Genomic DNA, 44,859 nt, shown 5'->3' with positions numbered 1-44,859 from the left:
AGTACTCGGCTACGAACCGAGCGGTCGGAGGTTCGAATCCTCCCGGATGCACCATATTCTCCTTAGTAACAGCGACGACGTTGTTTTATGGTCTGCGAAATCATCGCCAGCACCAGGGGGATAACGTTGCGTAAGCAACGGCCCGAAGGGCGAGGCGTAGCCGAGTCATCCTCCCGGATGCACCATATTCTCCTCAGTAACAACGACGATGTTGTTGCATAGGCTGCGAAATTATCGCAGCACCCGTTCTGAATGCATAATCTTCACTCTTCTCTCACCATCCCGATTACCTCGTTTTCCATCACTGGCTTCATCCTGACTTTTTTATTGGCAAGACGCGCTTTCCACTATAATTTATCCTTGTATATCAGCGTTATCAGGCTGAGATAAATGCAAGGAGAGAAATCCATGAAATGGTTCAAAGCAATACCTGCTTTTTGCGCGACGCTGCTGGTAACGACGGCCCTCGCTGGCTGTGCGGGATCGGCTACAAAGGAGAGTACGGGCGGCTATATTGACGATACCGTGGTGACCACCAAGGTGAAAACGGCGCTCTTTAACGATAAAGACATTAAGTCCTCAGAAATTAGCGTCCAGACCTTTAAAGGCCGCGTCCAGCTGAGCGGATTTGTCTCCTCCGCGGAGAGCGCTAAACGAGCCGTAGAAGTCACACGCCGAGTGCAGGGCGTGCGAATGGTCGAGAACGATCTGCGTATTAAATAAGGCTGGTTATCCGGCCTAATGTTTGGGGGCGCCTGAGGGCGCCTTTGTCGTCTGCGCCGCTGGCCGCGACAACGGCGGGCTTTTGCGTTACAGTAATCATTCCCAAACCGGTTGGTGAGAAGACAATGTACGAAGGTTACGCAGGACTGATCTTTGATATGGATGGCACCATTCTCGATACCGAGCCGACCCATCGGCAGGCATGGAACGAGGTGTTGGGCCGCTACGGTATGCGTTTCGACGAACAGGCGATGGTCGCGCTCAATGGCTCACCAACCTGGCGAATCGCCCAGGCGATTATCGAACTCAACCAGGCCGATCTCGATCCACATCGCCTGGCGCAGGAAAAAACCCAGGCCGTCAAAGCGATGCTGCTGGACAGCGTACGCCCGTTGCCGCTGATTGAGGTGGTTAAGGCATGGCACGGCCGTCGCCCGATGTCGGTGGGAACCGGCAGCGAGAGCGCCGTCGCCGAAGCACTGCTGGCGCACCTGGGGCTGCGTCATTACTTCTCCGCGGTGGTGGCGGCCGATCATGTGGTCAACCATAAACCCGCGCCCGATACCTTCCTGCTGTGCGCCGAGCGCATGGGCGTCGCGCCGGAAAAATGCGTCGTCTTCGAAGATGCCGACTTTGGTCTGCAGGCGGCGAAGCGCGCGGGAATGGACGCAGTTGACGTGCGTTTGCTGTGAGCGACGCGCTGTCACTCACCTCGCTGTTTGCCAGTAGCTTTTTAAGCGCCACGCTGCTCCCCGGCAATTCGGAGGTTGTGCTGGTGGCTATGCTACTTGCAGGGGTCAGTCATCCGTGGTGGTTAGTATTAATAGCAACAATCGGCAATAGCCTTGGAGGGGTAACTAACGTTATTCTGGGGCGCTTGTTTCCGCTGCGCAAAACCTCGCGCTGGCAGGAGCGGGCGGCCGGCTGGCTTAAGCGCTACGGCGCGGTCACGCTCTTACTGAGCTGGGCGCCGGTTGTCGGCGATTTACTGTGTTTGCTGGCGGGATGGATGCGCATTTCCTGGGGACCGGTACTCTTTTTCTTATGCCTTGGTAAGGCGCTGCGCTATATCGCTATTGCGGCAGCGACGCTTCAGGGCATGACGTGGTGGCACTAATTGGACTGACAGTTCATCCATTACAATTATGCTTATTCAAACGATTTCGACAGGCGGGAGGTCAAATTGATCCCGGACGTATCACAGGCGCTGGCCTGGCTGGAAAAACATCCGCAGGCTCTGCAGGGTATTCAACGTGGTCTGGAGCGGGAAACGCTGCGCGTGAACGCAGACGGCACCCTTGCAACGACCGGTCACCCTCCGGCGTTAGGCTCAGCGCTAACGCATAAATGGATTACCACCGATTTTGCCGAAGCTTTACTTGAGTTCATTACGCCAGTAGATGGCGATATTGAGCATATGCTGACCTTTATGCGCGATGTCCATCGCTATACCGCGCGTCAGCTTGGCGACGAGCGGATGTGGCCGCTGAGCATGCCATGCTATATCGCCCCCGGTCAGGATATTGAGCTGGCGCAGTACGGCACCTCTAACGTGGGGCGCCTGAAAACGCTATATCGCGAGGGGCTGAAGAACCGCTATGGCGCGCTGATGCAGACTATCTCCGGCGTGCACTATAACTTCTCCCTACCGATGGCCTTCTGGCAGGCAAAATGTGGTGTGGAGGATGCCGAGAGTGGTAAAGAGGCCATTTCGGCGGGCTATTTCCGCTCAATTCGTAACTACTATCGCTTTGGCTGGGTGATCCCCTATCTGTTTGGCGCCTCGCCGGCGATTTGCTCCTCATTCCTGCAAGGCAAACCGACAACGCTGCCCTTTGAGGAAACGGGCAACGGCATGTATTACCTGCCGTATGCCACCTCGCTGCGCCTCAGCGACCTTGGTTATACCAATAAGTCGCAAAGCAATCTCGGAATTACGTTTAACGATCTGCACGAGTATGTGGCAGGATTGAAGCGGGCGATTAAAACGCCGTCGGAAGAGTACGCTAAAATCGGGCTGCAGAAAGACGGCAAGTATCTGCAGATCAACAGCAACATTCTGCAGATTGAAAATGAACTTTATGCGCCGATCCGCCCGAAACGCGTCACCCGTCGGGGCGAAACCCCGTCCGATGCGCTGTTGCGCGGTGGTATTGAGTATATCGAAGTGCGTTCGCTGGATATCAATCCGTTCTCGCCGATCGGCGTTGACGCCCAGCAGGTGCGTTTCCTCGACCTGTTTATGGTCTGGTGCGCGCTGGCCGACGCGCCGGAGATGAGCAGCGATGAGCTGCTGTGCACCCGCACCAACTGGAATCGGGTTATTCTGGAAGGGCGTAAGCCGGGCTTAACGCTGGGGATTGGCTGCGAAAGCGCGCAGTTCCCGCTGGCTCAGGTGGGCAAAGATCTGTTCCGCGATTTACGCCGCGTGGCGCAGACCCTGGACAGTATCCACGGTGGCCAGGCATATCAGCAGGTCTGCGACGAGCTGCTGGCCTGCTTTGACGATCCGGAATTAACCTTCTCAGCCCGCATTCTGCGTTCTATGATTGAAGAAGGCATTGGCGGTACCGGCCGTGCGCTTGCCGATCGTTACCGGACGCAGCTGCGCGAAGAGCCGCTGGAGATCCTGAGCGAAGACGATTTTATCGCCGAGCGCGACGCGTCGGTGGCGCGACAAAAGAAAGTGGAAGCTGAAGACAGCGAGCCGTTTGAGGCGCTGCTGGCGCGGCACGCGTAGCGCTGGAAAAGAAAAAGGCCACATCACTGTGGCCAAACTTTCATCTCTGATTCAGGGATGATGATGATAATAAATGCGCGTCTTTCATATACTGAGACTCGCGGCTGAACAAAGAGTTCATTTTATTTTAAAAAAATTCACTCCCGGAGGTGACGAATGCCGTTGTTAGATAGTTTCACAGTCGACCATACCCGAATGGAAGCCCCAGCGGTGCGTGTCGCGAAGAAAATGAACACGCCGCATGGCGATGAAATCACCGTTTTCGATCTGCGCTTCTGCGTACCGAACCAGGAAGTGATGCCGGAACGCGGTATCCACACCCTGGAGCATCTGTTCGCGGGCTTTATGCGCGATCATCTGAACGGGAATGGCGTGGAAATTATCGACATTTCGCCAATGGGCTGCCGCACCGGCTTCTATATGAGCCTGATTGGTACGCCGGACGAGCAGCGCGTCGCTGACGCCTGGAAAGCGGCGATGGCCGATGTGCTGAAGGTGAAAGATCAGAACCAGATCCCGGAGCTCAACGTCTACCAGTGCGGGACTTACACCATGCACTCGCTGGAAGAGGCCCAGGACATCGCTCGCCATATCATTGAGCGCGATGTGCGCATCAACAGCAACGACGAACTGGCGTTGCCGAAAGAAAAACTGCAGGAACTGCACATCTAGTGCTTCCGCCACGGCCCGACGCCTGTCGCCGGGCCGCTCTTCTGACGCCGCGATGACGACGACGCTTTCCTTCTCCTTTCAGCACCGCCCACTGGTGCCCTTTGCCCATGATTATGCCCACGGTGACCAGGAAGACTGGCATCAGCATGACTGCGCCCAGCTGCTGCATATACTAAGCGGCGTGGTGCGGGTCGCGACGCCGGTAGGCTACTGGGTGGTGCCGCCCGGGCGCGGCGTCTGGCTGCCGGCGGGAACGCCGCACGCGCTGCGCATGACCGGCAACGTGGCGGCGCGCACCCTGTTTATCGATCCGCTGGCGCGCGCCGATCTTCCGGCGGGCTGCCAGATCGTACAGATCACGCCGCTGCTGCGGGAACTGATCGTGTCATCCCTGGCGCTGGCGGAACGCTATGCCCCCGCCAGCCGCGACGAAAGAATTTATGAACTGATCCTCGATGAGATCCGCGGGATGGCGATCCTGCCGTTTGGCCTGCCGGAGCCGCAAAGCGAAACGCTGCGTCGGCTGTGCCAGCAGGTACGCGAGGCGCCGGGGGAGGCCTGGAGCAGCGGCCAGGCGGCGAAGGCGTGCAGCATGAGCGAGCGAACCCTAAACCGCCATTTTCAGCAGCAGACTAGCCTGACGTGGAGCGAGTGGGTGCGCCGGGCGAAGCTAATGGAAGCGCTGGTGCGCCTGGCGCAGGGCCACTCCGTGCTGCGGGTGGCGCTGGAGCTGGGCTACGGTAGCCACAGCGCCTTCAGCGCCATGTTTCGTCGGGTGATGGGCGTCGCCCCCAGCGACTATTTTCGTCCCCCGGCCTGATCGGCGGCGCTGAGCGCATTGCACAGCGCCTGCAGCGAGGCGCGCGCCACGTCATTATCGATACCCACGCCCCAGTAGCTTTCTCCTTGCGGAAAAACGCAGCGGATATAGGCCACCGACCGGCTGTCGCTGCGCGCGCCGAGCGTATGCTCATGATAGTCCTTGATCATAAACGGCTGCCGAAACAGCGCGCTGAGCCCGCTGGCTGCGGCGGAGAGCAGGCCGTTGCCCTGGCCCTGCAGGCGTCGGGTTTCGCCGTGGTGACGCAGCGTTGCCTGCAGGGAAAGCTGGCCATCCTGCTGGCTGGCGCTCTGATAATCGAGCAGCGCCGGCTGCGCCTGCAGCCCGTAGCGCGTGCGGAACAGCTGCCACAGCGCATGGTGGGTCATCTCTTTGCCGTCGCTATCGGTGGCCTGCTGAACGTGCTGGCTGAAGTCCTGCTGCAGCCCGCGGGGCAGTTTCAGACCATGATTTTGTTCGATAAGCCAGGCGCTGCCGCTCTTCCCCGACTGGCTGTTGACGCGGATCACCGCCTCATAGCTGCAGCCAATATCCTGCGGGTCAATGGGCAGGTAGGGCATCTGCCACGGATCGCCAGGCTGACGGGCATCAAACCCTTTTTTGATCGCATCCTGATGGGAGCCGGAGAAGGCGGTGTAAGCCAGACTTCCCGCCCACGGGTGGCGCGGGTGAACGGGGATCTGGTTGCAGTTTTCCACCACCTCCACCACCCGGTTCATCTGCTCGAAGCGAAGCTCAGGGTCGATGCCCTGGCTGTAGAGGTTCATCGCCAAAGTCACCAGACAGACGTTGCCGGTGCGTTCGCCGTTGCCAAACAGGCAGCCTTCTACCCGATCGGCGCCGGCCATCACCGCCAGCTCGGCGCTGGCGACGCCGGTGCCGCGATCGTTATGCGGGTGCACGCTGATGCAGACCTCGCTTCGGCGGGAGAAGTGGCGGCAAAAATACTCGATCTGATCGGCATAGACGTTGGGGGTGTTGACTTCCACCGTCGCCGGCAGATTGACGATCATCGGTCGCTCGGCGCAGGGCTGCCAGACATCCGCCACCGCTTCGCAAATCTCAAGCGCAAACTCGGGCTCGGTGAAGCAGAAGGTTTCAGGCGAATATTCATATTGCCAGCGGGTCTCCGGCTGCTGTTCGCACTGCTGACGGATAAGCCGGGTGGCGCGGGTCGCGAGGGCGATCACCTCGGCCTTGTCCATGCCGAAAACCAGCTCGCGGAACAGCGGCGCGGTGGCATTGTAGAGGTGGACGGTAGCCCGGCGGGCGCCGCGCAGCGCCTCAAAGGTGCGCAGGATCAGCGGGTCTCGCGCCTGGGTCAGCGCCTGGATGGTGACATCCTCCGGGATGCGCTGTTCGTCAATCAGCTGGCGGACAAAGTTGAAATCGGTTTGTGAGGCGGAAGGGAAGGCGACTTCAATCTCTTTAAAGCCGCACTCCAGCAGCAGATCCCAGAACTGCAGTTTGCGGGCGCTGTCCATGGGCTCCGCCAGCGCCTGGTTGCCGTCGCGCAGGTCAGTCGACAGCCAGCGCGGGGCGTGACTGATTTGCCGGTCTGGCCAGCGGCGGTCAGGCAGGGCGATCGGCGGATAGGGACGGTACTTTTCAGCAGGATGGCTCAGCATAGTGTTCTCCTTAATGGTCAGCCTTTATCCTGCCCGAGCGCAGGGTGACGGGCTTTCGCAAACGAGACAGAAACTAGAGAGAACTGGACAACCTGACGCCGTAAAAAAGGGACCCGGAGGTCCCTTTATGTGAGGCTTAGTGCGCGCCGCCGCCGCCTCCGCCGGCGCTGAACGGTGGTCTGGCGAACCACACCAGCCCCAACAGCAGGATGAAAATAGCCGCAGAAATCCAGAAGATTTCGTTGGCGGAGATAATCAGCCCCTGGTTGGTTATCTGCTGCGCTATCCAGCCGGACGCCTGCTGCTGCGTCATTCCCATGCCCTGCAGCTGATCGTATATCTGCTGCGCGTTGGGGTTAAAGGGGGTCACCGATTCGGTGAGCTGCGCATGATGCAGCGCCTCGCGGTTGGTCCACAGGGTGGTGGTGATCGAGGTCCCGATGGAGCCGGCAAGGGTACGGGTGAAGTTCGACAGGCTCGACGCCGCCGCCAGCCGCTCCGGCGGCAGGCCGGAGAGGGTGATGGTGGTCAACGGCATGAAGAAGCAGGCCACCGCGAAGCCCTGGATAAACTGTGGCCACGCCGAGGCGCCAAAGTCCATCCCCGGTTCGAAGGTCCAGGCGCGCCAGTAGAAGCAGACCGCGTACATAATAAAGCTGAAGGTGACCAGCCGCCGCATGTCGAGCTTATGCGCGAAGCGGCCGATAATCGGCGACAGAATGACCGGGATCACCCCCACCGGCGCCGACGCCAGGCCGGCCCAGGTCGCGGTGTAGCCGTAGACCTCCTGCAACAGCTGCGGCAGCAGTACGATGGCGCCGAAGTAGAGCATATAGGCCAGACTGATACAGAGGCAGCCGATGGTGAAGTTGCGCGACTTAAATAGCGACAGATCGACAATCGGGTTATCGTCGGTTAGCTCCCAGACGATCAGGAAGCTTATCGCCACCACCGCCACGATGGTCAGAATGATAATCTCATTGGAGGAGAACCAGTCCAGCTCTTTACCCCGGTCCAGCATCACCTGCAGGCTACCGATACCGATGATCAGCAGCGCCAGACCGACGCCGTCGATCCGCCGCTGTTCGGTTTTGGTTTCCCGGTTGCGCAGGGTCTGCAGGGTCATCAGCACCACCGCCACGCCAATGGGCACGTTGATAAAGAAGATCCAGCCCCAGTGATAGTTATCGCTGATATAGCCGCCGAGGATCGGACCGCAGATGGGCGCGACAATCACCGTCATTGACCACAGCGCCAGAGCGATAGAGCGCTTCGCCGGGGGATAGTTGCTGAGCAGCAGACTTTGCGACAGCGGGATCAGCGGTCCGGCGACGACCCCCTGAATGACGCGGAAGAAAATCAGCATCGTCAGGCTGTTGGAGACGCCGCAGGCCCAGGAGGCAATGGCGAAGGCGGTGGTTGACCACAGGAACAGCTTCACCTCGCCGACGCGCTTGGCCAGCCAGCCGGTGATCGGGATGGAGATGGCGTTAGCGACCCCGAACGAGGTGATGACCCAGGTCCCCTGGCTCAGCGACGAGCCAAGGTTGCCGGCAATGGTCGGGATCGCCACGTTGGCGATAGTGGAATCCAGCACCTGCATGAACGTCGCGAGCGACAGCGCAATGGTCATAATGACCAGCTGCGCGCCTTCCAGCGGTTTTTGCTGTTGCATTACACTCACCCCGAATTATCCGGCGTTGGCCTGAATGATCTCGTCTATCAGCTTATTAACCGGATCGAGAGCGATTTCACGGGCATTGCTCTCGTAAACCGGGGAGCTCCGCACCTGGCTGGCCAGCATTTCACCATCGCGATCGGTGGTGTTGACTTCCACCAGCGTCGAGAGGCCGATGCGCAGCGGGTGTTCCGCTAGTTGTTTTTCATCCAGCTCGATACGAACCGGCAGACGCTGTACTACTTTGATCCAGTTGCCGGTAGCATTCTGCGCCGGCAGCAGAGAGAAGGCGCTGCCGGTGCCCATATCCAGACCGACCACTTTACCGGTGTATTTCACGTCATCGCCATAGATATCGCTGATCACGGTGGCCGGCTGGCCGATACGCATATGCGCCAGCTGAGTCTCTTTAAAGTTAGCATCGATCCACAGGTTGGTCGCCGGGACCACCGCCATCAGCGGCGTGGTGGTGCCGATCTGCGCGCCAGGCTGTACCGAGCGACGGGAAACGTAGCCGCTAATCGGGCTGACGATCTGCGTACGCTGCAGGGCCAGCCAGGCGTTACGCACTTCAGTGGCCGCCTGGAGCACCGCCGGCTGCTGTTCCAGCCTGGTGCCCAGCACGATCGCCTGGTTGGCGTTGTACTGCTGGATTGCCACGTCGAGTTCGGCCTGTGCGCTGGCGACGGTATCGCGGGCGTGCTGCAGCTCTTCGCGGCCAATGAGGTTCGCGGCGCCCAGCGGGATGCGGCGGTTCAGGTCAGCCTGCGCCTGGGCGAGGGCGGTTTTTTTGACGTCGATATTTGCCTGCAGCTGCTTGCTGTTGATCATCTGCTGGCGGGTCTGACGGACGCTGGCGGCCAGTTGGGTCTTAGCCTTTTCAAACGCCTGTTGGGCATCGGTCCGATCGAGCGTGACCAGCGGATCGCCTTTCTGCACGTAGTCCGTGTTGTCAGCCCAGACTTTGGTCACGCTGCCCGCGACCTGAGCCATAATTTGTACCTGATTTCCTGCCACGTAGGCATCGTCGGTCTCTTCGTAGTGACGCAGTACCAGAAACCAGTAAATCCCATATGCCACGGCAATAATAATGAAGAGCAATGTCAGCAACAGAAGGGCGCCTTTACGCTTTCCTTTTTTGCTGCCTGGTTGCTGCGGGGTTTGGCTCTCCGCATTTGCACTCATGTTATTCTCCACGATCTTATTATTTCACATCGGCTGAGCCGACCTGTTTATCAGAAAGGCCAGCAGAGATCTGCTGGCCTGGCTGTTTTCCTTGCAACGTAAAAATGGGCTGAGCGACGCCGCCCTTAGCGTAGAGAGTCCGCTAGCACGCCTTCTTCTTCCATCTGATCAAGGCGGCTCAGGAGTTTACGGGTGATGTGTTCGAGCTGATCTTTTTCGCTGGTGCTAAGTGAAGACCACAGCTGATGCAGGCAGTTATGCTGCGGCGGCAGGACTTCACGCAAAAACTGATGGCCCTTTTCGGTCAGTTGCAGATGCAAACAGCGACGATCGTTATCGCTCTCGCGGCGCTCAATCCAGCCGCGTTTTTCCAGTTCATCAGCGATACGGGTGGCGTTGGTACGTGACGAGCCCAGCGCACAGCTCAGCTCGGACGGCTGGATGCTGTGGTTTTCCTGTGACTCCAGCGTAATCAGCGCCATAAATAATGTCTCGTTAATTCCCTGCGCTTTGAGCATTTTATTGCGATTTTCCAGCAGCTTACCTTGCATATGCATGCAAAGACGAGTTAACAGGATCTCCTGAAACGGGAAATCTTCATGGCGGCTGGCGCGGAACTTGAGCATTTGCTCAATGGGAGTAAACGAACTATCCATTTGGGTATGACCTCATTAATTACAGCCGATATAATAACTATTGTGACAAATAAATCAAATGAATTATTGACCAAAATTGATACGTAAAGCTTAGAGCCCGTTGGTGATTTTCCATGCCAGACCATAGGCAAACGCCGACAGCAGGGTCGGGACAATGATGCTGCGGGTTTTCCAAAAGGCGGCCCCCAGCACCAGGAAGCCGGTCAGCGTCGGCGCCAGGCGATGGGCATCGGCGAGGATCTCCGGCACGCTGGAGACCACCAGCAGCGCGCAAATCGAGGCGATGCCAATGGTATCCAGCAGCACGCTGACCGGGCCGCGGCGGGCAGGACGGGCGTGGCCGGCGCGCAAACGCAGAGGAAGATAGCGAAAGAGATAGTTGACGCCGCCGACTATCACCCCGAGCAGAAGGACTTCACTGTTCATCCGGCATCCCCTTGAGCATGGCCTGAAGCAGCGCCGTCAGACACCCGCAGACAATTCCGGCGAGGATCGCCGCCGGAATGGAAAATAACAGAATGCCGCCCAGCGCGCCCGCCAGCGCCGCCGTGACGCAGAGTGACTGCTGACGCTGGAAAGAGGCCAGCAGGAAGCTCATAAACAGCGCCGGCAGCATAAAGCCGAGGGCGGCTTCCACCGCCGGATAATCCACCAGCAGGCCGTTGCCGGACCAGGCGCCGGCCAGCGTGCCGCACACCCACGATGCCCACGAGGTAAAAGCGAGACCGAGCATCCAGTTTTCGCTCCAGCGGCGGTTATCGCGAACCAGCCTGGCGGTAGCGGCGGCGAAAACCTCATCGGTCAGGCCGAAGGCCCAGAGGGCGGTTTTCTTTTTATCCAGCGCTGAGCGAATGCGGCTGCGCAATGAGGGGCCATACAGCACGTGGCGGACATCCATCGCCATCACCGTCAGGGCGGCGACCCACAGCGAACTGCCGGCGGCCAACATGGCGGTGATCACAAACTGGCTGGCGCCGGCGTAAATAATGCAGGAGAAGAACAGGCTTTCCAGCGGGGTGAAGCCCAGCCGGGTGGCATTGAGTCCGAAGGCGAATGCCACCGGAAGGTAGCTGATGACGATGGGGAGACTGTCTTTGATGCCTTCGCCGACGGTGGCGACGCGTTCAGGTAAGGCACAGGTTAAGGGCGCGGGGTTTTCCATATGAATAACTTATCGCTGGATCCATGTGAAGATGGCAATTTGACCGATGTCTCCACCTTAACAGAGCGCGATGCGCCTTAACACTATGGAAATTCCTGGAATCGCGTTTCTATGACCTGGCCACGAGAAAGGGGGCAAGGGGGCCGGATAAGGCGCTGGGCCTTATCCGTGAGCGGGTTTACTGCTGCGCGGCGAGGGCGGTTTTCACCCAGCTGTCGAACAGCGGCTGGTGGGCTTTGATCCAGCCATCAACGTGGCCGTTAATGTCGGCTTCGGAAGCATGGCCTTCGTGCATCATCGCATTCTCGGCGTTGATGTCGGCGATCGGCAGCTTCATGACGCTAAACAGAGTGGCGGCGGCCGGATTTTTCTCCGCCCAGGCTTTGTTGGCGACGATGTGCATGGTGTTCACCGGGAAGCCATAGTTGGCGCCGTTGGCCAGTTTGGTGTCGATGTTTTTCTGTTCGCCCGGCAGGGAGGAGAACGGCACCTGCAGCCAGACGACGTCCTTGCCAGGCTTCAGCACGTCGCTAACCCAGTACGGCGTCCAGGTGTAGTAGAGCACCGGTTTACCCTCTTTATACCGGGCAATGGTGTCGGCCATCATCGCCGCGTAGTTGCCCTGGTTATGGGTGACGGTTTTGCTCAGGCCATAGGCGTCAATCTGATGGTTAATCACTGCTTCGCAGCCCCATCCTGGGGTACAGCCGGTGAGATCCGCTTTACCGTCATTGTTGGTATCAAACAGTTTGGCGATCTGCGGATCTTTGAGCTGATCGATGGAGGTGATGTGGTACTGCTCAGCGGTTTTTTTGTCGATCAAATAGCCCTGGGCGGCGCCTGAGACGTACACTCCTTTGCGATAGAATTTGTTATCACCGCCCGCCGCGGCGTACATGTCATCGTGCAGCGGTTGCCAGTTGGTGGCGATAAAGGTGGTATCTCCGGCGGCAATCGACGTATAGGCAACGTTATAGTCCACTTCGCTGGGTTTCTCGACGGTGTAGCCCAGCTTCTCCAGCGCGCGACTGACCAGCAGGGTCTGGAAGCTCTCTTCGGAGATAGTGCTCTGAGCGGGCTTCACCGTAATCCCTTTACCCGGCAGGTCGGCGGCGAAGGCGCTGGTGGCGAGCAGGGTGGCAAAGGCGGCGGTGGCCAACATCGTACTATGTCGCATGGTGGTTCCTCTTATTGTTTAACGGGAAGGGCCGCTCCCGGGCATCGGCTGGTGCCGGGGAGCGGCGCTGTTATCGACTTATCGACAGAAAGGGCGAGTGATAAGCCCCAGCGGGCCGGTGGTGTACCAGCGGCGGTTGCCGCGACTGCGGGCGTCGCGACCGACGGCCTGGGTGAGGCGGTCAAGAATAATCGCCAGGATCACGATCCCCACCCCGCCGACGGTCGCCAGGCCCATATCCAGGCGGCCGATACCGCGCAGCACCATCTGGCCGAGGCCGCCGACGGCGATCATCGAGGCGATCACTACCATCGACAGGGCCAGCATCAGGGTCTGGTTAACCCCGGCCATAATGGTGGGCATGGCCAGCGGCAGCTGCACCTTAAACAGCAGCTGGCGCGGGCTGGCGCCAAATGAGCGCGACGCTTCGATCAGATCCGCAGGCACCTGGTTTATCCCGAGGATGGTCAGACGGACGATCGGCGGCAGGGCGAAGATAATCGTCACCACCACGCCGGGCACGTTGCCGATGCCGAACAGCATTACGATCGGCACCAGGTAGACGAAGGCCGGCGTGGTCTGCATGGCATCCAGCAGTGGGCGGATAATTTTCGCCGCCCGCGGACTGCGCGCCAGCCAGATCCCCAGCGGCAGGCCGATGATCATGCAGAACAGCAGGGCGGTGAGGACCAGCGCCAGGGTGACCATCGCCTGCGACCACGCGCCGATGGCGCCGATGGCAATCAGCGATACCAGGGTGGCGACCCCCATGCCGAGGCTGGAGATCTGCCAGGCGATCAGCGCGAAGACGATAATCGCCACTGGCGCCGGCATTCCCAACAGCAGCTGCTGAAAGGCGCTGAGAATGTAGTCGATCGGCACGCGGATCCCCTGGAACAGCGGGCGGAAGTGCAGCACGATCCAGTCGATGGCGTGGGTCACCCAACTGTCGAGCGGGATCAGGGTCTTATGGAACGGATCCATGATATTGAACTGTTCCGGCTGCGGCGCCGGGGCGCTGTGCAGCCAGTCGGCGCCGCCGCCATTGGTCGGCGCGGCAGTAGAAGCGCCACCCCAGGCGTCTGCAGCCTGGGCGGCGTTGTCGGTTGCCGGGGCGCTGTCCCACGGATTGGTTTGATCAGCCATGATTCACCCCCTCGCGATCTAAAGCCTGGAGCAACATTCGTTTGGAAATGATGCCAATATATTGTTGTTCTTCATCCACCACCGGGACGGCGCACGGGGCGTGGCCGACGTGGGAGAGCAGATCGCTGAGCGGCGTTTGCGCCTCCACCGCCAGCGGGGCGTCAATCAGCGCCGCCTCGATCCCCTGGCCGGCGCTGAGCGCGGTTTTCAAAGAATCGATCGACACAATCCCGACAAAGCGATTACCACGCTCGATGACATAGCCATATTCCCGGTCTTCATCCTGTAATAATTTCAGCGCTGAGCGGGGGCCAAAACCTGGCGTTTTACGAATCAGGCCGACCGGACTACGACGGGCAATATCTTTGGCGCTGAATACCTGGCTAATATCGACGCCGCGGAAGAAGGTGCGGACATAATCATTGGCCGGATTATTCAATATTTCATCCGGAGTACCGACCTGGACCACTTCGCCATTTTGCATAATGGCGATACGATCGCCAATTCGCATGGCTTCATCAAGGTCATGGGAAATAAAGACAATGGTACGCTGATGCTTAGCCTGTAATTTGATCAGCTCATCCTGCATTTCGGTGCGAATGAGCGGATCGAGCGCGGAGAAGGCTTCATCCATTAACAGAATATCGGGATTAATCGCCAGGGCGCGGGCTAAACCGACGCGCTGACGCATCCCGCCAGAGAGTTCATCCGGCCAGGCGTGGGCATAATTCTCCAGCCCCACCTGCCGCAGCGCTTCCCGCGCTTTTTGCTCTCGCTCAGCGGCCGGGACGCCGGCAAGCGCCATGCCAAACGCCGTGTTGTCGAGCACGCTCATGTGCGGCATCAGCGCAAAGGACTGAAAAACCATCGCAATTTTTTTACGACGCACCTCGCGCAGCTCGGCGTCCGACATTTTCGCGATATCGACCCCGTCAATCAGCACCTGGCCGCGGGTGGGTTCAATCAGGCGATTGAGAAGGCGAACCATGGTGGATTTCCCCGAACCGGAGAGCCCCATGATGACGAATATCTCGCCTTCTTCAATGGCCAGACTGGCGTCTTTGACGCCAAGCGACAGCCCCGTTTTTTCCAGTATTTGCGCTTTGTTGAGTCCTTTCTCAATATATTTGAAAGCACGGTGAGGGTGCTCGCCAAATATCTTATAAAGATTTTTAATTTCTAATTTAATTGCCATGCAATAGAGAAGTTCCTGTTATTTGTTTATTGCGATACGGTACCCAATGGTGATTATGATCTTTTTACACCCTAACATACTCAGATTCTGTGACAACCCTTAATGACAAACTCTCGGCAAAATGGAGTGAGGGACATGGCGGCGCAGCCCCCGTGATATAAGGGCTGAGCGGTAATTTGTTGTGGGTAATATTTTTTGATTATCTCTGGATAATTCGACTGAAATAGACCAGTTTTCTGCTAAATATGACGGGATGATGACGGTTAGGCCATGGAGAGAATATTTGACAGATGAACCCACTTTTCTGCGAAATAGATCACCAGGAATTCGGTCGCGATATTCCTGGTGAAAGTACGGTTAAAAGTCCCAGTCGTCGTCGGCGGTCTCTTCCATTTTTCCTATCACGTAGGAGGAGCCAGAACCGGAGAAAAAGTCATGGTTTTCGTCGGCGTTGGGCGACAGCGCTGCGAGGATTGCCGGATTGACCGCCGCCATCTCCGCCGGGAACAGCGCCTCGTAGCCGAGGTTCATCAGCGCTTTGTTGGCGTTATAGCACAGGAAAGCGCTGACGTCGTCGAACCAGCCGCTCTCGCCGTACAGCTCCCGGCTGTAGGCCAGTTCGTTGTCGTAAAGATCCATCAGCAGATCGAGGGCGAAATTTTTCAATTCTTCGCGCTTGCCGGGGCTGACGATCTCCAGTCCTTTCTGGTACTTGTAGCCGATGTAATAGCCATGCACCGCTTCATCGCGAATGATCAGGCGGATCAGATCCGCAGTGTTGGTCAGCTTTCCCCGGCTGGAGAAGTACATCGGCAGCCAGAAGCCGGAGTAGAAGAGAAAGGATTCGAGGAACACGCTGGCGATTTTTTTCTTCAGCGGCTCGTCGGCCTGATAGTAACCCAGCATCAGCTGCGCCTTGCGCTGCAGGGGATCACAGCTTTCGCTCCAGGCGAAGGCGGCATCCACTTCCTTGCTGTGGCACAGCGTGGAAAATATGGAGCTGTAAGAGCGGGCATGAACCGCCTCCATAAAGCTGATGTTCGACAGCACCGCCTCCTCATGCGGGGTTAAGGCGTCCGCCATTAGCGCCGGGGCGCCGACGGTGTTCTGAATGGTGTCAAGCAGGGTCAATCCGGTAAAGACGCGAATGGTCAACTGCTGCTCCGCCGCGCTGAGGGTTTGCCAGGCGGGAATGTCGTTCGACAGCGGCACTTTCTCCGGCAGCCAGAAGTTGCTGGTGAGACGGTTCCAGACCTCAAGATCTTTATCGTCATCAATGCGGTTCCAGTTGATTGCGCTGACGCGCGTTAAATGGGTCATCCTGTTCTCCTTACAGCGCGCAGGACACGCAGCCTTCAATTTCAGTGCCTTCCAGCGCCAGCTGGCGCAGACGGATGTAGTAGAGCGTCTTGATGCCTTTCTTCCAGGCGTAAATTTGCGCCTTGTTGATATCGCGGGTGGTGGCGGTATCGGGGAAGAACAGGGTCAGCGACAGCCCCTGGTCGACGTGGCGCGTCGCCTCGGCGTAAGTGTCAATGATCTTCTCCGGCCCTATCTCATACGCATCCTGGTAGAGGGCCAGATTGTCGTTGTTCATAAATGGCGCGGGGTAGTACACCCGTCCGGTTTTCCCCTCTTTGCGGATCTCAATCTTCGAGACGATCGGGTGAATGCTGGAGGTGGCATGGTTGATGTACGAGATCGAGCCGGTGGGCGGCACCGCCTGCAGATAGCGATTGTAGATGCCATAGCGCATGACATCGTCGCGCAGCTGGCGCCAGCTTTCCCGGTCGGGCAGAGAGATGCCGGCGCGGGCGAACAGCGTGCGCACCCGTTCGGTTTTCGGCTGCCACTCCTCCTGCAGATATTTGTCGAAGTACGCCCCGCTGGCGTAGCGCGACTGCTCGAAGCCGGCGAAGCGCTGGCCGCGCTCGCGGGCCAGCTGCATCGAGGTGTGCAGCGCGTGCCAGGTCACGGTGTAGAAGTAGATATTGGTGAAGTCCAGCCCCTCCGGGCTGCCGTAGGCAATGCCCTCCCGCGCCAGGTAACCGTGCAGATTCATCTGCCCCAGGCCGATGGCGTGGGAGGCCGCGTTGCCGGCCGCCACCGAGGGAACCGACTGAATGTCGCTCATGTCGGACACGGCGGTCAGGGCGCGCACCGCGGTGGCGATTGTGCGGCCGAAATCCGGCGAGTCCATGGTATGGGCGATGTTCAGCGAGCCGAGGTTGCAGGAGATATCTTCCCCGATATGGGCATAGCTGAGGTCTTCATTATAGGCGGACGGCGTACTGACCTGCAGGATCTCGGAACACAGATTGCTCATGGTGACCCGCCCGGCCACTGGACTGGCGCGGTTCACGGTGTCTTCAAACATGATGTACGGGTAGCCGGATTCAAACTGGATCTCCGCCAGGCGCTGGAACAGGTCGCGGGCGCGGATCCAGCGCTTGCGGACCCGCTCGTCGGCCACCAGCTGCGGATAGAGGTCGCCGATGGCGCAATCGGCGAAAGGTTTGCCGTACAGCCGTTCGACGTCATAAGGCGAGAACAGGGCCATCTGCGCATCTTCTTTCGCCAGCTGGAAGGTGATATCAGGGATCACCACCCCCAGCGACAAGGTTTTGATGCGGATTTTCTCATCGGCATTTTCACGCCGGGTATCAAGAAAGCGTAAAATATCGGGATGGTGAACATGCAGCCAGACCGCACCCGCCCCCTGGCGGGCGCCGAGCTGATTGGCATAGGAGAAGGCGTCCTCCAGCATCTTCATCACCGGCACCACCCCAGAAGACTGGTTTTCGATGCGCTTGATCGGCGCCCCGGCCTCGCGCAGGTTGGAGAGTAAAAAGGCCACCCCGCCGCCGCGCTTCGACAGCTGTAGCGCCGAGTTCACCGCCCGGCCGATGGACTCCATATTATCCTCAATACGCAGCAGGAAGCAGGAGATCAGCTCCCCGCGCTGCTGTTTGCCAGCGTTAAGGAAGGTCGGTGTGGCGGGCTGAAAGCGGCCGCTGAGTATCTCCTCCGTCAGCTGCCGCGCCTGCTGTTCATCGCCCCGGGCCAGCGTCAGGGCCACCATCACGCTGCGTTCGGCGAAATCCTCGAGGTAGTGCTTGCCGTCAAAGGTCTTCAGCGCATAGCTGGTATAGAACTTCCAGGCGCCGAGGAAGGTCTGAAAGCGAAACGGAGCGCGCCGGGCATGGGCGAACAACGCCAGCACAAACCCGCGGTCATAGCCGGCCAGCACCTGCGGATCGTAATAGCCCTCGCTGACGAGCCAGCTGAGCTTATCCTCCGGGCTGGGGAAGGTGAGGGCGTTGGGCTGAACCTGGGTCGCCATAAAGGCCTCAACCGCCTGGCGATCTTTCTCAAACGGGATGCGGCCCTCGCTGTCGTACAAATTCAGCATCGCGTTGAGGGCGTGAAAATCCACGGCGGCGGTTATACGTTCTGCGGTTGTCGTTGCCAAAATTCGCTGACTCCTTTACGCACGGTGTTGATATCGTCGGGGGTTCCCATCAGCTCGAAGCGGTAGAGATAGGGCACGGCGCATTTTTGCGCGATGACATCTCCGGCACGCCCCCAGCCGTCGCCAAAGTTGCGATTGCCGGCGGCAATCACTCCGCGGATCAGCTGGCGGTTATGCACGTCGTTTAAAAAGCGGATCGCCTGACGCGGTACCGCGCCGGCGGTGCCGCCGCCGCCATAGCTGGGAACGATGAGAATATAGGGCTCGTCTACCCGCAGATGTTCACGCTCGTTCAGCGGGATGCGCACCGCCGGCAGCCCCAGGCGCTGCACAAAGCGATGGGTATTCTCCGAACGGCTGGAGAAGTAGACGATGAGGCTCATGCGCTGGCCGCCGTAAAGGAGGGGCGCAGGCGATTGATCATATCCGGGCGGAAGCCGCTCCAGCGCAGCTCACCGGCGATCACCACCGGCAGCTGGCGAAATCCCTGCTCGCGCAGGGTGTCGGCGGCATCCGGCTGCTGGTCGACGTTGACCATTTCAAAGGCCAGTCCCCGGCTCTCCATGGCTCGCCGGGTGGCATGGCACTGCACGCAGTCATTTCGAGTGTAAATAATAATGCGCATGATTCGTATTTCCATTTAAGATAACAGCACGGCGCTAAACATAGCGTCGAACGTAGTGGGCCATTCGATAAGGAAATACTAGATGTAGTTATTTAAAACTTCAACCACTCAATATATAGCGTTTTTGGCAAGCAAGTCCCCCGCCGGGATAGATCGGCGGAGGAGGGGGGAGGCTGTGCGGAACTACAGGCGCATGGCCACGGCGAGGCGGTTAAAGGCGTTCATCAGACTGACGGCGAAGGTCAGATCGCTTATCTGACGCGGGGTAAAATGTTCGCGCAGCGGCTGGTAAACCTCATCTTCCGCATGGCCGGCGGCAATGTCGGTGACCGACTCGGCCCAAGCCAGCGCCGCGCGTTCGGCCGGAGTAAAGTGGGCGCTTACCCGCCAGCCCGCAAGGGCATCCAGTTTGCTTTGCGCCATGCCGCCTTTGCGCAGCGCCTGGCTATGTTTCTCAAGACAGAAGGCGCAGCCGTTGATCTGCGAGACGCGTAAATAAACCAGCTCTACCAGGGCGTTGCCCAGCTCGCTTTTCTCCAGCGCGATGCTGGCCTGTACCAGCCCTTTATAGACTTCCGGGCTCAGTTCACTGAATGGCTGACGTAATTGGTTCATGGTGTTCTCCTCTCTAAGACGGCAGCCAAAATAGCACTATAATGGACTGCAAAAGATAGCCATATTCTGATGAAAAAAGCAGACCATAATGGAAGCAATTAACCTCCCGCTTTATCAGCGTATCGCCCGCCAGTTGAAATCGGCGATTGAACGTGGCGAACTGACCCCGGGCAGCCGTTTGCCCGCCAGCCGGGTGTACGCTCAGGAGCAGGGCGTCTCCCGGGCGACCATCGAAAACGCCTGGGGAGAGCTGGTCGCCCAGGGATGGCTCGAGCGGCGTGGGCAGGCGGGGACCTTTGTCAGCGAGCGGCTCAGCCCGCGCCAGCTGGCGCCGGTACCGCCAGTGCAACCGGCCGCGCCGACGGAGCCGCTGCCGTTTCAGATGGGGCTGCCGGCGCTGGATCTCTTTCCGCGCGGGCAGTGGGCGCGGGTGATGGGGCGTCGGCTGCGGACGCAGTCGCGGTTCGATCTTGCACCCGGCGATCCCGGCGGCGATCCGCTTCTGCGCCAGGCTATCGTCGATTATCTACGCCTGTCGCGTAGTATCGACTGTCAGCCGGATCAGGTGTTGATCACCGGCAGCTATGCCGCCTCCATGAACCTTATCCTGCGTACCCTGGCGCAGCCGGGACAGCATATGTGGATGGAAGATCCGGGGTATCCCTTTATCCGGCCGGTCGTCGAGGCTGGGCAGCTGGCGGTGGATGCGATTCCCGTGGACGACGAAGGGATGGACGTCGGCTGGGGCCAGCGTCATCACCCGCAGGCGCGATTTGCCCTGCTCACACCAGCCCATCAGAGTCCGCTGGGGGTCGCGCTGTCGCTTCCCCGACGCCGCCAGCTGCTGGCGTGGGCCGCGGAGCGCGACGCGTGGATCATTGAGGACGATTACGATAGCGAGTTTCGCTATCACGGCAAACCGCTGCCGCCGCTGAAAAGCCTTGATGCGCCGCAGAGGGTCATCTACGCGGGCACCTTCAGTAAGTCGATGTTCCCGGCGCTGCGCACCGCCTGGCTGGTGGTGCCGACCCCGCTGGTGGCGCGTTTTCACCAGACCGCGGAGCGCCAGTCCTGCACCGTTCCCACCCTGTGGCAGCAGACGCTGGCGGATTTTATCCAGCAGGGACATTTTTGGCGTCATTTGAAGAAAATGCGTGCCAGCTATAGCCAGCGTAGACAGTGGCTGGAGTCGGCTCTGCATTCAGGTCACGCCGCAGCTGGGGGGAATTCAACTGGTTATGTCGGTCAGCGGCGACGATCGGCTGCTCGCGCGGCGGGCGGTTGTGGCCGGGCTGGCGGTGCAGGCGCTGAGCGACTGGCGGATTCGCCACGCGGGCGAGGGGGGATTACTGATGAGTTTTACCAATATACGTTCGCCGGCGATGGCTGACGGACTTGCCCGACGGCTGAGAGAGGCGATCGCGATTTGATGGCGCTTAAGTCGGGGAAGCAGAAAAACCCCTGCGGCCAGAGGCGCGCAGGGGCTGACGCGTATTTGTTATCTTCATTGCCTTCCGTAAAGCTCGCGGGCTACCGCGCGCCAATCGCGCGGCGGCAGCCGACGCTTAAGCTATTATCGACGTAAATTGAGCAATACGCCAATAAATACCCCGACGGCGGCGGCGGCGCCCACACTGTGCCACGGTTTATTGCGCACGTAGGTATCGGCACAGCCCAGCGCATCGCACGCTGCCTGGCGCGCATCCAGCGCCGCCTGCTGCACCCGGTTGTGGCCATTAAGGCGGGCACGAGTCTCTTTTAACAGCGACTGCGCTTTGACACGCGCCGCTTCCGCTTCCTCTTTGGCGTCACTGCCCCATGATTTCAGCACCTCTTCCAGCGTATCCGCTAATTGGCTGACATCGTTATGAATATCTTCAGCGTTCTCGTCAAAATTGTTGCGGTTCACATGGTTAGCCATCGTTATCTCCCTTAATTCCATCGAGTGAGTAAGTGTAGGACAAGATTTTGAATTATGCTTACTGTCGTGGTTTCTGGAATTTTCCGAAAGCACTGTCCTTAATGAATAAGGTAAGGTCAATGTGCGGTAAAAGATAACGAGGAATCAGTATGTATTTAAGACCCGATGAGGTGGCGCGTGTTCTTGAAAAAGCCGGCTTCACCATGGATGTTGTGACGCAAAAAGCGTACGGCTATCGCCGCGGCGATAATTATGTTTATGTGAACCGCGAAGCGCGCATGGGGCGAACAGCGTTAGTTATTCATCCGGCGTTAAAAGAGCGCAGCAATATGCTGGCCGAACCGGCTTCAGATATCAAGACCTGTGATCATTATGAACAGTTTCCGCTGTATTTAGCCGGGGATGCGCAACAACATTATGGTATTCCGCATGGATTTAGCTCACGCATGGCGCTTGAGCGTTTTCTGAATGGGCTATTTGGCGAAGCCCAGCCGGCAATGTCGACGAATTAATACGGCGATAGGCATTTAAGGATCCAGGCGAGGCGGGCTGGCGGGAAGAGGCGACTGGCAGAGCCAGTCGCTGCTAACGCGTTGGTCAGGCCTTCGCCTGCTGATAGGGCGCCACGCGGAACAGGCGGCGGCAATAGTCGAGGAAGTAGCCGTAGGCGGCGCCCATCATCATCGATACCGCCAGGTTCGAGCTCACCGCGGCGACAATCTGGTGCCAGTCAGCACCCACGCTCCACAGAATAGCGACATACACCGGCGACTGAAAGGTGACGTAGGCCAGCACGTCGGCCATATTTTTCATCCACCTGGCCGGGCTGATGCGCCGGGCCTGACGCATGGCGAAATCGCGATAAATCCCATAGGGTACGGCAATAATAATGTTGACCGGGATCGCCACCAGACGCGACGATAACGACTGCTCAAACGTCATACCAGAGAGAAAAATTTCGATCATCATGTTGACGACGGTGCAGTAAACCACCATCGCAAAGGTGTCTGCAACCGCATGCCGCAAGCGGGAGTGCGCAGAGAACATCGGAGTGCTCCTCGAAAATGAAGTCATTAACGCCGAAAAATGCGCGTTGGTATAGCGTTTTTTGGCTGCCTGTTTTGATGTGCGTAGAGTATATCTCTGCATTAAAAGTGGCAACTAGCTATAAATTTTTATTTATCGCCTTTTTGTCGATAAAATACTCTGCGCTGGTTTGTTTTTTGTTCGTTACGCTACTTTTATTCCTGTTTTTGCAAATATCAATATTTATCAATGTGTTACTCTTGATTGCGAAATCGAGACTGGCCGAGGGAACGGCGCCTGATAGCCAACCATGGCGCAACATCACGCGAGTGTGTGATTCCGCTCTCTTTTAGGATTTTTTATGCCGTAAGTCGCGTTTTTATGGTGAAAAACTCTGAATTGCGAATTGTTGTTTTATTCCCATTTTCTGATTAACTATTCACTGTGGCCAAAGGTATGTATCAGTGCGGCCACGTATGAACAGCAGGTAACCCGCTGACCATAAAGCTAATATTCCTGGCGAGAACGGTGGTTTTTCCCGTCATTCTGCCTTTTTTATTTATTCATTCTCTTTTTTGCCTGTGCTTATGAAAAAGGCTCAGGTATTTGCCAATATAGTTCCAGGGGATAACCGCTAATATCCACCTTATATATTTATCTGGACAACCGAAGGCTGGAAATAAATAAACGTTTCTATTACACTTGCCGCGTTGTATCTTTTAATTTGCTATTTGGAATTTTTTAATTTTATGTCTTCAATGTTACACAAACTGAATAATATCCGTTCACTGCGTGCCCTGTCCCGTGAATTCTCCATTGACGTGCTTGAAGAGATGCTGGAAAAACTCAGGATCGTCACTGAAGAAAAACGTACGCAACAGCAGCAGGCAGCTCAGCAGCAGGCTGAATATCAGGAGAAAGTGAATACCTGGCTTGAGCTGATGCGCGCCGACGGTATTTCTCCTGACGAGCTGGTGGCCGATATTCAGCCGCCAAAGGCGGGAGGCAAAAAGCGTCAACCGCGCCCGGCGAAATATCGTTATACCGATCATACTGGCGCAGAGAAAACCTGGACCGGACAGGGAAGAATGCCGAAGCCGATTGCCGAGGCTGTCGCCCAGGGTAAATCGCTGGATAGCTTTTTAATTTAACGCCTTCGGGCCAGCGCCAGCCCGGTGGTGAGAGACCCACCGGCCTGGCCTTACGACTTTAAGCGAGGGGCTTTAGCAGACGCCGAAGTCTCCCTCTTCCTGATACGGCGTGACCTCGTCCGACTTCAGCGAATAGCGCTCTCCCTGCTCCTGTGCGGCCTGAACCACCACCAGTTGCTCCCCTTGCACTTCCACCACTTTCAGTTTTGGTCCGCCCGCTCGGGGTTGTACCAGATCGCCGACAGCAAACATAATTCACTCCTCACTGTTAACACCATGGATAAACCTAAACCATAGCTCAACGCCCGCTCACTGAACACCGGGCGTGCTGTTTTTTGTTAAAACAATTTGGAGTTATATGTATTAACATTGTTAATGTTTTGCTGGCGCCATACCGCTGCTGAGAAAGGGGGACGGCGAGGGTAGGGTTACCACCAATCAGGTCAGGAAAGACACCATGAAGTATATCATTCTGTTGATCATTGTTATTGCTGTACTGTATGTCCATTACCGCGGACGGGTGCGCTATCGTTTCTGGCGGCAGCTCTCCGACCATTCCACATTTACCGCGCCGCTGAATGGATTTATGTATTTATTTTCCCGCGTGCCGAATACGCCTTATCTGCGGCCGGAGATGTTTCCCGAGCTGGCGATATTGCAGCAAAACTGGCAGGTTATTCGCGACGAAGGTCTCCACCTTCAGCAGCTGGAGCAGATTAAAGCGGCCGATAAATATAACGATGCCGGGTTTAACTCATTTTTCAAAACCGGCTGGAAACGCTTTTATCTGAAATGGTATGAGGATGCCCATCCTTCCGCCAGCCAGCTCTGTCCGCAAACTACCGCGCTGCTGCGCGATATCCCGTCGGTGAAAGCGGCCATGTTTGCCACTCTGCCGGACGGTAGCCGTCTGCCGCGCCATCGTGACCCCTACGCCGGCTCGCTACGCTTTCATCTGGGCCTGGCAACGCCGAACGATGACCGCTGCTTTATCGAGGTGGATGGCCAGCGTTACAGTTGGCGCGATGGAGAAGGCGTGCTGTTTGACGAGACCTATATCCACTATGCGGAAAATACCAGTGGTGAGAATCGCCTGATTCTGTTCTGCGATATTGAACGGCCGATGCGCTACCGCTGGGCGCAGAAAGTTAACCACTGGCTGGGACGCCATCTGATGAGCGCCGCTTCGGCGCCCAACGATATCGGCGATCGCACCGGCGGGATTAACCGGGCGTTTCGCTATATTTACCAGATCCGTATTGTTGGTAAGCGGTTGAAAAAATGGAATAAGACGGTCTATTACATCGTCAAATGGCTGCTCTTCGGCGGCATTGCCTGGCTTATCTGGAGCGCGTTTTAACCCCCTGGCGCCGGTTCCACGGCATGGTCGCCAGCAGACGCGCCATGCCGCAAAAGCCGGTTACGCCGGCGAAGGTGAGCCCGGCGCCGACCGCGCCGCTGAGCAGGAAAAAGCCGCCGTTAACGGTATAGCCCAGCAGCACCCCCAGTAAAATCAGGGTGCCAGCGGCAATTTGCACCTGGCGCATCAGCGGCAGCGGCTGTGATGAATCTTCCACTACCGGCAACCCCGCGGCTTTCCACGCCTGAATTCCTCCTGCCAGCAGGCAGGCCTGCGCCGGCGCGGCGGCCGCGGCCAGACGAATCGCATTATTCTGCGTCCGGGAACCCGCCTGGCAGTGAAAGATGACCGTCTCTCCGGCCCGGGCATTGAGGGGCGCACCGCTGGTCAGAGTGGCGAGCGGCACCAGCTCGGCATCGGGGATATGTTCGCGCGCATATTCATCCGCATCGCGGATATCAATCAGTCTGGCGCCCTGGGCAATCTGCGCCTGGGCCTCGGCGGGAGTTAAGGTGGCGATGGTCATAGGATCCTCACGGGCAATAGAGCGTTTTCAGCGTATTGATCACCTGCTGTACCGCAGGGTGGGTGATGAAATAGTGGATACGCTGGGCGTCGCGCTCGCTGTCGATCAGCCCCTCGTCACGCATCCGCGCGAGGTGTTGCGAGGTGGCGGAGGGGCTCAGCCCTGTAGCCCGGGCGAGTTCGCCGGCGCTGGCCCTGGGCGCATCGCACAGCATGCACAGGATCAGCAATCGGTGAGGATTGCTCATCGCTTTCATCAGCGCGGCGGCTTCTCCGGCGCGGGCCTGCAGGTCTTCAGGTGTGGTCATTTATTTTAGCTTTGTCTAAATTTAGATAACTCTAAAATAAAAAGGCCGCCAGCGCCAGCACAATTTCTCCACGACTCAGGCCGGAACGGCGAGCCGGGCAATCTGCGCCCGGGCGCTGGCGATCCCGGCGTCGCGACCATGCGGGCGATTGTCCAGCCCTTCGGCATAGATAAATTCCACCTCCTGGATCCCCATCAGCCCCAGTACCGCGCGCAGATAGGGCGTGACGGCGTCGGTAGTTTCTCCCTGGTGAATACCGCCGCGGCTGCTGACGACCACCGCCCGGACGCCCTCCACCAGCCCCTGCGGCCAGCTCTCGGTGTAGCGAAAGGTTTCCCGCGCCCGCGCCACGAGGTCGAACCATTTTTTTAGATCGGTCGGGACGTTGAGGTTATACATCGGCGCGCCAATCACCAGCAGGTCGCTGGCCTTTAACTCGGCGATAAGCTGGTCGGAGAGGGCGACCGCCTCGCGGATAGCAGGCTGCGGATCCACTGCCCCGCGCAGGGCGGCGAACAGGGGGCGATCCAGCGTTGGCAGCGCCATGGCGCTGAGATCGTGTTCGGTGAGCCGATCGCCGTGTCCCGCCGCCTGGCGCGCCGCGAGAAATTCGTTAATCAACTGATTGGTCAGGGATGTTTCGCCATTAATGCTGGATTTTAAAACCAGAACGTTAGCCATGATGAGTGCCTCAAATGAAAGATAGAAGCAAAGACTAACACTGTCTTTTTTGTCTCAGGAGTGACATTATTTTTCCATATTGTATCCCGTAAGGAACCAATCTGTGCGCGACGATCTGAATGCGATCCCGGTATTTGTCACCGTGGTCGAGAGCGGCAACTTTGCCAGCGCGGCGGCGATCCTCCATGTGACGCGTTCGGCGGTGGGAAAAACCATTGCCCGGCTGGAAGCGCGTCTCGGCGTGGCGTTATTCCAGCGTACCACCCGACGGCAACTGCTGACGGAAGAGGGGGAGCAATTCTATCTCCAGTGCCGGGAAGCGCTGGAGCGCATCCGCGAGGCCGAAGAGACGCTGCAGCGCGGCAAAGATGAGGTGCAGGGGCGGCTGCGGGTGTCGCTGCCGGTGCTGTTTGGCCAGCGCTGCGTGGCACCGCTGCTGTTCCGCCTCAGCCAGCGCTATCCGTTACTGAAGCTCGAGCTCCACTACAGCGACCGGCAGGTCAATCTGCTGGAGGAGGGGTTTGATCTTGCGGTGCGTATCGGGAGCCTGGCCGATACCGGGTCGCTGCGGGCCCGGGCGCTGGGAGAGCACGGCATGGTGCTGTGCGCGGCGGCGGAGTACCTGCGCCAGCAGCCAGCGCCGCAGACTATTGCCGGGTTGAACGAGCACCGTACCCTCGGCTATCTGCACAACGGCCAGCTACAAAAATGGCAACTGTATGACCCGCAGCAGGGCGAAGTGCGCTTCAGTCCGCAGACGTGGCTGATACAGGATGATTTTGCCGCCATCGCGGCGGCAGTGCAGCAGGGGATGGGCATCGCCTGGCTGCCGGACTGGCTGGTGGCGCAGGCGCTTGCCGATGGGACATTGCAGCAGGTGTTGGCGCCCAGCGCTCAGGTGCGTTTCGCCATCCACGCGGTATGGCCGGAGGGGCCGTGGCTGCCGCAAAAAACGCGGGCGGCGATCGATGCCCTGCGGGAAGGGCTGCCTCTTACCGCAACACCTGGTTAGCGCAGAGAGAAATAACCGCCATCTATGGCGGCGGAGGTTTTCCGACAGCGTGCAAGCTACCGGCGCGCTTTACGCCGTAGCCTCAGCGACGAGGCCGTCCGGCACGGGCGGCACGGCGGTACAACGTGCTGCGGGCGATACCCAGTATCTGCGCCGCCCGGCTGACGTTGCCGTTGACCCTGGCCAGGGTATCGACAATCAACTGCTCATCATGGGCCTGCAATCCCCCGCGCGGCAACGGCGCAGGCGCGGCGCGATACGCCTCCGGCAGCGCGTCGGGCGTCAGCGTGTCGCCCTCATCGGCGAGAGCCAGCATTACCTTCAGGACGCTCTGCAGCTGGCGTACGTTTCCCGGCCACGGCAGCTGGCTGAGGTGAACCAGCAGCGCGTTTGAAAGCGTCACCCGGCGTGAAGCACCGCCCAGGTCGTGCCACAGGGTGGCGATAAAGGTTTCCAGCGCCGGCCACTCGCGCAGCGGAGGCAGCGCCAGGGCGTATTCCCGCAGACGCCACAGCAGATCTTCACGGAATTCTCCGGCGCTGACCCGCTGGGTCAGGTTGCGGTGGGTGGCGCAGATCAAGGCGAAATTCACCGGCACGCTGCGGCTGGCGCCCAGCGGAGCGACCTCTTTCTCCTGCAGGACGCGCAGGAGGCGGGTCTGCAGCGCCAGCGGCATATCGCCGATCTCATCAAGAAACAGCACCCCGCCGTCAGCCTCGCGGATTTTACCGATATAGCCATTTTTGCTGGCGCCGGTAAACGCCCCCGGCTGGTAGCCGAAGAGCTCGGATTCGATCAGCGATTCCGGGATGGCCGCGCAGTTGATGGCGACAAATTTGCCACTGCGCCAGCGGCTGTGCTGATGCAGCGTGCGGCTGACATACTCTTTGCCGCTGCCGGTTTCCCCCTCAATACAGAGCGCGATGCCGGCGTTGAGCAGCCGCAGCAGCTTTTCGCCTTCGCGCGGGCTGGTAAAGGGGAGATGCATGGCCGGCGGGGCGCTTACCGCCACCCGGCGGCGGGTGGGCTCCCGCAGGCGATAGTGGTAGCGGCCCTGCGGCGTGGTCAGCGGCAGCGGGACGCTGACCGCCGTTTGCGTCAGCGTCGGAAAAAGCGAGGCAAAGGTGAGCTGGCCAAACTGCGCCGCGCTCAGGCCGAACTCGCGCATCGCCAGCCGGTTGCCGGCGGTGAGGACGTTGTCGGAAAAGACCAGCAGCAGCTCCTCGACGCTGTCGAGTTTGTCCACCTGCCGGTGCAGGCTCATCAGCCACTGCTCAGGATGCAGACTCTGTTTCACCCACAGATATTCAATTTGCTTTGCCGCCGCTTTTACCCAGCCAAAGGTGTGCTGGTGGGGAAAATTCGCCGGGCCGGAGATATCCAGCACCCCGGCGATGCTTCCGTCCGGTCGCTGGAGCGGCATTGCCGCGCAGTACAGATTCTGGTTGCGGGTAAGAAAGTGCTGACGGCCATCGATCTCGCAGCCATCGTCAATCGCCAGCGCGGTGCCGATGGCGTTGGTCCCGCGCCCGCTTTCACTCCACAGATTGCCGGGAGCCAGCGCCACGCGCTGGGCCTTTTGCAGCGCCTGGGTATCGCCGAGAGTATGCAGCACCAGGCCGTCGGGGTCGGAAAGGATCACCACCGACTGCAGGTCTGCGACCTGGCGCGACAGGGCTTCCACCACCGGCTGCGCCAGCTGCTGCAGGCCGCGGTGGCTGGCGAGCCGGTCCGCCAGCTCGCCGGCGCCGAGGCGGGGAAAATCCTCGGTGGCGGGATCCAGCCCGTAGCGCTGGCAGCGAGACCACGAATCGCTCAGCAGGGGATTCGCATTAACCTCTGGTGCGAGAAGAAAGGGATTGCCTGCCACAGGGCACCTCTGGGTCGATGTTGCTGTGTTGCAATATTGTAGCCATTTGGTTTATTTGGTGTTGCGATTTGCAACACATAAGTGGAAACCCGTGCGACAGATGGCTGACCATCTGCTCGGTTAGTGAAGGCAACGTATTAATAAATAAAAATATTTAAAGAAAATAAAAAACTGGCATAACCCCTGCACAGTGAGAAGCGTTCGGCGGCAAATTTAAAAAATCAATATGCCGCTGCGTCTCAACCCTACAGAAGGAGATTTGCGATGCGTTATGCACATCCTGGCCAGCCCGGCGCCGTGGTTTCATTTAAATCGGCTTACGGCAACTTTATTGACGGTAGATTTGTCGAGCCGCTGAGCGGTGAATTCTTTATGAATACTTCGCCGGTCGACGGCAGCAACATTGCGCAGTTTCCCCGCTCGGATGCCAGAGACATTGACTTCGCCCTCGACGCTGCCCATCGCGCGGCGCCGGCGTGGGGTAAAACCTCAGTGCAACAGCGCTCCAGGCTGCTGCTGCAGGTCGCCGATCGTATTGAACAGCATCTGGAATATCTGGCGGTGGCGGAGAGCTGGGACAATGGGAAACCGATCCGCGAAACCCTGAATGCCGACCTGCCGCTGGCGGTGGATCATTTTCGCTACTTCGCCGGCTGCCTGCGCGCTCAGGAGGGAAGCACCGCCGAGATTGACGAAACCACGGTGGCCTATCATTTCCATGAACCGCTGGGGGTGGTCGGGCAGATTATCCCGTGGAACTTCCCGCTGCTGATGGCCGCGTGGAAGCTGGCCCCGGCCCTGGCGGCGGGGAACTGCGTGGTGCTCAAACCGGCGGAACAGACGCCGCTAAGCATTACCCTGCTGCTGGAGCTGATCGGCGATCTGTTCCCGGCCGGGGTGCTTAACGTGGTGCAGGGTTTCGGCAAAGAGGCGGGCGAGGCGCTGGCCACCAGCAAGCGTATCGCCAAGCTGGCGTTTACCGGCTCCACGCCGGTCGGGCGGCATATTCTCGCCTGCGCGGCGGAAAATATTATCCCCTGCACCGTCGAGCTGGGGGGGAAATCGCCCAACATCTACTTCGCCGACGTGATGGACGGAGAAGAGGAATTTATTGAGAAGGCGGTGGAGGGGCTGGTGCTCGGCTTCTTCAACCAGGGTGAGGTCTGTACCTGCCCGTCGCGGGCGCTGATCCATGAATCCATCTATGAGCCCTTTATGGCACGGGTCATGGAGAAGGTGGCGCAGATCCGCCGCGGCGATCCGCTAGATACCGACACCATGATCGGCGCTCAGGCTTCCCGCCAGCAGTTCGACAAGATCCTCTCCTATATTCAGATTGCCCGGGAAGAGGGTGGGCAAATTCTGACCGGAGGCGAGCGGGCGGCTATCGCGCCGGCGCTGAATAATGGTTTTTATATTCAGCCCACGCTGATTAAAGGTCGCAACGATATGCGCTCCTTCCAGGAGGAGATCTTTGGGCCGGTGATCGGGGTGACCACCTTTAAGGACGAAGCGGAAGCGCTGGCTATCGCCAATGAGACCCAGTTTGGTCTCGGCGCCGGGGTGTGGACGCGGGATACCAACCTCGCCTATCGCATGGGTCGCGGCATTAAAGCCGGTCGCGTGTGGACCAACTGCTATCATGTCTACCCGGCGCATGCGGCGTTCGGCGGCTATAAACAGTCCGGCGTCGGGCGGGAAACGCACAAGATGGCGCTGGATGCCTATCAGCAAACCAAAAACCTGCTGGTGAGCTACGGCACCGCGCCGCTGGGCCTGTTCTGAAGTCCATCTCATTTCTGACCGATCCTCAGTCCGCAATCCATTGGGGTTGCGGATTTTTTTAACTTCAAAATAACCATTCGAAGAGGGTGGTTATTTTGCCGGCGGCAGCGCCCATGTATTTATGTCACTTATGTATTGGCTTTCACTTGAAAATAAAAACACTTTCATAATAAGGGATTAGCGGGTGGAGGTGGCGCACCCTGGCGTCGTTTGTGTAGAAATTATGAATATTAATACCAGGAAAATTCCTAATTTTTGTGTACGCTCTGACGAGCGCACAATAAAACAAGACGAATTTTTGAACAATTGTCTTTAAATTTGTTAATTGAATTGATCTGTTGTTGTTTAAAGGTATTTGAATTTCTTTTGTATAGATATGTAAATTAACATTGAAAAGCCATTTCAAAAATTAAATATATGGCGAACATAGCTATTAACTTATAGTTAACATCTCCCCGGGTTGCCTTTTGATACTTCGGGTAATATATTTATTTCGCACATCAAAATAACTCTTTTTTCTTCTGTTTGTTATTCATGGCCATCTATTGGCGAAATAAGGCAGAGTAGAGGGGGATGTGCCTAATATCCTGCGGAAGGAACGCAACGTACATTTACAGGGAGGAGCTGACGAGCCGTTTCGCGATAGCTTTAGGGCTATTGTCGATGATGGAAAATATGTTCGTTAACGATGAGATAAATAATGAAAAAACAACCTCGCTTTATAACCATCCTCATAGGAGCGCTGCTTTCTGGCGTAGCCTTGCAGGCTACCGCGGCCAACACTATCAATCCTGACTCGGGCACCAGTTCGGAAGGCGCCGGCGGGCAGGTCATCTTCAATGGGTCAATCACCGACAGCTCTTGCAACGTCGATAGTAGTTCTAATGGCCAGAAGGTTGATCTGGGCAAATGGGCCAGCAACTATTTTACCGGCACTGGTTTTGAAACCACCAAAACCCCCTTCCATATCAAAGTGAAAGATTGCCCGGCCAGCGTGACTACGGTCGCCGTGCTGTTTGACGGCGCGCGCGATCAGTCTGATAACTCCCTGCTGGCCATCAACGGCGGCGCCAGCGGCGTAGCGATTAAGCTGTATGAGCACGATCGGTCGACGGCTGTCAGCCTCGGTAAAACGTCAGCCAAACAGACGGTCACTCCGGGTACCAGCGGCGGCACCGGCTCTGCCGACCTCGAGTTTTACGCCGACTATATCTCCACCGCGGCGACCGTGACGGCAGGTAAAGCCGACGGTACAGCTAATTTCAATATGATTTATAACTGATCTAATTGCGCGTTATTCAGAGTCAGCCCACTGCGTCTTGATTAATTACAGATAGCTAAAGTGTTAATTGTCATGAAGTCACGAAATATATTCGTGACGGTATAGTTGTTTTTGCTAATTATCCCGTCGAGTACTGGCTCTGTTATTCACTGCTTTATTTTGTTGTCTGTTCAACTTTTACCTGATGGTAAGTCATGATGAAGAAAATAATTGCCGTTGCGGCTTTTCTGCTGTGCACCACGGCAGCGCAGGCCGGTATTGTCATGGGTGGAACCCGTGTGATTTATCAGGAAGGGAAGCGTGAAGCCGCTATTTCAGTCACCAATGCCGATACCCATACGCCCTATCTGGTGCAGTCGTGGGTGGAAAATTACGCGGAAAACGATAAGGCCAGGGTGCCCTTCATTGTAACGCCGCCCTTGTTCCGTCTCGATCCGGAGCAAAATAACGTTCTGCGGATTAACTTTATTGGCGCCTCGCTGCCCCGCGACCGTGAATCGGTCTTCTGGCTGAACGTCAAAAGTATCGCCCCGACGCCTCAGGGCGAGGTGAATAAGCTGCAGGTGAATATTAAATCGAAATTCAAAATCTTCTATCGCCCCAACGACCTGGCGGGCGACCCGGCAAAGGCCTGGCAGCAGCTGAAGTTTAGCCAGTCCGGCGGTCGGCTGACGGTGATAAATCCCACTCCCTACTTCGTCTCTTTTTACGCCGTCGAGGTGGGCGGGCAAAGCATCGACGATCCCGGCATGGTGGCTCCCTTCGGCGAGAAAACGTGGCCGGTGAGCGGGCACGGCACCGTCAAATGGCGGGCGATTAACGACTACGGCGGCGTCAGCGATTTCGCCCAGCAGTAATTCCCCTTTTTGATGAGCTTACCGGACGGCGCCAGCATGAAAAGAATAACAACAGCCAGGGTGCGGGAGTATGCCTTGTTGCCCGTTACCGCCGGGCGGGCGGTGGCGCTGGCGACGGTGCCGACGATGATGTTTTGTCTCAGTCCGTTGAGCCGGGCGATGGCCGACGACTATTTTGACCCGGCGGCGCTGGAGTTTGCTGACCCGCAGCAGCAAACCTCCGATCTGCACTACTTCGCCAAACCCGGCGGCCAGCAGCCGGGGACTTATCCTGTCACCGTGGTGGTTAATGACCAGGAGCTGGGTCAGGCTGATATCACGTTTGTTGACGATGGCGGGCAGCTGCGCCCGGTGCTGACGCCCGGTCAGCTGGCGGAGTATGGCGTCAACGTCAGTGCGTTTCCCGCCTTTCAAGCGCTGCATGAAGGCGAAACCTTCACCCGGATCGAGAAGTTTATTCCCGACGCCAGCAGTCGGTTCAGCTTCGCTAACCAGCGCCTGACGCTGAGTATTCCCCAGGCGGCGATGAACGTGCAAAGCCGCGGCTATGTCGATCCGTCGCGCTGGGACGATGGCGTGCCGGCCGCGTTTGTCGATTACTATTTTTCCGGCGCGCAAATAAAGAACGCCGACGAAGGGGAGAGCAGCCGCTCAAACTATCTCAATTTACGCAGCGGCCTCAACCTGGGCGCCTGGCGACTGCGCAACATCTCCTCAATGCAGTATGACCAGCAGCGCCGGCACTGGGATACCCAGAGCACCTGGCTGCAGCGCGATGTCCGCTCGCTGAAGAGCTTGCTGCGGATCGGCGATACCTATACCACCGGCGATGTGTTTGACAGCATACAGTTTCGCGGCGTCCAGCTGATGTCTGACGATGAAATGCTCCCGGACAGCCAGCGCGGCTTTGCCCCCACCATTCGTGGCGTGGCGCACAGCAATGCTAAAGTGACCGTCTCTCAGCACGGGTATGTGATCTACGAGACCTTTGTGTCGCCGGGGGCGTTCGCCATCAGCGATCTCTACCCCACCTCGCAGAGCGGCGATCTGGAGGTGAAGGTGACCGAGAGCAATGGCGCGGTGCGTACCTTTACCCAGCCCTATTCCGCGGTGCCATATATGCTGCGCGAAGGGCGCGGCAAATTCAGTCTCAGCGCCGGCCGCTACCACTCCGGGGGGGAGTCGGTGCGCTCGCCGGAATTTCTGCAGGGCACTTTGTTCTACGGTTTGACGGCGGGATTCACCCTCTACGGTGGTACGCAGCTGGCCCGGGACTATCAGGCGTGGGCGCTGGGCCTGGGCCGCGGTTTTGGCGAGTTCGGATCGCTGGGAGGGGATGTCACCCAGGCCGTCACCCGTACGCCGTCGGGCAAGCGCTATACGGGCCATTCGCTGCGCGCTCAGTATCAGAAAAATTTTGTCAGCTCGGGCACTGCGTTCAGCCTCGCCAGCTATCGCTACTCGTCAAGCGGCTATTACGATTTTGCCGAAGCCAGCGCCCTTGAAAGCGCCCAGGGGCAAGTAGACAACCGGCGTCGCCGGGAAGAGCTGTCGGTGTCGCAAAGCCTTGGTGGCCTGGGCAGTCTGGCGGTTTCCGCCTGGTCGCAGGAGTACTGGCATCGGCAGAGTCGGGATGAGACGGTGCACCTTGGGTTCTACAGCGCCTGGAAAGGGATCTCCTGGGGCGTGGGCTATTACTACACCCGCACCAGCGGCCAGCAAAAAAATGACCGCTCCTGGTCATTCAATATCAATATTCCGCTGGGTGGTCCGCTGTCCGACAGCGCGGTGAGCTACAACACCACCTCGGACAGCAATGGCTATACCTCGCAGCAGATGTCGCTGTATGGCGCGGTGCCGACGCGGCCAAATCTGTTCTACTCGGTTCAGCAAGGTTATGGCAACCAGGGACGAGGCAGCAACAGCAGCGCCTCCCTGGACTACCACGGCGGCTTCGGCAACGCCCAGATCGGCTATCGCCATGACTCCGCCAGCAACCAGTTGACCTGGGGAGGCGCCGGCTCGGTGGTCGCGCATCCGCACGGCGTCACCTTCGGCCAGACGGTGGGTGAGAGCTTCGCCATCGTCCGGGCGCCGGGGGCCGCCGGCGTGGCGGTGCAAAACGGCAACAATGTGCACACCGACTGGCGCGGCTATGCCGTGGTGCCCTCTCTGACCGCCTACCGGAAAAATGTCATTACCCTCGATACGGAGTCGATGGCCGACGACACCGACGTCGACCAGCAGGGGCAGACCGTGATCCCCGGCGGCGGCGCGGTGGTGATGGCCAACTACCAGACCCACATTGGCAACCGGGTGCTGTTTACCCTGCGCAATGCCCAGGGGCCGCTACCGTTTGGCGCCAGTGCGCGGCTGGTCGAGGAGGAGGAGAGCGGCAATCCGCCGGGCGGCATGGTGGCCGACGGCGGCCAGGTGTATCTCAGCGGTGTGCCGCAGGAGGGAACCCTGGCGGTGAGTTGGAACGTCAACAACCAGTCGCAGAGCTGCACGCTGCATTTTCATCTTCCGGATAACCCACAGCAGAGTCTGAATACGGTGAAAACCGTCTCCGGACTGTGCCAGACACGCTGAGGCGGCTATGAAATCTGTTTTTCGTCTACTTCCTTTCCTCTTTCTGCTGGGGCTGAGCGCCTATCTTCCCGGCGTGCGGGCTGAAACCTGCCGCGCAAATATCGGCCAGACCACGGTCAATATTCCTAATATCAAGTATTTACCCACGCTGCCGGTCAATACCCAGATGACCAGCGCGATGGCGGATAACGGCAGCGGGATCCCTTTTTCCTGCGACCTGCAGCTGCCGACGGCGAGCGCCAAACGCATCGTCTATAAACAGCTGAAAACCGGCGGCTCGCCGATGGTGATTAACGGACAGCATGTCTACCCCAGCGCTATCGACGGCATTGGTTACGCCCTCAGCTTCCAGTGCGCCGGCGGCCCGATGCGTGCCATCGATGGCAGCCACTCCGCCGGCGGCGAGTCGGTGGTGGTATGCGACAGTGCGACGCTCCCGGCGCTGATGACGCAGCAGCAAACCACGGTGAGGATTGCGGTAACCTTCTATAAAACCGGAACGGTGCAACTGGCGGACGGGACGCATACCAACTCGCCGCCGCTGCCGCAGGTGGGGGAGATGACCATTGAACAGCAGACCAGCGCAAGCGCCAGCTTTGTCGCCAGCGCGCCGGTCAGCATCGATATCGCCGCCCTGAATGTGGACATTGGCAGCAGCGGCAGCTGCCAGGTAGCGACATCGACGATCCAGGTCAGTCTGGGTACGGTTAACCGGGGGGAGTTTCATGGCAAAGGGACTACCGGCGGCCAGGCGAAGCGCTTTTCGATTCCGGTCTTCTGTCCGACGCCGACCGACGTGCGCATCGGCTTTTTCGGCGTCAGCGTGGAGAGCGATACCCTGGCCCTGAGCCAGGCCAGCAACAGCGCCAGCGGCGTCGGCGTGAAGCTGACCTACGGCAATAACCCCGGTGCGGCAGTGCCCGACGGCACCAGCGTTAAGATCAATGAGGCCAGCAACTTGCCGATCCTGAAAAGGGTGACCGGCGCCAGCGCCGGTACCGCCGAGGCGATCAATTTCAACGCCCAGTATGTGCAGACTGACGCCACGGTGGGAGCCGGTACGGCCAACAGCATGGTGACTTTCGCCCTGGAGTATAACTAGCCTGGGGCGGCGTTATTCAAAGGTCACGGTGATTTTGGCGGTCGCGGAAAAAGGCCCCAGCTTCGGCGTTCTCGACAACCAGAGCAGCCCCGCCGTATAGGTGCTCGCGAGGGTCGCGCCCGTTGCCAGCTTAAAGTGAATCGGAGCATTCATCTCAATAAGGGGATGCATGCTGGCGTTTGGCGAGATGGCAATGCCGAAGCCGCTGTCCGGCTGCGGCAAAATAATGGCGCTCTCCTGTATCGTATTAGTGGTGCTAAACGTAGCAAGCATAGGTTCGGTCCCGCAATCACTGCCGTTACCCTGCTTGACCAGACCATAGGTGACGGTAAAGGGGCGTGTTTTTTCATAGTAGCCCGGTCGGGCGTTACCGGCAGGAATATCGCCAAAGTTAATTTCGCTTGGCGAAATAGATACCGTGGGGACGCAGGCCATTGTTCTGATACGGTTCAGGCCGGTAATGAAAAGATTATAGTTGGCGCCAGCGGTGCCGTTGCGTAGACCGCCTTGGCCATCTACCTGAAAAAGCGACAATTTTAGGTTATCGTCTATTTTACCTTCCCCGGTCACTCTGCGGCCCGTCGAGATGATATAGACCTGGTAAACCAGGCTGAATGTCTGCCCAATGGCCGGGGACTTACAGGTATTCCCGCTTTTATCACACAGCGTCGCCGGGCCAATCTCCACCGATTTTTTATTTTGTAGCAGATAGTCGATGCCGTTGTAAGTAATGCCTACCTGGATAAAGTCGGGCAAGCTGCTGGCTTTATTTTCCGGATCCAGCCAGAAATAGGCGCTTTCACCGTTCGGAAAATTATCGGTATCTTCGCAACTGAAGGTGGCGGTAATAGGGCTGGAGACCCATATCTTTTTATTGGCAATAAGCTCGCTGCTGGAGACTTTAATGATGCTCTCGATATTCACGACTTCGCTGATCGTGGACGAGGTGGTCTTGCAGGTCAGCGCCTGCGCCGGGAAGGCGCTCAGCATGAACAGAACGGAAAGCCATGTCAGAAATAACGTATCGCTAAGTCGGCGCATAATTACCTCGAGGGGGTTACTGTGCAGATTAAGGATAATTCACGCCAGGCCGTCGCCTGCTGAGGCTCCTGGCGCAGTTCGGGCAGGGTGATTTCGCAGCTTTGCTGGTGCGTTTCGCCCCATTTCATCTGCAGCTTTTCGCCTGAATCGACTCCGCTGACGTAAACTTCTCCTCCCGGGCCGACCAGACCATTGCTGATCCCACTGGCGCGATAGAGCTGTGCGCCCAATGGTGGATAGCTGCCGTCGGCGAGGGTGGTATGGATCAGCACGCTATATCCCCGGAACGTATCAAAGCGCACCCGGGTAATTGCCCCGCGGGTAGGCACGGTATCCGCCACTGCGTTAGGGACATCAAGAAAGGCATCGAAGTCCTGAGGGTTGAGCGCGACAGAATTGACCCGATAGGGAACGCTTTGTGGTACGACAGCGTAGCCGAAGGGATCGATGCGCACGCCGGTCTGATTCTCTATCCCTACCCCCTGAGCGTCTTTGGCCTCCACTAGCGCAAAGGTTGAGCCCAGCGGTTGCGAGAGGGTAACGCCGCCGCGGTGCGCCACCACGCCGCCGCTCAGATTCAGACTCGCCTGACGATGGCTTTTGCTGTAGGCGTAGCCGGTATACAGATTACCGTACTGGCCGAGATAACCCAGGCTGGCGCTGTTGGTGCTATGGCTGGTGTCATCATAGGCGCTGGTGACGGCCCAGCTCAGGCGACCATCATCGAGCAGCGTGCCGTTTACCCCAGCCTGCCCGGACGTGCCAGACGATTTACTGTGGGCGAGGGTAAATGCGGTATTGATCCGGCGATCTTCTTGCAGAGTAAAAGGGATGGAAACGCGCAGTGTGATGCTATTGTCGTCATGGTGAAGTGGCTACGCGTATTCTGATAGTACAGACCATAGTTCACGTTATGGATAGTGCTGTTAAAGCCCGCCTGCAGCGAGATATCGCTTCCTGAGCTATTCCAGTAATTTTGCTGGCTGAAGTTAAGGAAGAAAGCGCTGTTCTTACCGAGAGTTTGCCGGGCAGAAATATCAAAGCGATGCTTTTTATTATAAAACCAGGACGTGTAATAGTGTTGGGGAGCGCTTGCCTGCCAGCTTTCGTCTTCGTCAGAGGGCCAGTAATCATTTTCGTACAGGCCATTGTGCCAGCGTCGACGCTCGTTAACCGCATCGCTGAGGCTATAATAACCTGCGGTTGAGTAACGGTAGCCCGCGATTTGAAAGTCGGTCTTGCTCGACAAAAAGGATTTAGCATACAGAAAACGCACGCTCCCTCCCTGCTTGCGCTGGCCATTCGCCAGCGTCGTTCCCGCCAGCGTATAGTCGGCTGAGAGGGCGCCAATCTCCCCCAGATTGCTACCGACGCCAAAGGCGCCGGCGCGATAGTTCTCCGCTGCAAGGGCGCCACCGTACAGTGTGAAGGTATTATTCAGGCCATAAGAGAGCGAGCTTTGCATCAGGGCGGGGGCATAGCCGTCAGCGCCGTCATGATACTTACCCGCCGACAACTGATAATTCCATTGGCCTGCCCGCACCAGCTGTGGCAGGGTGGTGTAGGCGACAGTAAAGGTCGTCTGGCTACCGTCGGCTTCAATGACGGTTACGTAGAAATCACCGCTGCGGTTAACGGCGCTGATATCATTTAGCTCAAAGGGACCGGCTGGGACGTTCTCGCTGTAAATCAGATAGTTGTTCTGCCGAACTTCCACCCGGGCATTGCTGTTGGCCACACCGCGAATGACCGGCGCGAAGCCGGTCTGGCTGCTGGGGCGCATTTCGGCATCGGTGCCAAGCTGTACGCCGCGAAACTGGACGCTATCGAAGACGCTGTTGTCGGTACTGGTCTGGCCGACGACAAGCCGGCTGCGCCAGGGAATGATGTTCGTTTCCGCCCAACTGGCGATGCTTTGCCACTTATCCGCCTGGCCGCTGAACTTATTCCAGTAGGCATTATTGCGCAATCGCCACGATGCAATATTGATCCCGCTGTTTAGCGAAAGATATTGATACTGGTGGCTGCCCCCGTCGCCATTATTGGCATCGGTAGAATAGCTGTAGTTGACGAAAGCAGCGTTAATACCTTCATCAAAGCGCATGGGGGAAACATAGTCACGGGGATAGTGCTCAATATATTGCTGAGGGATATGAATGATCAGCCGATGATTAGCGATATCCAGCTGTTGCTCTGCCTGGCGGATCGTCTGCGACAGCGCGAAACAGGGCTGGTGGTCATCGTCAATCTTTACTCCATAGCGGATATATTCCGCCGCGCTCAGGCAGGGGGCCAACCCGCCGTGTGCGCTATCCTCTGAGAAGCGAACGGGGCGACTGTCCACCAGCAGATCGTTAATGTAAATATTAACGTCATAGGTGCCCGGCATGACGTCGCCATCGCTGGCGACAAACTGATTAAAAGCCAGCGGGTCGATACCGTTCACAAACTGGGCATTATAGCGTTCCGCACTGTCTGCCGGTAACGTGATGGAGATTAACCATGCGCTGGCAAAATAGCGTAATTTACTATCGTCCATCACTCTATCTCCCTAAAGAGGTGCGACGTTTATTTTTTTATTGGAATATCAACAACGGCGCCGTAATCATTAATATATTTCATTTTATGCAAGCGCTGCATGCTGGCGATATTGACAGCGTGGTGACTGTACGGCAGCAACATAAAGTTTTTCAGAGGATAGATTTTGCCTTTGTTGTCGATCGCCTCGGCATTAATAACCGTAATATGCAGTGGACTGTTGTTAGTAAAAGATAACGTGTTAGCGCTTTGCTGCCACTGCAGATTTTCAACGGCTTTGGGCAGCGATGTGGCAATTCCTTGCGGGCGATAAAATAGTTTTAATCGAGTGCGAATTGCGAACTGCAGGATGTTATTTTCCTCAGGCGCAGGAGGGACCTCCTGAATATTAACCCAAAACAGACTTTCCCTGTCGGCAGGAAGACCGGTTCCTGAGTAAATAAAGCGCAGTTGTGCCGATTGCTCGGGGCGTAATTTGACCAGGGGCGGCGTTGCCACAATGGGTAAGCCGCTGCTGGGGGTCTCCGGACCCGTATCAAGCCAGGTCTGGACGATATAGTTTTTGCTGCTTCGGTTGTTAATTTTCAGACTGGCCGATTTATCTTTGCCCGAATAAATAACCCGTGAGGCATCGATGGTAATGGCCGCCTGGGTCTGAAAAGCCAAAGCGCCTATGATCACTGCCAGCAGCGTTTTCATATCTTACCCCTTATCCGCGTCGTGCCGTCCCTGGCCAGGCGTTATTGCTGTATAATGGTAAACTTGGCGGTCGCATTGCCGTCGCCAGCTTCGGCGTTGTCTTTATCCCAGGTATAGTAATAGGCTTTCAGGTTGAAGGTACCGGTGCCATCGGCATTGACCGTAATACGCGGGTCGACGTTGGGATCGAAAGGTTTATCGAGCGTGACCGGGGTATTATTGCGGTCGGTTAGCTTAATGCCGACTTTTTTAGCTGTAGGATTACCCGCATCGAGAGCCAGTACGTTAGTGATAGGCGCCTCGTTGGCTGAAGCACCGTCGAGCACAATATAGTACGTGCCCGCTTCACAATCTTTGACGCTAATATTGACCCCAACTTCTGGCCCGGTGCCATTGGTATCATTTTTTAATTTAGACAGCGGAACAGCGCCCATCTTAACTTCAATGAGACCCTTCTCATTGCCGCTTGCCAGTTTGCAAGTTGAGTTGACAATTGTACCTGAAAAATACAGCGTACCGTCCGCCGCGGCGGCATAGTGTGAGGTCAAGCCGACGAGTACCATTGCCAGGCAAAGTGATTTCATTTTCATAGCCAATTCCTTCTGTTGTGACCCTGGGAAGCTAATAGCCAGGCATACTCATTGACGCTGCATAAGCCGTTAGCTCTGTTGTTGTGATAGCCATAAAGAGAACTTATCCCCCCTCCGGGGAGTGGAGGAAATGATACAGGCCTGCAATATTGCGGACATTGAGTTTCTGGTAGATGTTTCTCCGATAGTGACTGATCATCATATTGCTAAGGTCGGTGGCCTGAGCAATTTTCTTATTATTTAAACCTGAGATGATATAGGGGAGAAGAGAGTCCTCCTGTTTCGTAAGTTTAATATTGACACGACTGTCCAGCGAGCTAATTGATTTTCTGAACACTTTAATACAGCGGTGATCAGACGCATTCTGTAAGTATTTCTGCAGTCGTTGGGTAACATCTATATAATCAAGCACGATCGTCGAAATAGAGTTTATGATAATGTTTTCGACTGGATCGGCAAGAATCTCACTTTTAACGACAAAAACGATATCGCCATGAATGATCTTTTTTTTACGATAGAGCAGTGCGGCTAATTGTTGAATGTCCGGGTGGCTATAGTCCACGATAATGGTTCTGGCTATGGTTAGACTTTTATCATTCACGTCAGAAATATTATCCAGAAACAATGTTTGACTATACCGACGTTGAGCACTCATGGTCATGTTAACCAGAGACCGGATGCCGTTAATAAAAAATTTATTGGCGGAAATGATAATAATCATAATGTATTTCCTTATACACTGCTTCTGTAACCAAGTATTACTGCTGGAGAGGAAGGGAGTAAATAAGATGATAAGCAGGATCATTAGAAAAATCCTAATGAAAGATGTTGCATGAAGTGTTTTTACTTATTAATCAGAAGGTTATAATTTAAGATTCAACTATTAACGCATAAGAGAAAAGTAAAATAAACGATAATAAATAATATATTAAACGTATAGCCAAGAATAAAATATGAATGCGCTGCGGGGCATTTTACTGAAAGTCAAAACAACCAGCAAGCTCACAGCGAGAAAGAGGATTAATTAACGTTTTGCCCCACGTCGGGTTGTATGTCCCGGTGTTTAAAAATAGGATGAATGCCCTGGCTCGCACTGCGGATACTGTGACTGATGCGGCCGGTCACTCTGGCATGAAAAACGATAACTTTAAGGATGGCGAAATGAGACTGACGGTGGGGCTGGCGCTGACGCTGGCGATAATGACCTGCGGCGCCCAGGCGCGCGATATGCAATCCATCGAGCACAGCGGTGAACTGAAGGTGGGCGTGCCGGGCGATTACGCGCCGCTGGCGTTTCGCAATGCCGCCGGCGAACTGCAGGGCTATGACGTGGACATGGCCCGCGATCTCGGGCGCACGCTCGGCCTCAAGGTGAGCTTCGTCTACACCAGCTGGCCCGCGCTCGCCGCCGATCTGCAGGCGGACAAGTTTGATATTGCGATGGGTGGGGTTACCGAGACCCCGGCGCGGGCGCAAGCCTTCGCCCTCAGCCATCCGGTGGTGGCGAACGGAAAAATCGCCTTAGCCAACTGCCAGGCCGCCCCGCGGCTCGGTTCGCTGGAAAAAATTGACCGTCCGGACGTGAAAGTGATCGTCAACCCTGGCGGCACAAACCAGAGTTTTGTCGATGAACACATCAAGCAGGCGCAAATTATTCGCGTGCAGAACAATGTCGATAACCTGCAGGCGCTGCGGCAGAAAACGGCCGATATGATGGTGACCGATCTGATTGAAGGCGACTATTACCAGAGCAAAGAGCCCGGCGTGTTCTGCGTTGCTAACGAAACGCCGTTCGCCGGTACCGCCAGCAACAAGGTGTATATGATGAGTAAAGATAACCCGGCGCTGCTGGAGAAAGTGAACCAGTGGCTGGATAGCCAGGACAAAGAGGTTCTCAAACGGAAGTGGAAAATTCGCGGTTAACCGCGGCGGCGCGCCACCACCGGCAGATATGTCCGGCGGTGGCTATCGTCCACGGTTAGCGCTGCGGCGACAGCGCCTGTCGCGCCAGACCGCGAAAGTAGCAGGCGTAGCCGAGGGTGGCGGTCAGACACAGCATATAGCCAAACGACTCGCTGCCTTCCTCGACCGTATTTTTTACCACCCGGGCGTAGTTCTCTTCCAGCACGGCGTACCACAGGCCGTGCATGCCAAACAGCCGCGAGAAGACCAGAATCGCCAGCAGGCCGCTAATCATCATCCCGTAATACGGGGTGCGGGTATACTCCGCCAGCTGCGACAGGGTCTGACGCAGATGGCGCAACGGCAACAGCAGCGACCCCGCGGTGGCCAGCAGGGCAAACCACACCCAGCTGCCGTGGGAGAGTAAATCAAACAGGCCATCCAGCTCACGGATCAGCATGGCGAGAAAGAAGCCGCCGATGAGGATATTGCTATAGCGCAAGTGGGCATATTTCCGCGCCAGCAGCAGATGAACCAGCACGATAACGGCCAGCACGCTCTCCTGGACCACTTCGGTGAGCGACACCTCCGGGATGTCGTTGCCAAACACCCGAATATCCACCCACAGGCAGAGTACCGCGAGGGCGGCCGCGACCGCCGCGCCGAAAAAGAAAAGCAAGCTTCGTAACAGAGACATTAACACCACAACTTATGCTTAAAACAAATATCATAAGTTCTGGGAATACATGTTCCTGTTCACTTTGTGCGACTTTGCGGCTGTTTTTTAACATTTTGCGCTTTTTAGCGCCCGGGAAGGCGGCAGGGGAGGGGGCTCCCCTGCATAAAGGGGATTCAGAGAATATCATCCACCACGCCGCCATCGACGCGCAGCGCGGCGCCGGAGGTGGCTGACGCCTGCGGCGAGCAGACGTAGACCACCATATTGGCGACCTCTGCCACCGAGGCCGCCCGCTGGATCACCGAGCTCGGACGATGGGTCATGACAAACGCTTTCGCCAGTTCCTCCAGCGACTGACCGGTTTTCGCCACTTCGTCTTTCAGCATTTCGGCAAAGCCGTCGGAAATCGTTGGCCCTGGCAGA

Annotated in this window: 43 protein-coding genes and 2 pseudogenes (1 of these 45 cut by a window edge); 17 read left to right on the top strand and 28 right to left on the bottom strand. The window is 57.5% G+C overall.

All coding sequences use genetic code 11. The annotated features are described in order from the left end of the window. Positions 1-408: 408 nt before the first annotated feature. The 6 genes from RRF55_RS07655 (at position 409) to RRF55_RS07630 (ending at position 4,955) form a co-directional block, all read left to right on the top strand. Complete coding sequence (locus RRF55_RS07655; protein ID WP_002914359.1) at positions 409-723, top strand: BON domain-containing protein; 315 nt, start codon at positions 409-411, stop codon at positions 721-723. A gap of 125 nt (positions 724-848) precedes the next feature. After that, a complete protein-coding gene (gene yqaB, locus RRF55_RS07650; RefSeq protein ID WP_004174701.1) occupies positions 849-1,415 on the top strand; it encodes a fructose-1-phosphate/6-phosphogluconate phosphatase in 567 nt (188 codons plus the stop codon). Further along, positions 1,412-1,840, top strand: a complete 429-nt coding sequence (locus tag RRF55_RS07645; protein ID WP_002914355.1) for a YqaA family protein — start codon at positions 1,412-1,414, stop codon at positions 1,838-1,840. The genes yqaB and RRF55_RS07645 overlap by 4 nt, the downstream gene beginning before the upstream one ends. A 66-nt stretch (positions 1,841-1,906) precedes the next feature. Beyond that, a complete protein-coding gene (gene gshA, locus RRF55_RS07640) occupies positions 1,907-3,463 on the top strand; it encodes a glutamate--cysteine ligase (protein ID WP_002914353.1) in 1,557 nt (518 codons plus the stop codon). A gap of 156 nt (positions 3,464-3,619) precedes the next feature. Further along, positions 3,620-4,135: an S-ribosylhomocysteine lyase gene (luxS, locus tag RRF55_RS07635; protein WP_002914351.1), complete on the top strand. Its 516-nt coding sequence runs from the start codon at positions 3,620-3,622 to the stop codon at positions 4,133-4,135. Positions 4,136-4,187: 52 nt separating this feature from the next. Continuing rightward, positions 4,188-4,955 carry an AraC family transcriptional regulator gene (locus tag RRF55_RS07630; RefSeq protein ID WP_004149452.1) on the top strand — a complete coding sequence of 256 codons (768 nt, stop codon included), beginning with the start codon at positions 4,188-4,190 and terminating at the stop codon, positions 4,953-4,955. On the opposite strand, the gene leuA is transcribed toward RRF55_RS07630, so the two are convergent. The 14 genes from leuA to RRF55_RS07560 all read right to left on the bottom strand — a co-directional run bounded on the left by leuA (position 4,934) and on the right by RRF55_RS07560 (position 19,515). Then, positions 4,934-6,604 carry a 2-isopropylmalate synthase gene (leuA, locus tag RRF55_RS07625; protein ID WP_130974837.1) on the bottom strand — a complete coding sequence of 557 codons (1,671 nt, stop codon included), beginning with the start codon at positions 6,602-6,604 and terminating at the stop codon, positions 4,934-4,936. The genes RRF55_RS07630 and leuA overlap by 22 nt on opposite strands. 136 nt (positions 6,605-6,740) lie before the next feature. Continuing rightward, positions 6,741-8,279, bottom strand: coding sequence for a multidrug efflux MFS transporter permease subunit EmrB (gene emrB / locus RRF55_RS07620; RefSeq protein ID WP_032415421.1), 1,539 nt, complete (start codon positions 8,277-8,279; stop codon positions 6,741-6,743). 15 nt (positions 8,280-8,294) lie between these two features. Further along, positions 8,295-9,467 (bottom strand): multidrug efflux MFS transporter periplasmic adaptor subunit EmrA, encoded by a 1,173-nt coding sequence (gene emrA, locus RRF55_RS07615; RefSeq protein ID WP_002914339.1) that lies wholly within the window; start codon positions 9,465-9,467, stop codon positions 8,295-8,297. Between the two features lie 125 nt (positions 9,468-9,592). Continuing rightward, positions 9,593-10,123 (bottom strand): transcriptional repressor MprA, encoded by a 531-nt coding sequence (mprA, locus tag RRF55_RS07610; protein ID WP_002914337.1) that lies wholly within the window; start codon positions 10,121-10,123, stop codon positions 9,593-9,595. Between the two features lie 90 nt (positions 10,124-10,213). After that, positions 10,214-10,549 carry an L-valine transporter subunit YgaH gene (gene ygaH / locus RRF55_RS07605; RefSeq protein ID WP_004174712.1) on the bottom strand — a complete coding sequence of 112 codons (336 nt, stop codon included), beginning with the start codon at positions 10,547-10,549 and terminating at the stop codon, positions 10,214-10,216. Beyond that, positions 10,539-11,285 (bottom strand): AzlC family ABC transporter permease, encoded by a 747-nt coding sequence (locus RRF55_RS07600; RefSeq protein ID WP_004180986.1) that lies wholly within the window; start codon positions 11,283-11,285, stop codon positions 10,539-10,541. The genes ygaH and RRF55_RS07600 overlap by 11 nt, the downstream gene beginning before the upstream one ends. A gap of 178 nt (positions 11,286-11,463) precedes the next feature. Then, a complete protein-coding gene (gene proX, locus RRF55_RS07595) occupies positions 11,464-12,462 on the bottom strand; it encodes a glycine betaine/L-proline ABC transporter substrate-binding protein ProX (RefSeq protein WP_002914330.1) in 999 nt (332 codons plus the stop codon). Between the two features lie 78 nt (positions 12,463-12,540). Then, positions 12,541-13,608, bottom strand: a complete 1,068-nt coding sequence (gene proW / locus RRF55_RS07590; protein WP_064153090.1) for a glycine betaine/L-proline ABC transporter permease ProW — start codon at positions 13,606-13,608, stop codon at positions 12,541-12,543. Then, positions 13,601-14,803: a glycine betaine/L-proline ABC transporter ATP-binding protein ProV gene (gene proV, locus RRF55_RS07585; protein WP_002914328.1), complete on the bottom strand. Its 1,203-nt coding sequence runs from the start codon at positions 14,801-14,803 to the stop codon at positions 13,601-13,603. Before proV ends, proW begins: the two co-directional genes overlap by 8 nt. A 357-nt stretch (positions 14,804-15,160) precedes the next feature. Next, a complete protein-coding gene (nrdF, locus tag RRF55_RS07580; RefSeq protein WP_002914327.1) occupies positions 15,161-16,123 on the bottom strand; it encodes a class 1b ribonucleoside-diphosphate reductase subunit beta in 963 nt (320 codons plus the stop codon). A 10-nt stretch (positions 16,124-16,133) separates the two neighbouring features. Further along, the gene (nrdE, locus tag RRF55_RS07575; protein ID WP_020803760.1) at positions 16,134-18,275 is read right to left on the bottom strand and encodes a class 1b ribonucleoside-diphosphate reductase subunit alpha; all 2,142 of its coding nucleotides are present in this window, start codon (positions 18,273-18,275) and stop codon (positions 16,134-16,136) included. Next, on the bottom strand, positions 18,248-18,658 hold the full coding sequence (nrdI, locus tag RRF55_RS07570) for a class Ib ribonucleoside-diphosphate reductase assembly flavoprotein NrdI (RefSeq protein WP_002914321.1): 411 nt from the start codon (positions 18,656-18,658) through the stop codon (positions 18,248-18,250). The genes nrdE and nrdI overlap by 28 nt, the downstream gene beginning before the upstream one ends. Next, entirely contained in the window at positions 18,655-18,900 is a 246-nt protein-coding gene (gene nrdH / locus RRF55_RS07565; protein WP_002914320.1) for a glutaredoxin-like protein NrdH, read from the bottom strand. Before nrdH ends, nrdI begins: the two co-directional genes overlap by 4 nt. A 183-nt stretch (positions 18,901-19,083) precedes the next feature. Beyond that, entirely contained in the window at positions 19,084-19,515 is a 432-nt protein-coding gene (locus RRF55_RS07560) for a carboxymuconolactone decarboxylase family protein (RefSeq protein ID WP_064153092.1), read from the bottom strand. 88 nt (positions 19,516-19,603) lie between these two features. Here RRF55_RS07560 and RRF55_RS07555 point away from each other — a divergent pair. Beyond that, a pseudogene (locus tag RRF55_RS07555) lies at positions 19,604-20,945 on the top strand (PLP-dependent aminotransferase family protein). 143 nt (positions 20,946-21,088) lie between these two features. Here RRF55_RS07555 and RRF55_RS07550 read toward each other — a convergent pair. After that, positions 21,089-21,436: a DUF883 domain-containing protein gene (locus RRF55_RS07550; protein WP_002914293.1), complete on the bottom strand. Its 348-nt coding sequence runs from the start codon at positions 21,434-21,436 to the stop codon at positions 21,089-21,091. Between the two features lie 149 nt (positions 21,437-21,585). On the opposite strand from RRF55_RS07550, the gene RRF55_RS07545 reads away from it, so the two are divergent. Beyond that, positions 21,586-21,948, top strand: a complete 363-nt coding sequence (locus tag RRF55_RS07545) for a DUF2002 family protein (RefSeq protein ID WP_002914291.1) — start codon at positions 21,586-21,588, stop codon at positions 21,946-21,948. An 85-nt stretch (positions 21,949-22,033) separates the two neighbouring features. Here the strand turns inward: RRF55_RS07545 and alaE are convergent, their stop codons facing one another. After that, positions 22,034-22,483, bottom strand: coding sequence for an L-alanine exporter AlaE (alaE, locus tag RRF55_RS07540; protein WP_002914289.1), 450 nt, complete (start codon positions 22,481-22,483; stop codon positions 22,034-22,036). 728 nt (positions 22,484-23,211) lie between these two features. Between alaE and stpA the strand changes: the two genes are divergently transcribed. Beyond that, positions 23,212-23,613, top strand: a complete 402-nt coding sequence (stpA, locus tag RRF55_RS07535; protein WP_002914287.1) for a DNA-binding protein StpA — start codon at positions 23,212-23,214, stop codon at positions 23,611-23,613. A 72-nt stretch (positions 23,614-23,685) separates the two neighbouring features. Here the strand turns inward: stpA and RRF55_RS07530 are convergent, their stop codons facing one another. After that, positions 23,686-23,865 carry a hypothetical protein gene (locus RRF55_RS07530; protein ID WP_002914284.1) on the bottom strand — a complete coding sequence of 60 codons (180 nt, stop codon included), beginning with the start codon at positions 23,863-23,865 and terminating at the stop codon, positions 23,686-23,688. Positions 23,866-24,070: 205 nt separating this feature from the next. On the opposite strand from RRF55_RS07530, the gene lpxO reads away from it, so the two are divergent. Continuing rightward, entirely contained in the window at positions 24,071-24,973 is a 903-nt protein-coding gene (gene lpxO / locus RRF55_RS07525) for a lipid A hydroxylase LpxO (protein ID WP_002914281.1), read from the top strand. Here lpxO and RRF55_RS07520 read toward each other — a convergent pair. The 3 genes from RRF55_RS07520 to RRF55_RS07510 form a co-directional block, all read right to left on the bottom strand. After that, on the bottom strand, positions 24,954-25,499 hold the full coding sequence (locus RRF55_RS07520; protein ID WP_004900029.1) for a rhodanese family protein: 546 nt from the start codon (positions 25,497-25,499) through the stop codon (positions 24,954-24,956). The genes lpxO and RRF55_RS07520 overlap by 20 nt on opposite strands. A gap of 7 nt (positions 25,500-25,506) precedes the next feature. Further along, entirely contained in the window at positions 25,507-25,806 is a 300-nt protein-coding gene (locus RRF55_RS07515) for an ArsR/SmtB family transcription factor (protein ID WP_002914277.1), read from the bottom strand. 75 nt (positions 25,807-25,881) lie between these two features. Continuing rightward, complete coding sequence (locus RRF55_RS07510) at positions 25,882-26,487, bottom strand: FMN-dependent NADH-azoreductase (RefSeq protein ID WP_004212889.1); 606 nt, start codon at positions 26,485-26,487, stop codon at positions 25,882-25,884. Between the two features lie 103 nt (positions 26,488-26,590). Here RRF55_RS07510 and RRF55_RS07505 point away from each other — a divergent pair, with 103 nt between their 5' ends. Then, a complete protein-coding gene (locus RRF55_RS07505) occupies positions 26,591-27,499 on the top strand; it encodes a LysR family transcriptional regulator (RefSeq protein WP_004145715.1) in 909 nt (302 codons plus the stop codon). An 82-nt stretch (positions 27,500-27,581) separates the two neighbouring features. Here the strand turns inward: RRF55_RS07505 and RRF55_RS07500 are convergent, their stop codons facing one another. Next, positions 27,582-29,369: a sigma-54-dependent Fis family transcriptional regulator gene (locus RRF55_RS07500; protein ID WP_020316949.1), complete on the bottom strand. Its 1,788-nt coding sequence runs from the start codon at positions 29,367-29,369 to the stop codon at positions 27,582-27,584. Positions 29,370-29,633: 264 nt separating this feature from the next. Between RRF55_RS07500 and exaC the strand changes: the two genes are divergently transcribed. From exaC to RRF55_RS07475, 5 genes are all read left to right on the top strand, one after another. Then, positions 29,634-31,154, top strand: coding sequence for an acetaldehyde dehydrogenase ExaC (gene exaC / locus RRF55_RS07495; protein ID WP_130974839.1), 1,521 nt, complete (start codon positions 29,634-29,636; stop codon positions 31,152-31,154). A 700-nt stretch (positions 31,155-31,854) separates the two neighbouring features. After that, positions 31,855-32,436 carry a fimbrial protein gene (locus RRF55_RS07490; RefSeq protein WP_004145710.1) on the top strand — a complete coding sequence of 194 codons (582 nt, stop codon included), beginning with the start codon at positions 31,855-31,857 and terminating at the stop codon, positions 32,434-32,436. A gap of 194 nt (positions 32,437-32,630) precedes the next feature. Further along, complete coding sequence (locus tag RRF55_RS07485; protein WP_004185341.1) at positions 32,631-33,293, top strand: fimbrial biogenesis chaperone; 663 nt, start codon at positions 32,631-32,633, stop codon at positions 33,291-33,293. Positions 33,294-33,329: 36 nt separating this feature from the next. After that, positions 33,330-35,885: a fimbria/pilus outer membrane usher protein gene (locus RRF55_RS07480; RefSeq protein ID WP_023282926.1), complete on the top strand. Its 2,556-nt coding sequence runs from the start codon at positions 33,330-33,332 to the stop codon at positions 35,883-35,885. 7 nt (positions 35,886-35,892) lie between these two features. Next, a complete protein-coding gene (locus RRF55_RS07475) occupies positions 35,893-36,987 on the top strand; it encodes a fimbrial protein (protein WP_004180974.1) in 1,095 nt (364 codons plus the stop codon). A 12-nt stretch (positions 36,988-36,999) separates the two neighbouring features. On the opposite strand, the gene RRF55_RS07470 is transcribed toward RRF55_RS07475, so the two are convergent. The 5 genes and pseudogenes from RRF55_RS07470 to RRF55_RS07450 form a co-directional block, all read right to left on the bottom strand. Next, the gene (locus RRF55_RS07470) at positions 37,000-38,028 is read right to left on the bottom strand and encodes a fimbrial protein (protein WP_004212899.1); all 1,029 of its coding nucleotides are present in this window, start codon (positions 38,026-38,028) and stop codon (positions 37,000-37,002) included. A 2-nt stretch (positions 38,029-38,030) separates the two neighbouring features. Next, positions 38,031-40,567 (bottom strand): annotated as a pseudogene (locus RRF55_RS07465) (fimbria/pilus outer membrane usher protein). A 29-nt stretch (positions 40,568-40,596) separates the two neighbouring features. Then, entirely contained in the window at positions 40,597-41,265 is a 669-nt protein-coding gene (locus tag RRF55_RS07460) for a fimbrial biogenesis chaperone (protein ID WP_009486158.1), read from the bottom strand. 41 nt (positions 41,266-41,306) lie between these two features. Further along, positions 41,307-41,855, bottom strand: a complete 549-nt coding sequence (locus RRF55_RS07455) for a fimbrial protein (protein ID WP_064153094.1) — start codon at positions 41,853-41,855, stop codon at positions 41,307-41,309. A 103-nt stretch (positions 41,856-41,958) separates the two neighbouring features. After that, on the bottom strand, positions 41,959-42,576 hold the full coding sequence (locus RRF55_RS07450) for a LuxR C-terminal-related transcriptional regulator (RefSeq protein WP_064277374.1): 618 nt from the start codon (positions 42,574-42,576) through the stop codon (positions 41,959-41,961). Positions 42,577-42,929: 353 nt separating this feature from the next. On the opposite strand from RRF55_RS07450, the gene RRF55_RS07445 reads away from it, so the two are divergent. Continuing rightward, a complete protein-coding gene (locus RRF55_RS07445) occupies positions 42,930-43,778 on the top strand; it encodes a transporter substrate-binding domain-containing protein (protein WP_002914253.1) in 849 nt (282 codons plus the stop codon). 55 nt (positions 43,779-43,833) lie between these two features. Here the strand turns inward: RRF55_RS07445 and RRF55_RS07440 are convergent, their stop codons facing one another. Both RRF55_RS07440 and RRF55_RS07435 read right to left on the bottom strand, forming a co-directional pair. Beyond that, positions 43,834-44,454 carry a hypothetical protein gene (locus RRF55_RS07440; protein ID WP_004145700.1) on the bottom strand — a complete coding sequence of 207 codons (621 nt, stop codon included), beginning with the start codon at positions 44,452-44,454 and terminating at the stop codon, positions 43,834-43,836. Positions 44,455-44,609: 155 nt separating this feature from the next. After that, on the bottom strand, positions 44,610-44,859 hold the 3' end of the coding sequence (locus RRF55_RS07435; protein WP_004145699.1) for an SDR family NAD(P)-dependent oxidoreductase. It continues 545 nt past the right edge of the window; 250 of the gene's 795 nt are visible here — the last part of the coding sequence; its start codon lies beyond the right edge, outside the window — the gene reads right to left on this strand; its stop codon occupies positions 44,610-44,612.

Origin of the sequence: Klebsiella sp. K47, assembly GCF_051858335.1 — a bacterium.
Taxonomy (GTDB): Bacteria; Pseudomonadota; Gammaproteobacteria; order Enterobacterales; family Enterobacteriaceae; genus Klebsiella; species Klebsiella pneumoniae.
Note: the sequence above shows the minus strand (reverse complement) of the source record. Positions and strands in the feature narration are given on the sequence as shown.

Excerpts from the sequence above, each read along its gene's own strand:
- RRF55_RS07655 (WP_002914359.1), top strand. The coding sequence starts at position 409 with ATGAAATGGTTCAAAGCAATACCTGCTTTTTGCGCGACGCTGCTGGTA.
- yqaB (WP_004174701.1), top strand. The coding sequence starts at position 849 with ATGTACGAAGGTTACGCAGGACTGATCTTTGATATGGATGGCACCATT.
- luxS (WP_002914351.1), top strand. The coding sequence starts at position 3,620 with ATGCCGTTGTTAGATAGTTTCACAGTCGACCATACCCGAATGGAAGCC.
- RRF55_RS07630 (WP_004149452.1), top strand. The coding sequence starts at position 4,188 with ATGACGACGACGCTTTCCTTCTCCTTTCAGCACCGCCCACTGGTGCCC.
- leuA (WP_130974837.1), bottom strand. The coding sequence starts at position 6,604 with ATGCTGAGCCATCCTGCTGAAAAGTACCGTCCCTATCCGCCGATCGCC.
- emrB (WP_032415421.1), bottom strand. The coding sequence starts at position 8,279 with ATGCAACAGCAAAAACCGCTGGAAGGCGCGCAGCTGGTCATTATGACC.
- emrA (WP_002914339.1), bottom strand. The coding sequence starts at position 9,467 with ATGAGTGCAAATGCGGAGAGCCAAACCCCGCAGCAACCAGGCAGCAAA.
- mprA (WP_002914337.1), bottom strand. The coding sequence starts at position 10,123 with ATGGATAGTTCGTTTACTCCCATTGAGCAAATGCTCAAGTTCCGCGCC.
- ygaH (WP_004174712.1), bottom strand. The coding sequence starts at position 10,549 with ATGAACAGTGAAGTCCTTCTGCTCGGGGTGATAGTCGGCGGCGTCAAC.
- RRF55_RS07600 (WP_004180986.1), bottom strand. The coding sequence starts at position 11,285 with ATGGAAAACCCCGCGCCCTTAACCTGTGCCTTACCTGAACGCGTCGCC.
- proX (WP_002914330.1), bottom strand. The coding sequence starts at position 12,462 with ATGCGACATAGTACGATGTTGGCCACCGCCGCCTTTGCCACCCTGCTC.
- proW (WP_064153090.1), bottom strand. The coding sequence starts at position 13,608 with ATGGCTGATCAAACCAATCCGTGGGACAGCGCCCCGGCAACCGACAAC.
- proV (WP_002914328.1), bottom strand. The coding sequence starts at position 14,803 with ATGGCAATTAAATTAGAAATTAAAAATCTTTATAAGATATTTGGCGAG.
- nrdF (WP_002914327.1), bottom strand. The coding sequence starts at position 16,123 with ATGACCCATTTAACGCGCGTCAGCGCAATCAACTGGAACCGCATTGAT.
- nrdI (WP_002914321.1), bottom strand. The coding sequence starts at position 18,658 with ATGAGCCTCATCGTCTACTTCTCCAGCCGTTCGGAGAATACCCATCGC.
- nrdH (WP_002914320.1), bottom strand. The coding sequence starts at position 18,900 with ATGCGCATTATTATTTACACTCGAAATGACTGCGTGCAGTGCCATGCC.
- RRF55_RS07560 (WP_064153092.1), bottom strand. The coding sequence starts at position 19,515 with ATGAACCAATTACGTCAGCCATTCAGTGAACTGAGCCCGGAAGTCTAT.
- RRF55_RS07550 (WP_002914293.1), bottom strand. The coding sequence starts at position 21,436 with ATGGCTAACCATGTGAACCGCAACAATTTTGACGAGAACGCTGAAGAT.
- RRF55_RS07545 (WP_002914291.1), top strand. The coding sequence starts at position 21,586 with ATGTATTTAAGACCCGATGAGGTGGCGCGTGTTCTTGAAAAAGCCGGC.
- alaE (WP_002914289.1), bottom strand. The coding sequence starts at position 22,483 with ATGTTCTCTGCGCACTCCCGCTTGCGGCATGCGGTTGCAGACACCTTT.
- stpA (WP_002914287.1), top strand. The coding sequence starts at position 23,212 with ATGTCTTCAATGTTACACAAACTGAATAATATCCGTTCACTGCGTGCC.
- RRF55_RS07530 (WP_002914284.1), bottom strand. The coding sequence starts at position 23,865 with ATGTTTGCTGTCGGCGATCTGGTACAACCCCGAGCGGGCGGACCAAAA.
- lpxO (WP_002914281.1), top strand. The coding sequence starts at position 24,071 with ATGAAGTATATCATTCTGTTGATCATTGTTATTGCTGTACTGTATGTC.
- RRF55_RS07520 (WP_004900029.1), bottom strand. The coding sequence starts at position 25,499 with ATGACCATCGCCACCTTAACTCCCGCCGAGGCCCAGGCGCAGATTGCC.
- RRF55_RS07515 (WP_002914277.1), bottom strand. The coding sequence starts at position 25,806 with ATGACCACACCTGAAGACCTGCAGGCCCGCGCCGGAGAAGCCGCCGCG.
- RRF55_RS07510 (WP_004212889.1), bottom strand. The coding sequence starts at position 26,487 with ATGGCTAACGTTCTGGTTTTAAAATCCAGCATTAATGGCGAAACATCC.
- exaC (WP_130974839.1), top strand. The coding sequence starts at position 29,634 with ATGCGTTATGCACATCCTGGCCAGCCCGGCGCCGTGGTTTCATTTAAA.
- RRF55_RS07490 (WP_004145710.1), top strand. The coding sequence starts at position 31,855 with ATGAAAAAACAACCTCGCTTTATAACCATCCTCATAGGAGCGCTGCTT.
- RRF55_RS07485 (WP_004185341.1), top strand. The coding sequence starts at position 32,631 with ATGATGAAGAAAATAATTGCCGTTGCGGCTTTTCTGCTGTGCACCACG.
- RRF55_RS07480 (WP_023282926.1), top strand. The coding sequence starts at position 33,330 with ATGAAAAGAATAACAACAGCCAGGGTGCGGGAGTATGCCTTGTTGCCC.
- RRF55_RS07475 (WP_004180974.1), top strand. The coding sequence starts at position 35,893 with ATGAAATCTGTTTTTCGTCTACTTCCTTTCCTCTTTCTGCTGGGGCTG.
- RRF55_RS07470 (WP_004212899.1), bottom strand. The coding sequence starts at position 38,028 with ATGCGCCGACTTAGCGATACGTTATTTCTGACATGGCTTTCCGTTCTG.
- RRF55_RS07460 (WP_009486158.1), bottom strand. The coding sequence starts at position 41,265 with ATGAAAACGCTGCTGGCAGTGATCATAGGCGCTTTGGCTTTTCAGACC.
- RRF55_RS07455 (WP_064153094.1), bottom strand. The coding sequence starts at position 41,855 with ATGAAAATGAAATCACTTTGCCTGGCAATGGTACTCGTCGGCTTGACC.
- RRF55_RS07450 (WP_064277374.1), bottom strand. The coding sequence starts at position 42,576 with ATGATTATTATCATTTCCGCCAATAAATTTTTTATTAACGGCATCCGG.
- RRF55_RS07445 (WP_002914253.1), top strand. The coding sequence starts at position 42,930 with ATGAATGCCCTGGCTCGCACTGCGGATACTGTGACTGATGCGGCCGGT.
- RRF55_RS07440 (WP_004145700.1), bottom strand. The coding sequence starts at position 44,454 with ATGTCTCTGTTACGAAGCTTGCTTTTCTTTTTCGGCGCGGCGGTCGCG.